The sequence below is a fragment of the Paraflavisolibacter caeni genome (genome assembly GCF_025628885.1).
GTDB lineage: Bacteria > Bacteroidota > Bacteroidia > Chitinophagales > Chitinophagaceae > Flavisolibacter > Flavisolibacter caeni.
The window spans coordinates 57,672-115,342 of record NZ_JAOTIF010000018.1 but is presented as its reverse complement, the minus strand read 5'-3'; the positions used below and the strand labels follow the sequence as shown (position 1 = coordinate 115,342).

44 protein-coding genes (2 of these 44 cut by a window edge) are annotated in these 57,671 nt (G+C 42.0%); 32 read left to right on the top strand and 12 right to left on the bottom strand.

Annotated features, from left to right (window positions below; all coding sequences use genetic code 11):
• From OCK74_RS18900 to OCK74_RS18870, 7 genes are all read left to right on the top strand, one after another.
• On the top strand, nt 1–827 hold the final stretch of the coding sequence (locus OCK74_RS18900; RefSeq protein WP_279298639.1) for a DUF4450 domain-containing protein. It extends 2,878 nt beyond the left edge of the window; 827 of the gene's 3,705 nt are visible here — the last part of the coding sequence; the start codon falls outside the window, past its left edge; it ends in the stop codon at nt 825–827.
• A gap of 88 nt (nt 828–915) precedes the next feature.
• Nucleotides 916–1,869 carry a glycoside hydrolase family 43 protein gene (locus tag OCK74_RS18895; protein WP_279298638.1) on the top strand — a complete coding sequence of 318 codons (954 nt, stop codon included), beginning with the start codon at nt 916–918 and terminating at the stop codon, nt 1,867–1,869.
• Nucleotides 1,870–2,470: 601 nt separating this feature from the next.
• Nucleotides 2,471–3,883 carry a glycoside hydrolase family 28 protein gene (locus OCK74_RS18890; RefSeq protein WP_279298637.1) on the top strand — a complete coding sequence of 471 codons (1,413 nt, stop codon included), beginning with the start codon at nt 2,471–2,473 and terminating at the stop codon, nt 3,881–3,883.
• A gap of 113 nt (nt 3,884–3,996) precedes the next feature.
• Nucleotides 3,997–5,922: a rhamnogalacturonan lyase gene (locus tag OCK74_RS18885; RefSeq protein ID WP_279298636.1), complete on the top strand. Its 1,926-nt coding sequence runs from the start codon at nt 3,997–3,999 to the stop codon at nt 5,920–5,922.
• A 46-nt stretch (nt 5,923–5,968) separates the two neighbouring features.
• Nucleotides 5,969–6,469: an endonuclease V gene (locus tag OCK74_RS18880; protein ID WP_279298635.1), complete on the top strand. Its 501-nt coding sequence runs from the start codon at nt 5,969–5,971 to the stop codon at nt 6,467–6,469.
• A gap of 14 nt (nt 6,470–6,483) precedes the next feature.
• Nucleotides 6,484–8,433 carry a rhamnogalacturonan lyase gene (locus tag OCK74_RS18875; protein ID WP_279298634.1) on the top strand — a complete coding sequence of 650 codons (1,950 nt, stop codon included), beginning with the start codon at nt 6,484–6,486 and terminating at the stop codon, nt 8,431–8,433.
• Complete coding sequence (locus OCK74_RS18870) at nt 8,430–9,212, top strand: rhamnogalacturonan acetylesterase (protein ID WP_279298633.1); 783 nt, start codon at nt 8,430–8,432, stop codon at nt 9,210–9,212. The genes OCK74_RS18875 and OCK74_RS18870 overlap by 4 nt, the downstream gene beginning before the upstream one ends.
• Nucleotides 9,213–9,276: 64 nt before the next feature.
• On the opposite strand, the gene treS is transcribed toward OCK74_RS18870, so the two are convergent.
• Nucleotides 9,277–12,600, bottom strand: coding sequence for a maltose alpha-D-glucosyltransferase (gene treS, locus OCK74_RS18865; RefSeq protein ID WP_279298632.1), 3,324 nt, complete (start codon nt 12,598–12,600; stop codon nt 9,277–9,279).
• 228 nt (nt 12,601–12,828) lie between these two features.
• Here treS and OCK74_RS18860 point away from each other — a divergent pair, with 228 nt between their 5' ends.
• The 6 genes from OCK74_RS18860 (at nt 12,829) to OCK74_RS18835 (ending at nt 20,311) form a co-directional block, all read left to right on the top strand.
• On the top strand, nt 12,829–13,368 hold the full coding sequence (locus tag OCK74_RS18860; protein ID WP_279298631.1) for a hypothetical protein: 540 nt from the start codon (nt 12,829–12,831) through the stop codon (nt 13,366–13,368).
• 86 nt (nt 13,369–13,454) lie between these two features.
• Entirely contained in the window at nt 13,455–15,632 is a 2,178-nt protein-coding gene (locus OCK74_RS18855; protein WP_279298630.1) for a hypothetical protein, read from the top strand.
• Between the two features lie 119 nt (nt 15,633–15,751).
• Nucleotides 15,752–16,339 carry a hypothetical protein gene (locus tag OCK74_RS18850; protein ID WP_279298629.1) on the top strand — a complete coding sequence of 196 codons (588 nt, stop codon included), beginning with the start codon at nt 15,752–15,754 and terminating at the stop codon, nt 16,337–16,339.
• A gap of 114 nt (nt 16,340–16,453) precedes the next feature.
• On the top strand, nt 16,454–17,059 hold the full coding sequence (locus OCK74_RS18845; RefSeq protein WP_279298628.1) for a DUF3575 domain-containing protein: 606 nt from the start codon (nt 16,454–16,456) through the stop codon (nt 17,057–17,059).
• A gap of 115 nt (nt 17,060–17,174) precedes the next feature.
• Nucleotides 17,175–20,099: an exo-beta-1,4-galactosidase gene (locus tag OCK74_RS18840; RefSeq protein WP_279298627.1), complete on the top strand. Its 2,925-nt coding sequence runs from the start codon at nt 17,175–17,177 to the stop codon at nt 20,097–20,099.
• A 38-nt stretch (nt 20,100–20,137) separates the two neighbouring features.
• The gene (locus OCK74_RS18835) at nt 20,138–20,311 is read left to right on the top strand and encodes a hypothetical protein (RefSeq protein WP_279298626.1); all 174 of its coding nucleotides are present in this window, start codon (nt 20,138–20,140) and stop codon (nt 20,309–20,311) included.
• A gap of 179 nt (nt 20,312–20,490) precedes the next feature.
• On the opposite strand, the gene OCK74_RS18830 is transcribed toward OCK74_RS18835, so the two are convergent.
• The 3 genes from OCK74_RS18830 to OCK74_RS18820 form a co-directional block, all read right to left on the bottom strand.
• Nucleotides 20,491–20,940, bottom strand: a complete 450-nt coding sequence (locus tag OCK74_RS18830) for an SRPBCC family protein (protein WP_279298625.1) — start codon at nt 20,938–20,940, stop codon at nt 20,491–20,493.
• 245 nt (nt 20,941–21,185) lie between these two features.
• Nucleotides 21,186–23,996, bottom strand: a complete 2,811-nt coding sequence (locus OCK74_RS18825) for a carboxypeptidase regulatory-like domain-containing protein (protein ID WP_279298624.1) — start codon at nt 23,994–23,996, stop codon at nt 21,186–21,188.
• A gap of 2 nt (nt 23,997–23,998) precedes the next feature.
• On the bottom strand, nt 23,999–25,240 hold the full coding sequence (locus OCK74_RS18820) for a 6-bladed beta-propeller (protein ID WP_279298623.1): 1,242 nt from the start codon (nt 25,238–25,240) through the stop codon (nt 23,999–24,001).
• A 939-nt stretch (nt 25,241–26,179) separates the two neighbouring features.
• Between OCK74_RS18820 and OCK74_RS18815 the strand changes: the two genes are divergently transcribed.
• The 3 genes from OCK74_RS18815 (at nt 26,180) to OCK74_RS18805 (ending at nt 27,646) form a co-directional block, all read left to right on the top strand.
• Entirely contained in the window at nt 26,180–26,383 is a 204-nt protein-coding gene (locus tag OCK74_RS18815; RefSeq protein ID WP_279298622.1) for a DUF2382 domain-containing protein, read from the top strand.
• Nucleotides 26,384–26,436: 53 nt separating this feature from the next.
• The gene (locus OCK74_RS18810; RefSeq protein ID WP_279298621.1) at nt 26,437–27,111 is read left to right on the top strand and encodes a hypothetical protein; all 675 of its coding nucleotides are present in this window, start codon (nt 26,437–26,439) and stop codon (nt 27,109–27,111) included.
• Nucleotides 27,112–27,226: 115 nt separating this feature from the next.
• Nucleotides 27,227–27,646 carry a hypothetical protein gene (locus tag OCK74_RS18805; protein WP_279298620.1) on the top strand — a complete coding sequence of 140 codons (420 nt, stop codon included), beginning with the start codon at nt 27,227–27,229 and terminating at the stop codon, nt 27,644–27,646.
• Between the two features lie 292 nt (nt 27,647–27,938).
• On the opposite strand, the gene OCK74_RS18800 is transcribed toward OCK74_RS18805, so the two are convergent.
• From OCK74_RS18800 to OCK74_RS18770, 7 genes are all read right to left on the bottom strand, one after another.
• Nucleotides 27,939–29,228 (bottom strand): MutS-related protein, encoded by a 1,290-nt coding sequence (locus OCK74_RS18800; RefSeq protein WP_279298619.1) that lies wholly within the window; start codon nt 29,226–29,228, stop codon nt 27,939–27,941.
• A gap of 73 nt (nt 29,229–29,301) precedes the next feature.
• The gene (locus OCK74_RS18795) at nt 29,302–29,943 is read right to left on the bottom strand and encodes a hypothetical protein (protein WP_279298618.1); all 642 of its coding nucleotides are present in this window, start codon (nt 29,941–29,943) and stop codon (nt 29,302–29,304) included.
• Nucleotides 29,944–29,995: 52 nt separating this feature from the next.
• On the bottom strand, nt 29,996–30,238 hold the full coding sequence (locus OCK74_RS18790) for a hypothetical protein (RefSeq protein WP_279298617.1): 243 nt from the start codon (nt 30,236–30,238) through the stop codon (nt 29,996–29,998).
• A gap of 460 nt (nt 30,239–30,698) precedes the next feature.
• Nucleotides 30,699–31,559, bottom strand: coding sequence for an alpha/beta fold hydrolase (locus tag OCK74_RS18785; RefSeq protein WP_279298616.1), 861 nt, complete (start codon nt 31,557–31,559; stop codon nt 30,699–30,701).
• Nucleotides 31,560–31,657: 98 nt separating this feature from the next.
• Complete coding sequence (locus OCK74_RS18780; RefSeq protein ID WP_279298615.1) at nt 31,658–32,398, bottom strand: GLPGLI family protein; 741 nt, start codon at nt 32,396–32,398, stop codon at nt 31,658–31,660.
• 54 nt (nt 32,399–32,452) lie between these two features.
• Complete coding sequence (locus tag OCK74_RS18775; RefSeq protein ID WP_279298614.1) at nt 32,453–35,206, bottom strand: outer membrane beta-barrel protein; 2,754 nt, start codon at nt 35,204–35,206, stop codon at nt 32,453–32,455.
• Between the two features lie 89 nt (nt 35,207–35,295).
• Nucleotides 35,296–35,634 carry a hypothetical protein gene (locus OCK74_RS18770; RefSeq protein ID WP_279298613.1) on the bottom strand — a complete coding sequence of 113 codons (339 nt, stop codon included), beginning with the start codon at nt 35,632–35,634 and terminating at the stop codon, nt 35,296–35,298.
• Nucleotides 35,635–36,400: 766 nt separating this feature from the next.
• Between OCK74_RS18770 and OCK74_RS18765 the strand changes: the two genes are divergently transcribed.
• From OCK74_RS18765 to OCK74_RS18745, 6 genes are all read left to right on the top strand, one after another.
• The gene (locus OCK74_RS18765) at nt 36,401–37,015 is read left to right on the top strand and encodes a hypothetical protein (RefSeq protein ID WP_279298612.1); all 615 of its coding nucleotides are present in this window, start codon (nt 36,401–36,403) and stop codon (nt 37,013–37,015) included.
• A 78-nt stretch (nt 37,016–37,093) separates the two neighbouring features.
• Nucleotides 37,094–37,651, top strand: coding sequence for a TlpA family protein disulfide reductase (locus OCK74_RS18760; RefSeq protein ID WP_279298611.1), 558 nt, complete (start codon nt 37,094–37,096; stop codon nt 37,649–37,651).
• 161 nt (nt 37,652–37,812) lie between these two features.
• The gene (locus OCK74_RS18755) at nt 37,813–38,010 is read left to right on the top strand and encodes a hypothetical protein (RefSeq protein ID WP_279298610.1); all 198 of its coding nucleotides are present in this window, start codon (nt 37,813–37,815) and stop codon (nt 38,008–38,010) included.
• Between the two features lie 273 nt (nt 38,011–38,283).
• Nucleotides 38,284–38,595: a nucleotidyltransferase family protein gene (locus tag OCK74_RS18750; protein ID WP_279298609.1), complete on the top strand. Its 312-nt coding sequence runs from the start codon at nt 38,284–38,286 to the stop codon at nt 38,593–38,595.
• The gene (locus tag OCK74_RS28005) at nt 38,576–38,725 is read left to right on the top strand and encodes a HepT-like ribonuclease domain-containing protein (RefSeq protein WP_423803168.1); all 150 of its coding nucleotides are present in this window, start codon (nt 38,576–38,578) and stop codon (nt 38,723–38,725) included. The genes OCK74_RS18750 and OCK74_RS28005 overlap by 20 nt, the downstream gene beginning before the upstream one ends.
• A 151-nt stretch (nt 38,726–38,876) precedes the next feature.
• Nucleotides 38,877–39,461, top strand: coding sequence for a hypothetical protein (locus OCK74_RS18745; protein WP_279298608.1), 585 nt, complete (start codon nt 38,877–38,879; stop codon nt 39,459–39,461).
• Between the two features lie 115 nt (nt 39,462–39,576).
• Here OCK74_RS18745 and OCK74_RS18740 read toward each other — a convergent pair whose 3' ends face one another.
• The gene (locus OCK74_RS18740; protein ID WP_279298607.1) at nt 39,577–40,587 is read right to left on the bottom strand and encodes a LacI family DNA-binding transcriptional regulator; all 1,011 of its coding nucleotides are present in this window, start codon (nt 40,585–40,587) and stop codon (nt 39,577–39,579) included.
• A 268-nt stretch (nt 40,588–40,855) separates the two neighbouring features.
• Here OCK74_RS18740 and OCK74_RS18735 point away from each other — a divergent pair, with 268 nt between their 5' ends.
• The 10 genes from OCK74_RS18735 to OCK74_RS18690 all read left to right on the top strand — a co-directional run.
• Nucleotides 40,856–41,734, top strand: a complete 879-nt coding sequence (locus tag OCK74_RS18735) for an inositol oxygenase family protein (protein WP_279298606.1) — start codon at nt 40,856–40,858, stop codon at nt 41,732–41,734.
• Between the two features lie 113 nt (nt 41,735–41,847).
• Complete coding sequence (locus tag OCK74_RS18730; RefSeq protein ID WP_279298605.1) at nt 41,848–44,892, top strand: SusC/RagA family TonB-linked outer membrane protein; 3,045 nt, start codon at nt 41,848–41,850, stop codon at nt 44,890–44,892.
• A gap of 24 nt (nt 44,893–44,916) precedes the next feature.
• The gene (locus tag OCK74_RS18725; RefSeq protein WP_279298604.1) at nt 44,917–46,533 is read left to right on the top strand and encodes a RagB/SusD family nutrient uptake outer membrane protein; all 1,617 of its coding nucleotides are present in this window, start codon (nt 44,917–44,919) and stop codon (nt 46,531–46,533) included.
• A gap of 111 nt (nt 46,534–46,644) precedes the next feature.
• Nucleotides 46,645–48,444, top strand: coding sequence for a hypothetical protein (locus tag OCK74_RS18720; RefSeq protein WP_279298603.1), 1,800 nt, complete (start codon nt 46,645–46,647; stop codon nt 48,442–48,444).
• A gap of 43 nt (nt 48,445–48,487) precedes the next feature.
• Nucleotides 48,488–49,468 carry a purple acid phosphatase family protein gene (locus OCK74_RS18715; RefSeq protein ID WP_279298602.1) on the top strand — a complete coding sequence of 327 codons (981 nt, stop codon included), beginning with the start codon at nt 48,488–48,490 and terminating at the stop codon, nt 49,466–49,468.
• A gap of 93 nt (nt 49,469–49,561) precedes the next feature.
• Entirely contained in the window at nt 49,562–51,187 is a 1,626-nt protein-coding gene (locus OCK74_RS18710) for a sodium/sugar symporter (protein WP_279298601.1), read from the top strand.
• Nucleotides 51,188–51,642: 455 nt separating this feature from the next.
• The gene (locus OCK74_RS18705) at nt 51,643–52,521 is read left to right on the top strand and encodes an inositol oxygenase family protein (protein ID WP_279298600.1); all 879 of its coding nucleotides are present in this window, start codon (nt 51,643–51,645) and stop codon (nt 52,519–52,521) included.
• A 59-nt stretch (nt 52,522–52,580) separates the two neighbouring features.
• Entirely contained in the window at nt 52,581–55,625 is a 3,045-nt protein-coding gene (locus OCK74_RS18700; RefSeq protein ID WP_279298599.1) for a SusC/RagA family TonB-linked outer membrane protein, read from the top strand.
• Between the two features lie 23 nt (nt 55,626–55,648).
• Complete coding sequence (locus tag OCK74_RS18695; protein ID WP_279298598.1) at nt 55,649–57,265, top strand: RagB/SusD family nutrient uptake outer membrane protein; 1,617 nt, start codon at nt 55,649–55,651, stop codon at nt 57,263–57,265.
• A gap of 91 nt (nt 57,266–57,356) precedes the next feature.
• Nucleotides 57,357–57,671, top strand: partial view of a purple acid phosphatase family protein gene (locus OCK74_RS18690; protein ID WP_279298597.1) — the beginning only. Its footprint extends 714 nt past the window's final position; only the first 315 of its 1,029 coding nucleotides appear in the window; it begins with the start codon at nt 57,357–57,359; its stop codon lies beyond the right edge, outside the window.

The window sequence follows — 57,671 nt, the reverse complement described above, 5'->3', positions numbered from 1 at the left end:
CTGCAACTGCTTTGAACGCCGGAAGTAACAGGATCGGATTTGAAACGGCAGGTAAACAACTGACGGCCAGCACTGTTATCAATTGGAACGTACAGAATAGCAGCACAGTACAGTATGAAAAAGTAGACTTGGCGCCTCATTTCAACAACAGCGTTACCAATATATTCAAGACAGAGTACCTTTCACCACGCCCGGCAAGTCCAACCTTGCAACTGCCTGTACAAGGTATTGGTAACTGGTGCTATCCAATGACTACAGCCAATATTGATGATGCTGGTCTGCGTCAGCGTGCAGGCAGCAAAGGCGAAATTGTACTGTCTCAGGGCGTGCCTTTGGCCACTCCGGCAAGTGGCAAAAACATACTGTTTACATCCTTATGGGATAACTATCCAGATTCTGTGAAACTGCCCCTTTCAGGCAACGCTTCCCATGCTTACTTCCTGGTGGCCGGTTCTACCAACCCAATGCAAACTCGTTTCACCAACGGTGAAATAACAGTTTTGTACAAGGATGGCTCTTCAGAAAAACTGGAATTGAAAAATCCAGAAAACTGGTGGCCTATTGAGCAGGATTACTTTGTAGATGGCTATGCCTTTACCACCGATGCTCCAAAACCCGTGCGTGTTTATTTAAAAAGCGGTCAGGATAGCAGAACCTACAACCAGTTTACAACCATCAAAGGCTTTTCCACCATGGCTGTAGACGGTGGTGCTGCCACAGTACTGGACCTGCCCCTCAACAAAGAAAAAGAACTCGCAGGCCTTGTACTGAAAACGGTAGCAAACGACATCGTGATCGGCCTGATGAGTGTGACTTTAGTTCGATAAAACATCACTCGAAAAGGTTAATTATTGTAAATCTGACATTTTAAACATTTCTGTTGCATAGATTTGAACTCCTTTATCAACTCAAAGCATGAAAAAACGCGCAACTTTATTGACCCTTTTTGTATCACTGCTGTGCATGGCTGCATGGTCGCAGAGCAATGATAATGTCTACCTCTTTTGCTATTTCAAAGGCAATGGTGATGGCCTGCACTTTACATACAGCAATGATGGCTACAAGTGGAATATACTCTTCAATGACAGCATCGTACTAAAACCCACCGCCGGCAAAGACAAATTGATGCGCGACCCATGCATCATCCGCGGTGGCGACGGCCAGTTCCACATGGTATGGACGGTAAGCTGGAACGAAAGGGGCATAGGCTACGCTTCCTCTCCAGATCTGTTACACTGGTCTGAGCAGCAATACATCCCCGTAATGGAGCACGAGCCGGAAGCCCGCAATACCTGGGCTCCAGAGATCACTTACGATCCTAAAAAGAAAGAATATATGATCTACTGGGCTACAACCATTACCGGTCGTTTCCCGCTGATAGATACCGCTTCAGAAAGCAAATACAACCACCGCATCTATTATGTCACAACCAAAGACTTTAAGACTTACAGCGAAACAAAACTGTTGTATGAACCTGGCTTTAATGTAATCGATGCTACTATCTTAAAAGATGGAAAGCGCTATGTGATGTTCCTGAAAAATGAAACCCGCTACCCAGTAGAAAAGAATATCCGTGTAGCTACCGCCAAAAAGTTGAAAGGGCCTTACAGCGCTCCTTCAAAAGCCATTACCGGCAATTACTGGGCAGAAGGCCCAACAGCCATTAAAATCGGCAACCAATGGCTCGTGTATTTCGATATATACAGGGATCATGCCTACGGTGCTGTAACTTCCACCGATCTCGTCAATTGGACAGATATCTCTGACAAAGTTGAGTTCCCTAAAGGCACACGTCATGGAACCGTATTCTCAGTAAGCAAAAAAGAATTCGAAAACCTCGTTTCCGGCTTCCAGGCAAAGAGAGACTAGCTGTTGTTTCACGTATAACCAAATTCAAAAAAGCACAGGTGTTTTGCCTGTGCTTTTTTGCTATAATTCAGTTCCAATCAGCATCCACTACATCCTTTTCCTCTCCATTCTACTCCATGTTAATCCATGTATCCTTCGTAGATTCAGTATAGATTCAGTATACCTTCAGTATACTTAAAGTAGGGATAGAGTATTCCAACAGCATCCCTCCATTCCCTCCACTTACTCCATGCTGACTGTATGCCTACTCCATAGCTAAGCCGTACCATAAGTATACTTTAAGCGTATCTAAGCCGATGTTACCTCGACCATCCTTCGATCATCCTTCGACCATCCTTCGACTATCCTTCGACTATGCTTCGATCTGAATTGAGCAAATGCTCCTAAATAAGGGGAAAACAACCTGCTGGCAGAACGCCTTCAATGCCCTGAACGGAGGCAACAGGGCTGTGCCTAAAGATACAAAACCAGCCCCCACCTTCCAAGTTTTGCCCACCCCAACTCCAAACTCCAAAATCCCTTAACATTAATTAACAGGATGCCTCAGGATAGCTATCAACCTTGCCAGCCTTACCTTTCCCCATTCAAATAACCTTGACTCATGAAAGCTATCTTGTTTGCCAGCTTCCTGTTGCTAACCATTGCTCCTTCTTTTGCTCAAAAGCCAAATCTGGACTGGACGAAAAAGGTAGGAGCAAGGAAAAAGCCTTCTTCTAAAAAAGTATACTGGGTAAATAACTATGGAGCCGTTAGTGATGGCAAAACAGTTACTACCAAAGCCATTCAGGCTGCTATTGACGCCTGTGCCAGCAATGGTGGCGGTGTTGTTTCTTTCAAGCCTGGTGAATACCTCATGGGTTCTATATTCATCAAGAGCGGTGTGCACCTGAAAATAGATAAAGGAGTACTCATTAAAGGCAGCCAGGATTTTGCAGATTATCCTGAAATGGATACACGCATTGCTGGTATCGAAATGAAGTGGCCTGCAGCCCTCATCAACATCGTTGATCAAAAGAATGTGGCAGTGAGTGGCGAAGGTAAAGTAAACGCACAAGGCAAATTCTGTTGGGATAAATACTGGGCAATGCGTAAGGAATATGAAGCTAAGGGGCTGCGCTGGATCGTAGACTATGACGCCAAGCGCGTACGTACCTTCCTGGTACAATCCTCTTCTGATGTTACTTTGAAAGGTTTGACCTTCTCCAACGCTGGCTTCTGGACCGTACAGGTTCTGTACTCTGACCACGTTACTGTAGATGGCGTTACCATCCGCAACAATGAAGATGGTCACGGTCCCAGCACTGATGGTGTGGATGTAGATTCTTCCTCCTGGGTGCTGGTTCAAAACTGCGATATTGATTGCAATGATGATGACTTTTGCCTTAAATCTGGTCGCGACTGGGATGGCCTTCGTGTGAATCGTCCAACCGAGTATGTAGTGATCCGCAAATCTGTTGCCCGCAAAGGTGGTGGTTTGCTGACACTGGGTAGTGAGACCTCAGGTGGTATCCGGCATGTATTGGCTGAAGATCTGGTTGCTAAAGGTACCGGTAACGGCTTTCATATTAAATCAGCTACAACCCGTGGCGGTGTGGTAGAGGACATCTATTTCAGGAATGTAGTAATGGACAGCGTAGGCAATGCTTTCATGTACACCATGAACTGGAATCCTACTTACAGTTATTCCAAATTGCCTGAAGGATATACTTATGAAACGCTGCCTTCACACTGGAAAACCATGTTGCAAAAAGTGGAACCGGCAGAGAAAGGCATTCCGAAGTTCAAAGACATTTATGTTTCAAATGTAAAAGTGGCACAGGCTAAGAAAGCTATCAATGCTAGTGGACTGGAACAATCTCCTTTGCAGAACTTCAACTTCTCTAAAGTAGACATCAATGCGGCTGCTGCAGGTGATATTATCTATGCTCAACAATGGACATTGAAGCAGGTTAATATCAAATCAAAAGACAACAGCACTGTAAGTGTAAAGAACTCAAACGGCGTCAGCTTATAGAAATGAATGATCAGTAATGAATGATGAGTGCTCGTATTTATTCTGTTTACTCATCATTCATCACAGATCTTTCCTCTAATCGAAATCATTTTTAAATCGATTTGTTTATCATCATGAAAAAATCAATTCTACTCAGCCTCTCTTTTTTGACCCTCACCTCATTAACCGTATTTTCCCAGCGCCAAATGGAAAACCTTGACCGCGGCGTGGTTGCTGTCCGCGATAGTGAAGGAAAAGTATTTGTCAGCTGGCGTCAACTGGGTACTGAACCAGAGGATCTTGCCTTCAATGTATATAGGGCTTCAAGCAATGGAAAGGCAGAGAAACTGAACAAACAATCCATACGCACTACTACGAGTTTTAGAGATCTTACTGCCGATACTTCGCATCAATATGCCTACTTTGTAAAGACAGTTGTAAAAGGAAAAGAAGGCACTGCCAGCAAACCTTTTGCTTTAAAGGAAGGCAACCAGCCATATTTCTCTATACCATTGCAAACACCTGCAGGCTATGCCCCCAATGATGGTTCGGTTGGCGATCTGGATGGCGATGGTGAATATGAGATCGTATTGCACCAGGCCGGTAAGGGCCGCGACAATAGCCAGGCGGGTATCACGGATGCTCCCATTTTCCAGGCCTATAAACTGGATGGTACTTTACTCTGGACCATCAACCTTGGCAAAAACATTCGCGAAGGCGCTCACTACACCCAGTTCATGGTGTATGACCTGGACGGTGACGGCAGGGCAGAAGTAGCCATGAAAACTGCAGATGGCACTATAGATGGAAAAGGTAATGTAATAGGCGATTCCACTAAAGACTGGCGCAACGAGCGTGGTTATATTTTAGCAGGTCCTGAATATCTTACTGTATTTGATGGCCTGACCGGGGCTGCTTTATCTACAACAAGCTTTATCCCTCCTCGCCACCCTTCAGAATTGAACCCATCAACAGAGCAACTCAAAGAAGTTTGGGGTGATGGCTATGGCAACCGCGTGGACCGCTTTCTGGCAGCGATCGCTTACCTCGATGGCAAAACACCTAGCCTCGTAATGACAAGAGGGTATTACACCCGTTCAGTACTGGCTGCCTGGAACTTCCGCAATGGTAAATTATCCCACCTCTGGACATTTGATAGTGATGACAGCTCGGGTAAGAATCGCGCTTACCGCGGGCAGGGCAATCATAACCTGACGGTTACAGATGTAGATGGTGATGGTAAAGACGAGATCATATTTGGCGCCATGGCCATCGACGATAATGGCAAAGGGCTGTATTCAACTGGGCTTGGCCATGGTGATGCATTGCACGTCTCCGACCTGGACCCACAACGCCCCGGCATGGAGGTCTTTGATATACAAGAACGTTTTGATGATGCAGGTGCTTCTTTTCGTGATGCCAGGACTGGTGAAATCATCTGGAAGAAAGCATCCGTAAAGGCTGGTGAAGATGGCGAAGGCCCGGGCAGGGGTTTGGCTCTGGATATCGACCCTCGTTACCCCGGCTATGAATGCTGGGTTGCTGGTGCCGGTATTACTGGTATGTTTGACGCAAAAGGGAACAAGATTGCAGATAAGACTCCTGCGTGTAATATGGGCATTTTCTGGGATGGTGATGTGCTCAGTGAAATACTGAATGGAACTACGATTGACAAATGGGATTATGTGAACAGCAAAACACAAAACCTGCTGCAGGCACGCCAGTACAATTGTTTGCACAACAACGGTACAAAATCAAATCCTGTTTTATCTGCAGATATTTTAGGCGACTGGAGGGAAGAAGTGATTTACCGCACAGCTGATGCTAAAGAGCTGCGCATTTTCACTACTTCAATTCCAACACAGCACCGCTTCTATACGCTCATGCACAACCCTCAATACCGCTTGAGTATTGCCTGGCAAAACGTTGCATACAACCAACCGCCGCATACTAGCTTCTTTATGGGAGAAGGCATGAATAAGCCACCAAAACCCAACATTGTATTGATTCAGCCAAAGCAAAACAATGGTGTGGCTATCATGAAGGGAAGTAATAAGTGATGAATTTCACCATTCACCATTCACTATTGACCATTCACTATTGACCATGAAGATCGCCGTTGATGTATACTATCTTGATCATAGAGCCAAAGCTGTAGGGATAGAGTTTGCCAGTTGGAGCGATGCTGAACCACTGCAAACTTATATAGCAATGGTGGATGGCGTTGAGGCATATACACCCGGCGCGTTTTATAAGAGAGAACTACCCTGCATAATAAAACTGTTCGAGAAGCTGAGTCTTCAAAACAAAGATGTGATTGTGATTGACGGCTATACGGTTTTAGATGATGAGGGTACCTATGGATTAGGAGGGCATTTATTTGAAGTGCTGGAGAAGAGGATCCCTGTGATCGGTGTAGCAAAAAGAAGTTTCAAAGGAGTTTCAAAATATGTAAGAGAGGTATACCGCGGGAAGAGTGAACGACCATTATATGTGACAGCAATGGGTATGGATGTGGATGAAGCGGCAAACTGTATACAATCAATGCATGGAGCAAGCAGGATACCCGATTTATTGAAATACGTTGACAGAAAAACAAGAGAGTAAATAAAGAATTTCAAATGAAATTATGTAAGCTATCATTTCCATTCCTCGCGTTTGTGCTTTTGAATACAAACAGTGTTCAAGCGCAGCGTCTCATGGAGAACTTGAGCCGTGGACTCATAGCTGTCAGGCAAGACAATGGTAAAGTTTATGTTGGCTGGCGCTTGCTGGCATCAGAACCAGGAGAAACTGCGTTTGACCTTTACCGATCGGCCAATGGTAATACAGTAAAGCTGAATAATAAGCCAATTACTAACAATACAAACTTCATCGACAGTAGTGCCAACCTCTCTCTGGAAAATAGCTACTTTGTAAAACCCATAGTAAAAAACAAGGAACAAGCTAAGAGTAATGCTTTCATCGTAAAGGCCAATGCTCCTGCGCAACAATATTTGTCTGTTCCCATTCAACCACCTCCGGCAGGTGAAGTAACGGGCAGCAAATACACCTACACTGCCAATGATGCGTCGGTTGGTGACCTGGATGGTGATGGAGAATACGAGATCATTGTAAAGTGGGATCCCTCTAATAGCAGGAATCCGCCACAGACAGGTTTTACTGGTCCGCAGATCATTGATGCTTACAAAATGAATGGCACATTGCTGTGGCGTATCAACCTTGGAAAGAACGTGCGTTCAGGGGCTGCCTACACACAGTTCTTAGTCTATGATTTTGATGGTGATGGCAAAGCGGAGATGATCTGCAAGACGGCTGATGGAACAATCGATGGTACAGGAAAGATGGTTGGTGATTCTTCTAAAGACTGGCGCACTTATGGTGATTCCAAAGGAGCCATGTATGGTAAGGTTGCCAATGGTCTCGAATACCTGACTGTATTCAATGGCATGACCGGTGAAGCCATGGCTTCTGCAGAATATGTTCCTACCCGCTATCCACTGGATGGTTGGGGAGGCATAGGTGGCAATGGCGGCAATGACAATTCAGCCAGCCGTTCAGATCGCTTTACTGCCTGTGTGGCTTACCTGGATGGCAAATTGCCCAGTGCTGTAATGGTGCGTGGTTGGTATGGACGTTCTGTGTTAGCAGCCTGGGACTGGCGGAATGGTCAACTGACCCAGCGTTGGGTGTTTGATTCGAAAGACGCTAACAATCCTTATTCTGGCATGGGCAATCACAACCTCACAGTTGCTGATATGGATGAAGACGGCAAAGACGAAATCTGTATTGGTGCGATGACTGTTGATGATGATGGCAAAGGTTTGTACACAACAGGATTGCGTCATGGAGATGCTATTCATGTGAGCGATTTGGATCCTGCTCATCCCGGTTTGGAAGTGTTTGGGATTCATGAAACGGAAGAAAAGACAGAAGCTTTACATACACCTGGCGTAGCGCAGTTTGATGCCAGGACCGGTAAAATATTGTTCTCCTTAGCCCCCGGTGTGGATGTGGGCCGCGGTGTTGCAGCTGATATAGATCCTACACATGAAGGTTTTGAAAACTGGGGTGGACCAGGAGGATTGCGTGATGCAAAGGGTAGAACTATTTCAGCGCAAACACCTTCTTCTACCAACTTCGTGATCTGGTGGGATGACGACCTGACAAGAGAGTTGCTTGATGGCAATCATATTGATAAATGGAATTGGAATTCACAAACCACCAACCGTTTGCTCACGGCTGAGGAATGTGCATCCAATAATGGTACTAAAGCCACACCCTGCCTGTCTGCTGACTTGTTCGGTGACTGGCGCGAAGAGGTGATCTGGAGGACGAAGGACAATAAAGAGCTGCGCATCTACACAACCACCATTCCTTCCACCCATAAGTTTTACACATTGATGCACGACCCTCAGTACCGCTTAAGTATTGCCTGGCAGAATGTTTCCTACAACCAGCCGCCGCATACCGGGTTTTATTTAGGGGCAGGCATGAAGAAAGCACCTAAACCCAATATCAGCTTTAATCAGTCAAATAAATCACTAACAAAAACAGCAACAACTAAATGAGCAAGTTTGTCAAACCCTTATTAGTAATAGCTTTTATAGCTCTGACCTCTTTCACGGTCTTGATGTTAAAGCCAAAGCCAACACTGTATATCATTGGCGATTCAACAGTTCGCAACGGAGCTGGCACAGGTAGCAATGGACAATGGGGTTGGGGCAGCTTTATGGCCCAATACTTCGATACTACAAGGATCAGTGTGCAAAACCTTGCTATGGGTGGCCGCAGCAGCCGCACATTCATTACGGAAGGACGTTGGGATAAGATCATGGCCAACCTTAAAAAGGGAGATTATGTAATCATGCAATTTGGACACAACGATTCTGGCCCGCTGGATGATACAGCCCGCGCCCGCGGTACTATTAAAGGTATTGACACAGAGTCGAAAGAGATTTACAATCCTATTACAAAAAAGCAGGAAGTGGTATATAGTTACGGTTGGTACATGCGTAAGTATATCAATGATGCGAAATCCAAAGGGGCCACTCCCATTGTTTGTTCTTTGATTCCAAGGAACCAATGGGAGGGAAGTAAAGTGAAAAGAGCATCTGGTGACTATGGCAAATGGGCCCAGGAAGTGGCTCAATCAGAAGGCGCTTACTTTATTGATCTGAACAACCTCATTGCTGATGAGTATGATAAAATGGGCAGCGAAAAAGTAGCTCCTTTGTTTCATGGCGACCATACGCACACTGGTGAAGCAGGTGCTAAGATGAATGTCGCAATTGTAGTTGAGCAGTTAAAAAAGATAAATGGATTAGACTTGAAGAAGTATATGAAATAATGAATAATGAGTGAGCAGTAATGAGTAACTCACTCATTACTGCTCACTCATTATTCATTCCTCGCTATCCCAATATTGATTTGATAATCCGTATGGGTGCAATGATCTTATCCGGGTTGTTATTGATATTGTAGTTTAACTCAAGTAAAGATTTTTCCAGTAAATAAGTCTGCAACAACATTTCCAGGTCTTCTTTCTCTTTTGGAATAAATGTGCTGTCCTGAACTGTTTGCAGGTAAGCCTTAACAAAGAACCCGCCCATGTAGTGTGCCCATAAACCTGCAAAGGGAAGTATCTGTTGAACATCATCCTTCTGGATATGGGTGTTTTTTAAGAAGCCTTCATAAGCCACATAATGGAACGAAAAGTACATGGAAGCAACGTCGCGGAGCGGAGAGCGCTTCAGTCTTCTTTCGCTGTAAGCACGCGTAGGATTTCCGCCAAAGTCATTGATCGATAGATCCCTTCCTGAAAGCAATATCTTTCTTAAATGGTAGTTGTCATGAATGCGAATCTTAACTACATCCAACTTCCTGGCGTAAATCCTTTTTAGTTTGTTGAGTACATCATCCCGCCTGGCGAATATTTCCTCTGCTTCTCCTTTTATATGTTCAGGGAGCCGCTTAAGGTTCCTGCTGAGGCTTTGATAGGTTTCACGCACCAGCGATTGCATGGAAGCAAAAAGAGAACGTTGGTAGTGGAGGGAGAATTCTTCAGGTGCAAATTCTTTCAAACCAGTGTGTGAGGTTAGTGCAAGGTGCAATTCTCCAGTCCTCTCGCCGATCCACCGAGCCTGATCTGCAGCTGTCCCGCCAATAAATTCTTTCCGGTCTTCCGGAATTTGATCGAAGCTAATCGGATCAGTAAGACTTCCCTTTTTTTGGAAAGCAAGGGTGGATCTATCTCTTGCTAATATCCTTTCTATATAGTTGTTGATGCGTTCCAGCATAAAACTATATCCATCGCCATGGTTTTCGATCAACTCCTGCATCATGCCCAGAACAACAAAGTCCCTGGAGGGATCTCTATAAGCCGACCATTCAATGGCACCTACAAACGGTGGAATATGTTTGAATTTGGCTACTTCGGTAAGATAACGGGTGATTTCTGCATCCGGGTTGAGGCCCCTGTCTATTTTCCTGTACATCTGTAAGATAAAACAGTTACCATAAGTTATGGCAGTATGGGTAATTTCCGAATTATGAATTTTTGATGGTACTTCTGGTGCGTCTTCTATTAATTTTTTCATAGCCTCCCTGCCGTAAAATTTTATCTCACTTCTCTCAAACTTTATATTCTGAGCTTCGGCCATCCTGGTAAAGAGTACCTGCTGAAATTCAGTGGTGTATAATGCATCGCAAAGCAAGCCTTCTTCTTCGCCTACTTTTATTTGCGACAGAATGGCCAATGGATAACTTTCCGCTATACTTTTTGAAGCTGGTTCTTTTACAAATGTTACAGGAATTTGGTAAGCTTCTGGTAAACCACTTTCAAATGATACCTCTACCAGTAAGATAAAGGCATTATGTTGGCCCAGGGGCACAGCGGCTGAATAGGCAATGCGAGTACTCCGTATATTAGCCGGGATGCCTTTGAACCATTTTACTTTTCGTAGGTAATCCGGAAGAATGTTTTCCTCCAGTTCTGCCACCATGCTATTTTTCAAAAGGTCTTCCCATTGATCAATCTTCAGGGAAACCAGTGCTTCTTCGTGTTCTGCATCGCTATAAACTTTTTCCAGTTCAAACCAAAGGAAGGAATGAGGGCCCAGTGTAAAGAAATAAGGACTTTCTTCCTTGATAATGGGAAATTTGTTTTTACTGATCACCTCAACAGGTATATAGCCTTTAAATTCTTTGATGTCTAATTCTGCTGGTTGTGAATATTTTGAAAGGTTGGAGATGATCAACAATGTTTCTTTTCCATAAGTACGGGTGAAAGCCAATACTTTTGGATTTTCAACATTGATAAATTTCATATCTCCCCTGCTAAGCGCCTTATACTTTTTACGCATATTGATGATGCGTTTCATGAACCAGAATAGGGAGGACGTATTCTGACGCTGGGTTTCCACATTTACTGATTCATAATGATAGGCCGGGTCAAGTATTACAGGGAGGTACAACTTTTGAGGGTTGGTGGCAGAAAAACCTGCATTCCGGTCAGGAGACCATTGCATGGGCGTACGAACCCCATTACGGTCGCCAAGGTAGAAATTGTCCCCCATTCCTATCTCATCGCCGTAATAGATGACCGGGGTACCGGGTAAAGAAAATAGAAGAGAGTTCATGAGTTCTATTTTCCTGCGGCTGTTTTCCATCAGTGGGGCCAGCCGGTGTCGGATACCCAGGTTGATCCTTGCCTTGGGGTCCTTTGCATATACCTTGTACATATAATCCCGCTCTTCGTCTGTTACCATTTCCAACGTCAGCTCATCATGGTTTCTTAAGAACATGGCCCATTGACAGGTTTCCGGGATGGCAGGTGTCTGGTCAAAAATATCGGTAATTGGATAGCGATCCTCTCTTTGCAAGGCCATAAACATCCGTGGCATTACGGGGAAGTGATAGTTCATGTGGCATTCATCACCATCACCAAAGTAGGAAGCTGAATCTTCTGGCCACATATTAGCCTCTGCAAGGAAGGCTGTTCCGGGAAAATGTTGATCCATGTGCGCTCTTAACTTTTTCAGGAAAGCATGGGTTTCCGGCAGGTTTTCTCCATTGGTACCTTCCCGTTCAAAAAGGTAAGGCACAGCATCAAGCCTGAAGCCGTCAACGCCCATTGCGCACCAGTAGTCAATGATTTTAAAGACCTCTTCCTGCACCATGGGATTATCATAGTTGAGGTCGGGTTGATGATGGAAGAATCTATGCCAGTAATACTGTTGTGCTACCGGGTCCCAGGTCCAGTTCGAAGTTTCAAAGTCCTGGAAGATGATGCGCACATCTTTGTATTGGTTTGGGTTGTCCGTCCACACATAGTAATCCCTTTCAGGAGAATACTTGGGCGCTGTTCTGGCTCTTTGAAACCAGGGATGCTGATCAGATGTGTGATTGATCACCAACTCGGTAATCACTTTCAGGTTGCGGTTATGCGCTTCACTCAGAAACTTCTTGAAGTCAGCAATATTCCCATAAGATGGATTGATGGAGTAATAATCGGCAATGTCATAACCATCATCTCTTAAGGGCGAAGGGTAAAAAGGTAATACCCATACTGCCGTAATACCCAGTTCCTGCAAGTAGTCCAACTTCTGAAGCAGGCCTGTAAAATCACCTATGCCGTCTCCATTGCCGTCACAAAACGCTTTGATATGCAACTCATAGATAACTGCATCCTTGTACCAGTGAAGTTTATCGTCTAATACTGTTGTGTTTTCTGCCATGAGCCCTCATTAATTTAGGAGTAAGAAAATACCTCAGCTTTTCAGTTAAGGATCAATGCCCTTTCACCCTTCTAAAATATCGTGCCTTAATCCGTGAAGAGATCAATAATTGTACTTTATCTTCCAGGCATAATGGATAATAGGATGTTGTAACCGTATTACTGACAAGTATTCACGTTTTTTAACAAAGAATCATTTAACTTTCCCCATTCAATCAAATTCCAAATTATGAATGCAACAATTGCCCTTATGAAAAAAGCTGTGCCTAAAAGAATTGTTCTTTTTCTGCTTGCCGGCTTTATTTGTCTTTCTACAACTGCTGCCGTTCTTTTTGCCAATGCCGATCTATCTGGTGAATGGAAATTAAACGAGCAGAAAAGTGAGTTGGGTCAGTTTGGTGGCCGCATGGCAGCTCGTAAGCTGAAGGTAAGTAGCCAGGCTGATGCTATTTCTATCGAGCGTACTTCTGTTACGCAAAATGGAGAGGAAAGAACCACATCAGAAAAGCTGACGTTTGATGGAAAAGAGACTGAAACCACTGTTTTTGGAAACAACAAAAAGAAGTCTACTGCTAAATGGTCTGATGACGGTCAAACATTGAACATTAACTCCGTTATGGTTTTCGACCGCAATGGTGAGCAAATGGAAATCAAAGTAGCCGAGGCCTGGAAACTTACTGAAAATGGGCAGGTTCTTTCTGTTGAATCTACTTCTACCTCTTCACGTGGCACCAATACGTTGAAACTGGTGTACGAAAAAGCGAAGTAATGCTCAACAAGGTGAATGGTCGATGATTTTCAACATTGCCCATTCACCATTCACAATAAACCCATCCCTAAACAATCAAATAGATCATGCTCTCTTCTTTTGTAAAACAATCACGCTGGCGTAGTAGTGCAGTTGTGATTGCTTTAATTGCTAGCCTTTCCGCAACGCATCAATCTTCCGCTCAAACACGTATCGATCGTAAGGCATTGGTAGAGCGGCATAAAGTTGTGAATACCTCACCTGATACATTAGGTTCTCTTACTGTAGGCAACGGCAAGTTTGCCTTTACTGTAGATGTTACAGGTTTGCAAACCTTCCCGAAGGAATATCAAAAAGGTGTTCCGCTGGGTACCCAATCTGAATGGGGTTGGAACAGTTTTAAAGATACTATTGGCTATAAACGCGAAGAAGCTTTGCGTGCTTACAATCTGAATGGCCGGGATATTAAATACCTTGTACAAAATTCATCTGCTGGTGGTCGTGGTAAGCAGGCCGCTGATTGGTTTCGTGCAAACCCTCACCGCTTGCAGTTGGGTAATCTTGGATTTGAGATCCTGAAAAAAGATGGTACACCCGTATCCATTGATGACCTTCAAAACATTCACCAGGAGTTGAATCCCTGGACCGGGGAGATCCGAAGCCAGTTCAGTGTAGAAGGCACTCCAGTGGAAGTAATCACTTATGGTCATGGTACCGAAGATGCAGTTGCTGCTAAAGTGCAATCCCCGTTGATCAAAGAAGGACGATTGAAGGTACGCCTGCGCTTTCCTTACCCAACCGGAGAGTGGGCAGATTATGGTACGAATTATACTCATACCGACAAGCATACATCTTCTATTCAGGGCAGCAATGCTACAGGAGCCTCGGTAAGGCACCAGTTGCAAACTGCAGATTACTCAGCTCAGTTGAACTGGAAGACCAAAGCTACGATTGCTCAAAAAGCTCCACATGACTTTTTAATTACGCCTGATCAAAGCAGTACTGTTTTTGAATTTACCTGCCTGTTTAAACCACATGTTTTACAAAAGGCTGCTACTGTACTCACCTTTGAAAGCACCAAAGCCTCCAGTCAAAAAGAACTGTTGGCTTTTTGGACCAAAGGCGGTGCTATTGATTTCTCCGGCAGTACTGATCCCCGTGCAGCGGAACTGGAAAGAAGAATTGTTCTGTCGCAATACCTGATGAAGGTTCAGGAGGCAGGCTCTTATCCTCCACAGGAAACTGGTTTGACGTACAATAGCTGGTATGGCAAGGCGCACCTTGAAATGCCTTACTGGCACATCACACACTATCCATTGTGGGGAAGAACAGAATACCTGGAAAAAGTAATGAGCTGGTATGCTAAAGTAGCTCCCTTTGCCAAAGGCATAGCAGAGCGCCAGGGATTTGAAGGTATTCGCTGGCAAAAGGTGGTAGAGAATACAGGGGAGGAAGTGCCTTCTTCTGTCGGTGCGTTCCTGATCTGGCAGCAGCCGCACTATATCTACTTTGCAGAGTTGATCTACCGCAACAAAAAAGACAAGGCTACCTTGGATAAATACAAAGACCTGGTATTTGCGACAGCAGACTTCATGGCTTCTTTTGCTTATTACGACAAAGAAAAAGGGCGCTATATACTGGGTAAAGGCTTGATTCCTGCACAGGAGCGCTTTAAGGCAGAAGATACCTACAATCCTACTTACGAGCTGGTATACTGGCAGTGGGGCTTAGAGGCTGCACAGCAATGGCGTCAGCGCCTGGGCTTGCCCCGCAATAAAAAGTGGGATGAAGTACTGGCCAGGTTGTCTCCTTTGCCTAAACAGGATAGTGTATACCTGGCTGCTGAAAGTGCACCGGATTCATACACCAATCCTGAATACAAAACAGACCACCCAAGTGTATTTGGTGCTTACGGTATGCTGCCCAAAAGCAATTTGCTGGATACCGCCACCATGCGCCGCACTTTCGACTTGATCTGGAATACATGGACATGGCCGGATACCTGGGGCTGGGATTTCCCGATGACAGCCATGACTGCAACGAGGCTGGGTATGCCTGATAAAGCGATGGATGCATTATTTATGCCTATTAGAACCAATACTTACCTGAAGAACGGGCATAATTACCAGGACAACCGTTTGACGTTGTATATGCCTGGTAATGGTGGTTTATTGACAGCCATCGCCATGATGGTAGAAGGATATGATGGTTCTCCTACATTACCAGGAATACCAAAAGATGGAAAGTGGAAAGTGAAGTGGGAAGGATTGAAGAGGATGCCATAAACGATCCGAGCTACATAAAAAACTCCCGGGGGACTCAAATACCTCCGGGAGTTTTTATTTTATATTTTAATCATTCTTTGAACTAACTTAAATGTGCAAATGTTGAAACCATACATTACATGATTCCCCTCTGGTTAAAGATTGCTTATACGGCTTTTGTCGCTATACTGGTACCTATTTATGCAAAGAAATGGGGCTGGGGTAATTTTCTGTGGTTCTCAGATATCGCATTGATCTTAATGGTACCAGCACTATGGCTGGAAAGTCCATTGTTGGTAAGCATGATGACTGTAGGCGTTTTGATACCTGAAACATTCTGGAACATAAGCTTCTTTCTCAGGTTGCTTACAGGTGTTCGCTTTGGTGGTTTGACCGATTATATGTTTCATCCCGGTAAACCACTTTGGTTAAGGGTTCTTTCCCTATTCCATGTGTTTTTGCCTGTAATGATGGTTTGGATGATTGCAAAAGTGGGTTACGATCCTAATGCATTGTGGGCGCAAACCTTACTTGCCTGGATCGTATTGCTGCTGTGTTATTTTTTTACTGATCCAAAGGAAAATATCAACTGGGTGTATGGGCCTGGTAATGAGCCACAGAAGCGTTTGCATCCTTTAGTTTACCTGTCAATACTAATGGCCTTATTCCTAGTAGCTATATTCTTGCCAACGCACCTTATCTTCAGGTTTGTATTTGATCATGTATAATCAATGTATCTGTTACAAAGAGAAATAATTCAAGCAACAAATTGCACTCTTTGATGAATACTTTAGATATTGCACCTGCAATTCCAAACTTCTAAAACTAAAACACTACTGCTTATGAATGCAAGATTGATCTGCTTTTGTGTCCTTTTGATTTCATCATTCCAAAGCTTTTCCCAGGAAAATCAAAGTACAGAAGTTACCAATGTAACGAAAGCTAACTTTTTAAGTCCTGGTGTGAGTGTTGAACGGAAGGTGGGAAAGTTGCAAACCATCAGTCTGCAAGCATATATGAGCACATCGGCCTATTTCTTTTATTCAAGTTCGCTGGGAACTGATGCAGGAATCAGTTTTGACCCGGCACTTTCAGCCCAATACCGGTACTATTACAATGCAGCCAAAAGACAAGAGAAGGGAAAGCGAACCGAGATGAACAGTATGAACTATGTAGGCGCAGTTTGGGAAACCCTGTTTTCTAAAGATGCGGTGACAGATTCTGGAATCGAGCAGGAGAATAGAAGACCTGTCAATTCTATCGGAATTGTTTGGGGCTTACAGAGGAATTATCAAAAACGGTTTAGCCTGGATCTTAACCTGGGGGCTGGTTACATGTTTGCAAAGGAAACAGAATTCGACGAGGGCCGTTATATTACTTCCACAAAATCCATGATTACACCTTTAGGACAATTGAGCCTTGGCTTTTGGCTGAATAAAGGGAAGTAGACAATGCTCCAATCTGGTTTTTATGTATGATTCACATGTCGCTGACGTTATTTTCTTAGCTGGATTAAAAAGCAACCCGCAGTAACTTTACAGGCTGTTACTTTTTACCTCCGTTATGAAAATTAGATCATCACTGTTGCTGATTACCATTTGCGTCTTTTGTTTGTTGAATACCTATGCCCAGGAAATTTCATTAGCCGGATCATGGCGTTTTGCTATTGATAGGAATGACAAAGGCATTGAACAAAAATGGTTTACTAAAAAACTTTCTGACAATATTCAATTGCCCGGGTCTATGGCCCAGAATGGCAAGGGTGATGAGGTAACACTCACTACTAAATGGACGGGCAGCATTTATGATAGTTCTTTTTTCTTCCGGCCCAGCCTGGCAAAATACCGCCAGCCGGGAAATGTAAAGATCCCTTTCTGGCTCACTCCGGTAAAGCACTATGTAGGACCAGCATGGTATCAAAAGGAGGTAACCATTCCTGCAACCTGGAAGGGAAGACGCATTACGCTTTTCCTGGAAAGGGTGCACTTTCAGTCAAGGGTTTGGGTGGATGGTAAAGAAATGGGCAGTTACAATTCACTGGTATCTCCACATCAATTTGATCTGTCAATTGCATTGAGGCCCGGCAAACATATCATTACGCTACGCATAGATAACAGTATCAAAGATGCCAATGTTGGTCCTGACTCGCATAGTGTTTCCGATCATACCCAAGGGAACTGGAATGGAGTGATTGGTAAAATGCTGCTCACGGCTACGCCACAAGTATTTATTGAAGATGTTCAGGTATATCCTGATATACAAAACAAGTTGGCTAGGGTAAAACTGACAGTAGTCAACAACAGGCAAAAAGCATTGGTGCCTTTATATCTTTCAGCCAATAGTTTTAATTCATCAAAGAAGCATACGGTAACACCAGTATCTAAGACAATTGAATTGAAAGGGTATGGAACAACGGAGGTAGAGATGAGCCTGCCGATGGGTGAGCAAATGCTTACCTGGGATGAGTTCAATCCTGCACTCTATCGTCTTTCTGCACGTTTGATGCTGAAAGAAGGCAGCGGGAATGAAAAAGTGTTACAGTTCGGCATGAGAGCGATTAAAACAAATGGGACAAGAATAGAAGTGAATGGAAGGCCTGTATTCTTAAGGGGCACGGTCAACAACTGCGAGTTCCCGTTAACGGGTTATCCCCCTATGGATACCGCTTCGTGGGGCCGTATATTCAGAATAGCCAAAGCACACGGTCTTAACCACATGCGTTTTCACTCCTGGTGCCCTCCTGAAGCTACATTTATTGCTGCAGATCAATGGGGCTTTTACTTACAGCCTGAAGGACCCAGTTGGCCGAACCATGGCACTTCATTAGGCGATGGTCGATTCATTGATCAATATATTTTCGATGAGACAACACGTATGGCCAAAGCCTATGGCAATTATGCATCCTATTGCATGTTGGCTGCAGGTAATGAACCTGCCGGGAGAAACCAGGCTAAGTACCTGGCGGGTTTTATCAACTATTGGAAAGAAAAGGACAGCCGTCGTATATATACAGGTGCTTCTGTAGCTATGAGCTGGCCTCTGGTCCCCGAAAATGAATACATGATCAAGTCTGGTGCCCGTGGATTGGACTGGGTGAATAAAATGCCAGAATCCGTTTCTGATTACCGCACTGCCATTGAAAAGTTTAATGTGCCTTATGTGACCCATGAAATGGGACAATGGTGTGTCTTCCCCAACTTCAAGGAGATCAAAAAGTACACAGGTGTTTTTCGCGCGCGGAACTTCGAGCTGTTCCAGGAAGATCTGAAAGATCATGGTATGGCTGACCAGGCAGAGGATTTCCTGATGGCATCAGGTAAACTGCAAGCACTTTGTTACAAATATGAAATAGAAAAAGCATTGCGTACACCCGGACTGGCGGGATTTCAATTATTAGGTCTTCAGGACTTTCCTGGCCAGGGCACTGCATTAGTGGGTACTATTGATGCATTCTGGGATGACAAAGGTTATAGCACTGCCAAAGACTTCAGCCGTTTTTGTAATGCCGTAGTGCCGCTGGCACGTATTCCAAAGTTTGTATACAGCAATAAGGATACTTTTACGGCCGATCTCGAATTGTACAACTTCGGCGCAAACGAATTGAATAATGCTGTTTTCAACTGGCAGATAAAAGATGAAAAAGGCGTTATCATTGCCAGTAATCAGTCCTCACCCAGCAAGGTCGAACGAGGCACTAACAGCCAAATAGGTAAAATAAGTCTTCCCCTCTCCAGGTTCAATAAAGCAACCCAACTAAACTTAGAAGTCGCCCTAAAAGGAACCAATTATGCCAATGACTGGGACTTCTGGGTCTACCCAAACAAAACGAGCCTGCGCGCCGGCAGCTCCCCTTTAGGGGCCGGGGGTGAGGCTAGGGCTATCTATTACTGTACAGAGCTAGATTCTTCGGCCGAATCCGTCCTCCGCTCTGGCGGCAGCGTCTTTCTAAATGCTGCAGGTAAAGTAGTAAAGGGCAAGGAAGTATCCATGTACTTCACGCCCGTATTCTGGAATACATCCTGGTTCAAAATGCGTCCTCCACATGTAACGGGAATGTTGATACAGGAAAAGCACCCTGCGTTCAATGATTTCCCTACCAATTATTACAATACGCTTCAATGGTGGGAGATTGCCAATAAAGCCCAGGTGATGAATCTTGAAGATTTCCCCAAAGGATTTAAACCCATTGTGCAACCCATAGATACCTGGTTCATGAACCGTCGTTTAGCATTGCTCCTGGAAGCTAAGGTAGGTAATGGTAAATTGATGGTCTGCAGTGCTGACCTGGTTACGGATACCACCCATCGCATCGCTGCACGACAACTGTTCTATAGCATTGAGCAATATATGCGCTCGCCTGCTTTTAATCCAAAAGATGCAGTAGAATTATCTGTTGTTAAAGACATCTTCCAAACCCCATCCAAGGAGCGTTGGGATAGTTTTACCAAAGACAGCCCCGATGAATTGAAACCTAAAGCCAATCTTTGATCGATAGTTGGCAAATTCGTACTATAAAAATTACTTCCATGAAAAATAAGGAGAAATATTATAAACTTGATGATGTGGGTATTATTGGAAGTCAAGTGAAAACATCTGCTGCCGCTCAATTATATCATAAGAAAAAGACAGGTGAAGTTTTCAGGCAAGCCAGGGCTGCCGCAAACAGTAGACGAAAAATATCCTTAAAAAAAGTTCAATAAACAGGACCCGCTTTTAGCGGGTTTTTTGTTCTTCAAACATTTCTAAATGAATGAGCATTCCTCAGAGCTTCTTGCTTAATGATTCAGTAAGTTCCATGCCTCTGTATGGGCCCCGGCTTTCTGCAATCAATACAGCAAGATACTGGAAGGCCTATGTGCCTATGACTGCTATGAATGAATTAGGCATCTGGAATTTCTGGTTCGACTAACTTCGCCAACTTTTCTAAAGACTCTTGCCAACCGAGGTAGCACATTTCTACAGGTATCACTGAAGGAATGTTTTCCTGTAAAATTTTTATTTCAGTCCCAACCGAAACTTTTTTTAGCCAAACAGAGGTCGTCATTTCACCTGGTAGGTTAGGATCATCAAATTTATCCGTGTACTTTAAAAACTCATTGGGCTTGAGTTCGATATATTTTCCTCCAAATGAGTGGCCATTGCCAGTGGAAAAATTATGAAATGACATCCTGAAGGTACCTTCTACCTGCACATTCATTTCATGTACTGTACAAAGGAATCCATAAGGAGGTAACCAGGATGCGATAGCATTTGACTCTGTAAAAGCACGATAAACTTTTTCAGGTGATGTTTTAAGAACTCTATGAAGCGAGACACTGTTGTTTGACATAAAAATTTATTGAGTTAATTCCGGATCATTTGACTTTTCGATTTCATCCATTTTTAATGGATGCTTTATTAAGCATCATAAATTTAAATAATTTTCTTGTCAGATTGTCTCTGGCATTCTGATTGAAACTTGATCAGTTGTATTGCCTTCAACAGGTTTTAAAGCTTGCAGCAAAGCTGCTTGTTATGGGCAACCTGGCGATTCCAACTATGGCAAAAATTGCCCCATCACCCAATTCTCACTCCTCAATTCCCCCTCCTCTTAATCTCCATCTTCCCAAACTGCCTCGGATAATAAGAAAAAGTCAACAGGTAAAATTGCTGCAATCCATTGGTAATTCTTGTAGTGGTACCATAAGCATTCACGCTGTTGGTAATATTTTGATACTGCTTTAATATATCCATGGCAGAAAATTTCAATTCCCCCTGGTCCTTCATAAACCGGTAAGTAGCAAATGCATTCCATAGAATCCTTGGTTTATTCAGGTTGGAGTTCGAAACATGATCCGCCGTACTACTGAAGGCAAAATGAGCCGGGTAATTAAGCACCATTCCCATCTTGGTCGTACGACTGTTGTTGGTAAATGCCCTGAGCCCCTGGGCAGTTTGCCTGCTCTTGTTACGCTGAAAGTTTTGTCCCACATTTACAACAAGGATGGAACCAAGGTTATATTGCAACGTAAACTGGTTGGTTAAATTCCCGGTTTCACTGGTGTTATAGATTCCATCGATGTAATTGGGCAATTTTCCAGTGCCCAGCTGTCCGCTGTACATAAGTTGAAGACTATTATTCTTCAACTTCCTGGAAATATTAAAACCGTAATTCAGATTTAAGTTTTCACTTTTATCCCCATTGGTGTAGTAGTACATCCTTTTACCGGACAAATCATTGATGATGCTATCTGTAACCGGGTTGACGGATCGTCTAAAACCGCCATTGACGTAGCTGTTTATCGAATATGCCGATTTGGGGTACAGCGTATTAAAATTACCATTCATGCTAATGGAATGGTTCGTCCGGTTGCTTAATAGCGGGTTACCGATCCTTGTCTCATAAACATTGATATCATCAACGATGGTGTATAAATGGTCCACTGAAGGGTATTCAAAGTTTTTAGTGTAGCCGGCATTCATGTTATACTGGTATTTTTCCCGTTTAGTACGCTGGTAGTCGATCCTCCCCTCATACCTTGGAAACTGAAAGGAGCGGTCCAGGTTTCTTTTGGCAAACGAGGACAGGTTTTTATCTGTTTTCATCTCGTCCAAAAATGTAACCTGCATGCCCAGGTACCGATCGTATGTTTCAGCGTATTTGGAAAAACTCTTTGCCATCGCTAGGGTAGGGGTATATTCAAATACTTCCCTTTCATTGCGGTTAGAAAGATTCCCATTGGCGATATATCCCTTTGTTGTACTGTCATAGTCGCCTACTAGGTTATTGTCTATATTCCGCGCATAATTGATAGATTGTGTAAAATTGAGATCAACGCCAAACAGATTATACCTTCCCAATAGCAGCCTTTTAAAGCCCGGGTAGTACAGCATTCCACCCAGGTTAAGAGACTGATTGTTCGCGGCATAGTGACGGTTGTTAGCAGTGCTTTTGCTCATATCAGTAAAGGAGTGGAATGTACTACGCACCTCTCTTTCCGATTCAGTATGACCACGCCTGGCATTGAACTGGATATTGAAACTTTTTAAAATGTCTTCAGAATTTGACCTGGAAAAATTCACATTCATCGACTCATTGTCCGATCTACGGCTGTTCTGCGTGTTTGTATTGTTTGTACTTTGTAGGCGGTTAGCTGTATCTCTTACTTCTGTAGACTGTGTGGAACTGCCTTTTTCGTTCGAGTTGCTTATAGTACCATTCACATTCAGGTTATCGTTATAACTATTGGTCTTTACGTATCTGATGCCAATGTCATGATTGTCCTGGCGGTTATTTGTTTTGCCCTCATCGCGGATAAACTGTGGGTTATCGATCGCAGATCTGTTCTGCATACCCACATCAGTTAGATAAGCATCGGTTCCTGATTTAGTGTAATTGATGCTTATCCGGTTGTTTTGCCTGCTGTTGGACGATTGATTAAAACTATGCGAATAAACGCCTCCAATGGAATGGTTCTTATTGATGCCGTTTGTTCCAAACCTGCCTACATTGTATAAATTGGGATTACTATTTCTGAAGGTGTTATTCCGGAACATTTCCTGCAGGCTGCCAAAGTTTTTATTGATATTATTGAATCCTCCGCCTATGCCGGCGAAGTTTTTCTTGTTATACATCTGGAAAGAAAGATCAGATTCAAAACGGTCTGTGGTGCCATAACCGGCCCCCGCCTTGCCGAAGTATCCTTTTCTGCTGTTTTCCTTAAGCTTAATGTTCATGGTCAACAGCGAATCCTGGGGCTTGTTTTGCTGGTTTATATTGTTTCTGTCGTATTCCTGGTAAAGTTGGATTTTATCGATCGCTGTCCTGGGAAGATTTTGTGTGGCCACACGAGGATCTGTTGATCCCATGAACGGCTTCCCATCTACCAGCAGGCTTTGTACTTTTTTGCCATTGGCAGTTATGGTGCCATCAGACCAGATGGTAATGCCGGGAACCTGGTTCAAAAGCTCCTCTGCTACCGCGTTTTCCTTCAATTTAAATGCTGCTGGGTTGATCTCCAGGGTATCACCGTTCATCTTGATGGGAATGATAGCTTTCACCACCACCGCATTGGTGTCATTATTGTTCAGCGATAAAAAAACAGCAAGTGTATCTGTCTTGCCTGCATCCAGTTGTATCGGTCTATGGTATGCGGTGTATCCTGTGTAGGTAATATGGACCACCAGTTTCTGACGCACAGGCAGTTTTTCGATGGTGAACTTTCCGTCTTTGTCAGACAATTTATAGGTAATCAGGCTGGAGTCAGGTCCCAATACACTTACTGTTGCCAGCTCCAAAGGCACCTTGGCTTCAACATCCATCACCGTACCCGTTACCTTGCCTGTCTGGCAAAAAGCCGTAGCGCACCAGCCCTGTAAGAAAATAAAAAAGAAAATATGCTTCACCGCTAGTTTTTAAGTTTGAATTCAACAATGATGGGAGTAGTTGCGGGCGGATTGCTCTTTAAAAAGTCTTCCAGCTCTTTGGGAACCGCCACATTTTTATTTTGCTCGAAAAATGCAATAAGATCGCCTGCCTTTTGCGATTTGTATAACCTGTCACCTTTTCTTAAGATGTTAAAATCTGCCAGTAGCTGCAAATTATACTGGCTGCTGTCCGGCCTGATGTTCTTTGTTTTATAGGTAACATTGGTTTGCTTTATATAGATATAAGAATCATAGTTGTTGAGATAGCCTACATTAAAATGAATGAAGCTTGGCGTTTCATAGAAGCTATAAAACTGGCGTAGCATCCATCCGTTGTTCTGCTTAAAATTTTCCCGTTCGGTTCTATTCTTAAATGGCTTGGTAAAAAATGACAGGGGCAGGCTGTTTTCCAAAGGCAGTACTACATGGTACAGGGGAAATAGGCTGTCCTTTACCATCTTGTAAATGGTATCGCAATAAGGGCGGGTTATATAATGAATATTGGGGTTATCTGTTGCCGTGACAGAAACACTTTCATTGGCATATAAAAACCTGGTTTCATCGATATGGTTGTACGGGAAAAATCCTTTTACCAATTGGTTATTTCGGTAAATCTTGAACTCGTAATCAAGACTGTCTTTATACACCGAACTGGTAAAGATTTGTCCCTGCCAGTAATGATCATCGTCAAACTGGTAAGCGCGTATAATGTCGTTTTGATTGGGAATAGCTTTTTTAAAAGCAAACGATGTATCTTTTAGATCAATCGTATATTTTTTAAAATACTTTTTATTACGCGGGTTATTCCAATCCAGCATTATTTTAACCCCGTCTTTTGTCGAAAGCGCATAATTTTTATTATATCCAAAAAACACGATCTGGTTAGTATGCTCATTGTAAGACGGGTAAAATCCGTTCCCGAGCTTTTTGTAGCTTATTTTATTGATAAAGCTTCCGTTTCTGGCATACACAAAAATGGTTTTACCCAAATGATCCGTGATCAGGAAGTATTTTTCGGTGATTTGAATATTGTTATAAGTCCCTACTTGAATGCCCTCTTTTATTTCCAGGGGGATAAATCGAATAGAATCTACAAATTGCGATTGCTTTCCGTTACCAGCCACTTTAGGATGGAGATAAATTTTTTGTAGTTGTGAATGGGCTATAGTTGAAATAAGTAAGCAGCAAAGTAAAAGTGTACGGTAAAATAGATAATTTCTCATCTTACGAAGAGTTGGTAAATTTTAAAGTGCCGTTATCAGCTGGCATTACACTACATCAGTTGATAATGGCTATGGTCAAAATAGAAATGTTAAACGGGAGAGGCGTCCTACTCTTGAATGAGGACCAGGCTTTTCAGTAACAAAAATTCAACGGCCATTTCTGTACTAAAAACCCCGACTCTGCGATTAATTACATAAGAATATAGGAATCCAAGGTCATTAAAGGAGTAGTAATAACCTTGTTTATTTGATCTGTCTAAAGTATCAAGAACTTCTTTTTCTATAAGCATAGTTTGATGGCTGCTTTACAATTTTGTCTAACGTTTTATAAACCGCTCATTTATAACCCTAATTCATCAGTCTTGATGTCAAACTAATGAATTAGCTTTTTCATTTACTGTACTTTTATTTTTCTTTTTTGATCATGGAACTTGTAACCATGATTATTGTTGTAAAGCAGCTTTTTTATTACCATGTTCTGGATAATTAAAGCTAGCTTTCTTAATGTTGTACTGATGGCAGATGTACTTCCTTTGGGCACTTTATGGCTAAGCAGGATAAGCACTAAGCAATACGTTGATCGCACTTTCAAAGTAAAACTTTCACTCACAAGTGCACGTAAATGTAACTTGCTTTTTTTGTTGAAAACCCAAGATTAGGTTGGACAATCGATTGCGCAACTTTTTCAATCCAACAACCGCAGCACAACAACCAGTTGCACCGCATCCACATTATAGTTCTCGATCTGCCGGATCCCCGTAAAAGGTTCCCGCCGCCTACTGGTCCATATCACAATTCTATAATAAGGTAAATGCTAATTTTATTAGCAAAGCTAAGGGGTCTTCTGTAAGTAGAGTATATGGTTATGAGTATATCATTTTATGATATCTTCTCATCTGTATTCATTAGAGGCACAGTATTGGTTAGATAAGGCTTACTATGGAAAGTAAGCAACAAAATCCTCAACTCATTGTTCCTGTTATAGAAGAGATTGTTGTGGTGGCAAAAAAATACAAGGTAAAGGAGGAAGTGCATTTGGTGAAACATACCACAGAAACGCCTTTCATGCAGCAGGTGACCCTGCGCAAAGAAGACGTCCAGGTGGAGCGGATCAAACCCGATGGCGAAAAAAAGAAATTATAATCAAATAGCTAACCTATAGATGTTAATCATTTAAAAACCTGAAAAAAACAATCATGGCAAAAACAGTGTTAGGCTTCTTTGATGACGCATCCGATGCTCAAAGAGCCGTTGAGAGATTACAGAGTGCAGGAATTTCCAGGCAGTATGTGGATGTTTCCAGAGGAGATGCCGGTACAACGAACGTAAGTCACGACCGGGAGGAAGAAAGTGGTATTACTCGTTTTTTCAAATCACTTTTTGGAGGTGACAGTGACGATGCAGACCGCTACAGCAAAGTAGGCAGGAACAGTACCATCGTTACGGTGCATGCCCTGACAGATGAAGAGGCGGAAAGGGCGGCTGATTTATTGGATGACTGTGGCGCTATTGATGTAGACGAGCGGTCAGCTCAATATGGTTATACTTCTGCGAGCAGCAGTCCTGACAGTTCCTTAAATAGAGATTCGGACACGGAAGAGAGAACCATACCCAACATCCGGGAAAATATTGAAGTAGGTAAAAGAGAAGTGGAAAGAGGGGGCGTACGTGTACGAAGCCGTATCGTAGAACGTCCTGTAGAAGAAAGTGTCCGCTTACGTGAGGAGCACGAGGAGACCATCAGGGATACGGTGCGTAGCACAGATATCGATATCAATAAAGTGGACCGCACTGATCATAAAGATCGAACAGACTCCAGAGAAGACCGTGAGGACCGGGATAATACCAATACCCGTTACAAAGGGCTATAACATCAATTTTCAATTAATAAAGGCAGTCATTACCGACTGCCTTTATTAGCTCAACCTCGTTGGCAAGAAAATTGAGACATTGATAAATATAACTTCAATATAAAAAGTGGAAATTATGGAAACAGTTTATAATACTGAGCACAAGGAAGGCAAGGTGGCCATAGCAATTGAAGAACAAACCGCTAAATTACCTTCAGATTACTTTTTATGGGCAGCATTAGGATGTATGGCAGCATCCCTGACCTTACAAATATTAGGGCGAAAAAAAACAAGCTTGTTCATTGGTCAATGGCCCGCGCCCTTTTTACTTCTTGGAATTTATAACAAGTTGGTAAAACAAGAAGGAAGCGGCGGCCGCAATCAAGGTGGCAACCGCGGCAGTCAGGGTGGAAGCAAAAGTAACACCTCCCAGAGAGGCCTGGCTTCTGCGGATAAAGAAACCAAAGAAAATGTATCAAGAGAAGGAGGAAAAGCCTCTCAGGGCGGTGGACGCAGTAGTGAAAGCGGAAATAGAGGAGGAGGTCGAAATTCATAGCTTCTGCAATCTGAAAAAACGCCTGGAAATCTCCAGGCGTTTCTATTGACGGGTCCAGAAGGAAACCATCCATGCACATATAATTGTGTTTTTTTGATGGTTTACAAGCTGAAACTTCAATGCCTTTGCTATTCCTATCCAAATCTATTTCACTCCTCAAAAATGACCGGAGCATTATTCATACAGTAGAAGAAACATTGAAACAAATTCTTAAGTAGCTCTCAATACAGTATCCAACATAAATATGCAAATCTTTTCTGCAAACACCGCAGGTAACCACCTTTACCAGCACTTACACCCATTGATCACGATTATCCAACATTTCATTCAGTCCTTCTTTCTCAAATAGTATTCGTCCGACCCTCAAGTCTGACCACCCCCTTTGCAACAAGTAGGTAAATTCAGGTATTTGATCCCTCAAACCACAATCAATATAATAGGTCGCCACCATTTCAGTTTTCACTTCAGCCATCTCTTTCAATTGATGTAAATGAGTAGAAATGAAAAAGAATGAGTTTTTAAAGCCCAGCAGCCCCTTTACAGTTGTGCCACTTATTTCAACAGCATCTTCAATATTTGTTCCTCTAAACAATTCGTCAAACACGGCAAAACACTTTTTACCATTGACAGCCTGCATCACCACTTTCTTCAAATTCATAACTTCCGTCATGAAATGGCTATAACCACTTACGATATCATCATTCAGATTAATGGATATTGAAATACAATCGAAAATGGGCATTTCAGCTTTTGATGCAGGCACTCCTAATCCTAAATGCCCCAGGTAGACACATAGCCCTACAGCCTTTAGGAAAGTAGATTTCCCCGACATATTAGGCCCTGTAAGCAAATTCACATTGTTACTGGTCGTAAAACTGTTTTTGACAGGCTCCTTTAGTAAGGGGTGATATAACTGTTCAAATGAAAGAGCTGTCTCAGAAAACGTAGGGAAAGAAAATTCATGCTTGGCTATGGCTTTGCTTATGGAGAGGTATGCTTCAAATAAAAAATATCGTTTCCAAAACGATGTAAGCTCCCCTCTGCTTGCTTTCTCTGAAATGATACCGATTAATTCCATTACATGCTTAATCTTAAATCTTTGCTCCCTGATCAATTCTTCATAATAAACAAGATTGAAGCTGCTTAGAAAGTCATTGATGCTTAAAATTTCTCTTTTATAGCCTTCAGGAAAATGTTTTGTGTCTATCCTTTTCAGGTAATATAACTGCAGTTTATGAAAGAGCAATACAACTTGAATATACCTGCCCATAGTTTGGTGCCGCTCTCTTTCTGAAAGTAAAAGTCTGAGTTTGAGACCTCTGATAGAAGTCTCTATTGCGGAGTAGTTGCCGAGAAAGGTATAAACTTCAAAAAGGTCTACCCTTGAATAAGAATAATCTTTTAAGAAATCCAGATTAGCTATAAAGCCTTTCAGCACTTCTTGCCGGTACAGGATTTCTTCTGTTGAAGAAAGTGGTTCTTTAAATATGCTGACTAAAGCCTCTTTTGAAAAGTCATTGTGCGTGAAGTCAAACAACGGCAATACTTCCTGAAGAATATGTAAATCATTTATATTGGTCATTCAATGTCTTCTTTATATTTTGTAGCCGGCCATGGCAAGAGCACCCGTATCAGAAGCTTTACTTTTCAAGTAATTAAACCTGTTGCAATACAATATCATCAGTTGTCTCACTATTATTTGTAAACAAGGCATTAATTCTTGGCTGAATCAGCCAGATTCCAACAGGAAAGAATAGTATAAGGAAAAACTCCATTGAGTAGTCACTAAATGTCGCTTTACGTCCTAACTCAACACTCTTTAATGCCTTCGCAGTAAAATGAACACAATAGAAGGTGCAGACTAAAGCACCAAGTTGTAAAAGGCTCAGGAGCAATGCTAATATGAATATGAAGCCAAGATTGCTCTGAATGAACTTAGTTGATATGGGAACTGTCTCAAGTAGCCTCTCTCCAGTTCCATAAAACATGACAAGGCCTAATACTGTGGTATAAATAATCAAGACATACACAATTGGTATGAACAAAAACAGCTTGAATCTTGCAAGGTTCATCTCCACATTTTCTGGAAATCTATTATAGAGGTTTGTGGCCGCCGCATAAAACCAGGAGGTTACTATGCCTAATAACAAAAAGATTAGAACACCATAAGAAACCAGGACCACGGTAGGGTTATTTGTAAATAGAAAGAAACTAATTGATATTTTTTGGTACAAAATAGGCAAACCAATCAATAGAAGGAATATTTGCCAATGCTTCAGTTGCAATAGTTTGGTCATATAGTTATGTTTGTTCAATGTTAAATATATCACGCAGCTGTTAGTGGCTGCTTCAGTTTTTCAGACAGGCCTTGTATGGATAGTGATTAAAACGGACAAGTACAAAACTGTCCAACCCTAACTTTCTTGCATAAGTTGCATAACTGCTATCAGCATTGGTAGTTTTAACATGACCATAGCCGTACCCAAGCTCTTTGGAAGCTCCATTTGCAGCGGAAAGTTTGATTACTTTGGTTGTGGAACAAGCAGCAAGAATGATAAGTACAAAAAGGCAAACAAATAGTTTTAATTGCATGGCTTTGGATTTTGCCTTTTATTAATAGAAATTAAGACTCTTAAATATGGGATAAGAAAAATAAGGTCAAACGGAAGGCCATTGGGTATTATTAATTCCTTTAATAGAAGTGGTTCTAATAAAAAAAACAAAGAAATGACTATCCCAACAAGTGCATCTATGATCCCTACTTTTAAAGACCAATATTTATCTTTCAAAAAGCCGTAAACTATAATCGACTTAACCAAATATATTATCAATATAAATACGCCTAAAAGAGAGACCGGTTCTGCTCTTAAACCATAAATGGAAATAGTCGGATGCCACCCTAGTAAATTGTAAACTGCTAATGATAAAACCACGAGCAGCATAATAAGAAAATAAATAGAAAAGACCTTTATCCATAAATGGAGTGTATTCCACAACTCTGAATCATTAAATGCGAGCTTATTCCATTTCATAATTGAAGAGATCAAAATAATTAGCTATGCCTTACCTTTTTGATAAACTCATTGCATTTCTTAAAAAACTCTTCCGTATGCGTATACCAGGGATCATGGCAGGCATCTTTAATAGGGTAAACCTCCAAATTAGAAAGCATTCCAATAAATTGTTTTGCGGCATCTTGATGCCCCGTGCAATTTCCTGTACCTTGGAAAATTAAAACTGGTTCCTGTATCTTTCTCAAGTCATTTAGTTTTGGTGCATCAATTAAACTTGCTTCTGTAAACCTCCTATTAAAGCTATGTACTTCAAGAGTTTTATTTAAATCAGTATAACTTGAAGTATCTGAATATGTACGATATCGAATAAAGGACATGAAAGTTGTAGAATCGTTATCTCTTTCAGGATTAATATTGCTAGGTTTATATACAGAACAATCTCTTGTAGTCATGTTTTGACCTCTCCATGTAACCGTTCCAGAGAGAATCATTGCTTTCACATCATCTGGGTAAGTATAGGCATAAAGAAATGCAAGCATAGAGCCCCAGGAAGAACCCGCCAGGATTACTCTTTTGCCTTTTGAAAAAGCATTAATCACTCTTTTTAAATCCTCCACGTGCTCCCGCCAACTATAGCAGGCAGCTTTTTGGCTTTTCCCACATCCCCTCTGGTCATAATAGACAACCTGTGCAGCTTTACTAAGTTGATCCCACTCCGGTCGTAAATAATTGTGTGCTGCACTTGGTCCACCATGTAAAACAATCACAACCTCTTTTTTGTTGCCAATCTTCCAGTAGGCTAATTCGGGCGAACCTTTAATAAAGCCATCCTGTCCCCATGCAAAAGCAGCATACATGATTAGGAGGCAGCAGATAAAAAGTCCTTTGGGTACTCGCATTAACAGTTATTGAATCAAAGTATTAATAATTTTATCAATCTTTTTTGAATATAGGCGTGATTGAAATTCCAATTACAAGGGTCAGGTTATTCCTATTCTCAAATCGCAAAGTTCAGCAGCATTTTCTTGCCATAATCGCCCCATCTGTTGGCAACTTTGTTGATAGCCTCCATCATCGTTTTATAAGTAGCCTTCTTTCCTTTGGCTGCTGGCACCACACTGTTCATGTTCACACCACTTACTTCTACCTTGGTCGCAAACCATGTTGTATGCAGGCGGGGGATCCCCATTCCTAGTATCATGCCAGGTAGCCCTTGAATACTTTCCGGCCCTCCTGGGATCAAAATATTATCTGTATAAAATGCAAATACACCTATACTGTCATTGAGAATGCCTACAGCCTTCCTGCATTCAAATCCTGCAATCTCCCGCGTATCGGCAGTTATTTTCCATTTGATTTTGGCAAGACTGTCTTCTACAAGAAATGTCTCCTCATATACAGGTTTCTGTGCCACCACCCGATCACCTTTATAATCTGAATAAACAACATTTTTATCGGCAATTGGACTATACCAGGAACGTGTACTCACAGGAACTTCCCTGCCAGGTTTGAAAATCGATTTGGAAGAATCTCCTATGAAGTCAAAATAACTGGTCGAAGTTGCAGGAAGATTGGCTTTATAATTGTCAAAGTATTCTGGTACTAACTCTTTATACATCTGTTGAACATAAACGGTCTTTTCAAATTCCACTTTTATGGTATTATAGAAAAGTGTTTGTGCGTGTATCAATGAATGGATAAGAAATATAGCTATTAAAAGGAAAAATGATCTTTTCATAAATGTTGTTGTTTAAGTAAGTTAGATAATGGCCTATCAATATTTCAAGTATTACTATTTTCCTGTTGGCATTTTATTGAACGACCATTCAAACTTCAATAGGAAATAACGGCTTACACGCTGGTACCGGTCTTCACGCACAGTGTTTTCGCTAAAGTAACGGTTAAAGCCTTTATTTTGGTTCAGGATATCGTTAGCCACAAAGATGAACTTTCCGCTTTTATCCTTAAATATCTTTCTGGAGAGGTTACCATTCCATGTAATAATATTGGGATTACTGTCAAAAGCATCAATCTTCTGGCGAAGGTTGGCGTAGACATTACTGGTTAGTTCGATCTTACCCGGAAGCATTACATAGCCATCGGCAGAGCCTCCATAATTAAAATAGTTGTTGTCAACCTGGCGCAAAGAAGAGCGGGAAGTGTTATAGCCTGCGTGTGGGCCCATACTGAAATTGAATTTGTCTTTTACCTCATAGCGAATGCTATAACGCAAATTATAGTAGGCCCTGTCGTTGATGCCTTTTTCCTTGTTCACGAAACTGATATTGCGGCCACCATTGGCATCAAAACCAATTTCGTGAATCAGTTTCTTTTCTCCTTGCCCATAATGCCAATAGCTATATACATTCCAGAAATTGTTGCCATTTACATTTACTGGGGTGTATGTTCTTCTACCCGATGCATCAATGATGCTGGCATTGGAAATATCGTTTTGTGTAAATCCGTATGAGCCATTAATATAAAAGCTCGTACCGGTAAGTACCTTATAGCTTGAATAAGAACTGCTAAACCTGTGGTTGAAGCCCACCTTCAGGTCAGGGTTTCCGATAAAGACATTGGTCTGGTCATTATTATCACGCAAAGGTTGCAACTGGTTCATATTGGGCTGGCGGGTGGTACCCCTGTAGTCCACTGAAAACCGTGATTGCTGTTTTAACTGGTAGTTATAGGAAGCCTGTGGCGTAAAATTCAGGAAGTGGTAAGTCGTCTTTTTGTCTTTATACTGGTCATCGAGGTTTAGCTGGAGGGCAGACAATCCAGACCCGAGTGCGAACCTTGTCTTTTTACCAACATACCTTAATACTCCCATCGTGCTTTGTGAAGAGACATCAAGGTTGAAATTATTACTGTATAAAGAGTCGAGGATCTCGTACTTGCTATTGCCGGCATCGTTGTAGGAGGCTTGGTTGGAGGCTGAATTGTTGTTGTTGTAACTATAGTCTACCACCAGGTTCAGTTTAGGAGTGAGCGGCTCACTGAAAGTGATCTTGGTGCCGATGGTGCGTGAGCTGCCTGTAAATAGCTTTTTCTGGTCGGTAATACTGTCAGCCAGGAAATTGCCAGCGGCATCGTATTTGCTGAATACTGAATTTAGTGTGCCTTTGTTGTCGTCTTCTACCAGTCCGAAGCGTAATGTCATAAAGAGTTGCCTGTTTTTCTTTTTGAACAGTTGCTTGTAAGTAAGCTGGTTGTCCAGTTGTTTGCGCTCTGTTTCATTCTCCCTTCCCTGGTTGTTCTGGTTGAGATACTGGTGATTTTCGTTCTGCGTATAGCTATTGGTGTGGTTGAATCCTTGGGATGTTTTGTAGATACCGGCAGTGGTGAATTTGAAGGATGCCAGGGAGTCAAGCTTCCATTCGTATTTGCCATTGATGGCGTGCTGCTGGTTAAGGCCATTGGATTGTACATAATCGTTCTTATATAACAATCCACTAGAAAGGATGGTCTGCGTAAGCGTGGAAGCCTGGTTCCTTGTGGAGAGGCGGTTGTACCTGTAAGAACCATTGACGCCATATTTGTCTTCGTTCCACTTGTTGCTGAATAAGGCTCCTGCTGTATAAGAATCGGGCAGGCCACGCAAACTCCAGTCGTTGAAGTCATCACCACTGCCTATGCTGTAATAATAGCCGTTGACTTCGTCATATTCAAAATCACTTTCTATGCCAAGCTTTTGATTTTCTTCCCAGTTCAAACTTCCTGTATTAAGAGTACTTTTTGTTCCATATACAGAAACCTTCTTTTTACCTACGAATCGGTTGTACAAGGCCTTGCCATCATGGTATTTTTGAAAGTCGCTTCCGACATTAATCTTACCAAAAGCGCCCTTCTTACTATTTTCTTTCAGCTTGATGTTTACCGTCTTGCTTTGGCTGTTGCCTCCCAACCCGGTAAGATTTTCCTGATCTGTCTTTGTATCAAATACCTGCACTTTGTCTACAGCCTTGGCTGAGATATTCTGAGTAGCCATCGTAGGATCATCACCAAAGAATTCCTCCCCATCTACCAATACCTTTTGCACCCGCTGTCCATGAGCCGTGATCTGGCCTTTACTGTCTACCTGGAAGCCTGGGAACTCTTTCAGAAGATCTTCCACCGTAGCACCTTCTTTTACATGAAAGCTATCAGCTGTAAATTCTGTAGTATCGCCCTTAATGCGGATGGCACGGCCACTTTGTATCACCACTTCTTTTAAAAGCGTAGCTTTTTGGGTAAGCGCAATAGCGCCCATATCCACCGCCTGTCCTTGCACATTCACCACCTCAACATAATCGGCAAACTTTGGGAAAGTGACCATAACAATGTACTGGCCTTTTGCAATATGGGGCAGGCTAAAGCTGCCATCTTTACCGCTTCGGGTATAATTCGATAAAGTAGAATCTTTTTTATGAAGCAAGGAAATAACGGCATTAGATAAAGGCGCTTTTCCCAAGGTATCCACTACCTTACCTTTCAATTGGGATTCCTGTTGTGCAGATGCATGATTGAGGCATATAATAAACAAGAAAAACAAGAGCAGCTTATTCATATTTCATTTACAGTTAGTGGTATAAAATTATAACTTAAGCATTACCGTTATATAGCAGGTAACAGCTTCTTATTACAATTAACCTGGGGTTAACTTTTGCTTGTATTGAGTTCGCTTAATACATCTCGACAAACCGCTTCAATATTTTCCTTTGATATACTAGCATTATAGAATTGTTTGATTCTACCATCTTTCCCAATGAGAATACTTGTTGGAAATCCCGAGCCTTGATTTGGTTTGTGGCATTCCAGCTCTGGTATTGAGTAGGATTTAAATTTTAATTGATATTTCTTTCTTGTTTCGCTGATTACTTCCGGCGAATCAAGCCTGGCTTTTCTGGCAGCACTGTCAACCGCTACACTTTGACTGTTCGATTGTAAAAACATGAATAGCAGGGCGAAAACAAAGTAGTATTTATAACGCATCATGGCAGTTTTTTAAGAAGTCTTCCATATAGACGTTACTTCCACGCGTATTTTGTGCTAATGTGTAAATTGTTACACCCACAATAAATAAAGCAGTTAGTATGGGTTTATTCAAGTATGTATGGAGCATCGAAAAATTAAGTTATCGTCAGAGCATCATAATATCTTCTAGAACATCATTCCAGCCTTAAAAGGCTAAAGATGAACTTTAGGCCAGCAACAAACCACATCAATTTTGACAATTGCTGATGCTATTTTTGCCTTGATTAACATGAATGCATATTCGAAGCACGACATTGCGAGGTGGAGCTGTCTAAAGATGAATAGTACTAACGGACCATGCATAAATAACTCCGATATCCCTTTATTCGACATTCGTCATTTCCATGTCATTCCCAACATACTCCCAGGATAGTACATGAAAATGACATTTCTTTAATTCACTATGCCCACCACTGCCAGCCAGACCAACTTATCATCCACATGACTGCATGGATAGCAGGTACCTATTCCTATACTCCTTACATCAGCAGCGTACAAGCAAACACAAGAAACCCCACATAGCCAGATAAACAAGTCCGTTTTATGTGTTGCCAGGTTAGCACTATAACAGAGCCCATGCAAATTGGGTAACAAAGAATGCTCATCAGAAAAAAGATAATAATAGCATCTTTTAGACCTTATTAAAATTCTCATAACTAAATGAGCTTAGTCCGTAAATTAGTGTGTTGGTGGCAAGTCGAAGAACTCTATAATTTCAAAATAAACAATGAAAAAGATTTTGGTTTTAATAGCAATACTTTTTGCAACAAATGCATTTGGACAATCCACAAATGATAAAGACACCCGAGTTGTTATCGATAGTAAAAAGGCTGGGGATAATGATACGGGTATAAAAGTGATATATGTAGATAAGATATATGCAGATAAAATAAGCAATATGTATCAGCCTGCGTACTTTATAAATGACAAATTGGTGAGCCAAACTTTAGTAGCCACTTTGAATCCCGGGCTCATCGAAAGTGTCCATGTTGTGAAGGGTAGTTTGCAAATTAACAATAGAGAATATGATGGACAAATACATATAAAGACAAAAAGCCTCTATAATCCTAAACTCATTTCTTTAAACGCTTTGAAAGAAAAGTATACAAATTTGAAAGGCAAGTCAGCCATATTTATGCTTGACGGAAACATTGTAAACGCTGATTATGATAATTATGAGGTTGACGAAAATTACCTTTTAGCAATCATTGTTGATAAGGTCGAAAATTTAAAAGAGAATATTCATTTGGGTCTTATAAAAATATTGACAAAGTCTGAGGAGAATATAAAAAAGATGAAAGAAATTAGGATTCGTGGGGCAGAAGTACCAATAAGTAAATAACCTGCCACCAACTGCAGCTTTGACTACCCTGGCTTAGCAAAGCTGCGACAAATGTTGGTGGTTACTAAAAACCTAACTATGAGAATAATCTTTTCTGGACTGTTTCTACTGATTGCATTCATTTCTTTTGGACAGGCATCTATCAATCCTAAGGGCAGTGTTAATATTGACTCTTTAATGGAAGCAAATGCAAAGGCTGCAATCGGTCGACCTTTTCCTGAGTTTGAAGCCACAAACGAACATGGCAGGATCAACAAGAAAGCCTTTAAAGGCAAAGTAATTTTGGTAAACTTCTGGTTTGAAGACTGCCACCCCTGTATGGCTGAAATGGAAGCACTTAACGAACTCTATAGAAAACTTAAAGACCGCAAGGACTTTGAGTTTGTTTCTTTTACACGGGATAATGCCGAAGCCATCAATAGAGTAAAAGAAAAGTTTGGGCTTCAGTTTAAGATTTTTTCTATTAATGATGCAGAGTGTAGGCGGTTGAACCAAAACAATGGTTATCCAACCAGTATTGTAGTGGACAAAAACGGAAAGATAGCCTACCTGGTCTGTGGTGGGCCAACCGATAAAGACAAGGCAAGAGAATTTGTGATGTCCAAGCTGCTTTCAGAAATAACTAATATACTATAGCAGCAGCCGACTGAGATGGTTCAGCAATGGCGGCTGGCTGACCACCGTCTGTTTTAAAATCGCTATCGAACACCATATCTTTAACCAGGCAACGGTAACGCAGACTGCTACCACTGGCAGATACACCTGAAATCGTTAACGAAAATCTACATTCAATCAGTATGAAAACAAAACATGCAATAACATTACTCGTATTAGGCTACTGTTTAGATCTCATTGGAGCCTTTCAGAAGCTTATGCATCATCCCCAAGCTGGTACTATTTTTATTGTGGCGGCCTGTTTAAAAGTTTTGGGAGCTTTATTGTTCTTTTATAAACTTTTAACCTATCCTAAGTTTAAGGATTTTTTTAACTGGTAATGCAACAAATTAAAGGCGACCTTCTCATTTCCACCCTTTAAACATTTACCGGTTGGATTTAATCAACTTCCGCTGATACTTGGTTTTTCTGCCATGGCGACTCTATGATCATTGTCAGCTCTGAAATCATAATTAAGCGTCACACCTTTAAGTAAACAGCGGCAGATGAGACTGCTTCCATGGGCAGAAACACCTGAAAACTGTTACCCACCATTCTTCGGCTGCCCTTCCAGTCTAGCAGATTGTTCGTAAATTTGTCCTTATTGATTGCGCATGTCACTGATTGATCAATATACAAGAGATATTCAAAAACTTTGTGAACAGCACAAGGTTAGGCGCCTATATGCCTTTGGCTCAGTATTAACAGACCGTTTTAAAAAGGATAGTGACGTTGATTTTATTGTCGATTTCGAACCCTTAGATGTTAGTCAGTATGCAGACAATTATTTTGACCTCAAATTTGCTTTGGAGGATACCCTGCACCGATCGGTTGACCTCTTGGAAGAAAAAACCATTCGCAATCCATATTTTCGAAAAGCAATTGAGCATCAGCGACAATTAATCCATCCAACTCTCAAACGCTAGGAAAATAGTCGGTACCAGGAACCGTATCATTCATGGCTACGACACCGTCTCTGACGAAGTAATTTGGGGGATTATCAAAAACCATCTGCCCATCCTTAAACAAGAAGTTGAGCAGCTTTTATATGAATAGCACGTAAGGTAACATTCAGGTTTGTAGAAGCTAGGTTTCTGAACTATATTTAAACAAAAAAATGCAATTCAGCAGCAATGCATAAGTTAAGGTGCAGTATCACATACTTCCCTGCCTTAGCAAAGCTGCGACAAATGTTAACCGTATACAGATGAAAGCTTTACTTACAACCTTATTACTGATCATAACGCTGCACTCATTTGGGCAAGCCGATTTTCGACTGGATTCCAGTCGAAAAACCATTGACTCTTTATACGAAAAATTAAACGTATTAGCTAAATTGATTCGGAAAACTGATACCGACATCCCTGCTCCCCCAGACAATTACAACTATAAAATCATAAACTTTGACAACGATTCATCAGCGATATATTTTTCAAATGTTAGTGGCGAGCTGCTGTATAGAATGTTGAATAGGTATGACAAAAAAGGATTCAAATTGTGGGAAGTCAGTGAGATCTATAAATCATCAGGCAAATTGAGTTATTCGGAAGGATGGAATTGGTCATGTTTAATGCTGCCTGCAAACAATGACCCAGACCCGGATGTGATGCATTACGTAGCATTGCTTTATGAAAAGGCAAGGTTTACCTATGACAGCTTGGGGCGAATCAAAGAAAGGGTTTGGTGGTATGCACCTTTAGGTGACATTCGGAAGTATACTTACACCTATGACAGCAACAACAACCAGACCTATCAACGAACCCAGCTCGACGAAAGTTTATTTTGGGAGTGAAGACAACGCAGCCAACACCAATTTGCTGCCACCCAGTCTGCCGCCTCACGCAGAAACATCTTCAACCATCATCCCCAAAGAACAACATTGTAAACACACGCTCCTATATAGCTTTCTAATTAGTAGACTCTCTCTTCACCAACACAGATGGAATGACAATCTTTTCATTCTTGATGTTTAGCTTTTTCTTCTGAAGGGCTTTGAACAAAATGCTGGCAGCAGTCCTGCCCATTTCAAATGCTGGTTGCGATACCGTTGTTAAGGAAGGGGATAGTATGGGCGCTGTGTCCAGGTTGGAAAACGTAATTACTTTGAGTTGTCCGGGAATGGCGATGCCCAATTCCTTGCAGACAAGGTAGATCGTTGATGTCAGCCTTTCTATAGAAGCAATGATGCCATCAGGTCTGTCTTCCTGCTGCAGCAGTTTTTGCAGTACAGTGAAGTTGTATTCTGCATGGTTGGAGCATTGTACAACCGTATGCTTGGATGCTTTGATGTGGTGCTCTTTCAGCGCTTGCAGGTATCCATCTTTACGTTCATTGCTGATCATCAGGTGTTTGGAGGTAGATAGGTATGCAATGTGTTGGCATCCCCTTTCCAATAGATGCTGCGTGGCTTTATAACTGCTTTGATAATCATCAGTAACCACCTTGGCCGTTTCTGTTTCTTCCATCACTCGGTCAAAGAATACAATGGGAATATTCCGATCCCTCAAAGCCTTGATGTGGAGGCTGTTGGACGTTTCACTCGATATAGACATCAGCACCCCATCCACGCGCCCGTTTTTGATATCATTGAGGATCAGCCGCTCTTTATAAAAGCTTTCATAAGTAAGATAGATCAATACATGGTAGCCAAGGTTTTGGGCGATGCTCTCAATGCCTTTCAGGGCTTGAGAAAAAAAAGAGTCGGCAACTTCCGGGATAACAATGGCAATGGTATTACTTCTCTTTTTGCGCAGACTGCTGGCATTGGGGTTAGGGGTGTAGTTGTACTTGCGTACACCGGCCAGCACCTTTTCTTTAGTGGCTGCGCTGATTTCATGACTGTCGTTTAATGCTTTTGATATGGTAGCAATAGAGACGTTCAGTTTTTGCGCCAGTTCTTTAATGGTGATATCGCCCATGGTCGTTTCAATTAGAAGACAATCAAAGTAGAAAGCTCAACCGGAAAGGTACGAAATCGTTTTCGTAAAATTTGATGAACAGGGAATGGAACCTAATTAAAATAACTCAATTTCACATCAGATTTAAGAAACAACGACGAAGTAAAATATTCAGCTTGCCATGTTATTCTGCTATTCCTTCTTTTTTCTCAGGTAACATAGAAGCTCTGCTTTTTCATTCAACACTCCGCTGCCCTATTAACTTTTAACCATTTAAAATGAATAACCAATGAGTGCTGAAAAATTGCCCCAACTTCACCCTCTGAACAGCCTGGACGAATGGGAAGATGATGTGTTAAGACGCTATCCCGATCCGGAATCCATTGCAATGGAAAAAGATACGGAAGCCTACCGCAACTATGACAATCCCGAACGCGATACCGTAAAGGAATTTTACAGGCTGAACCATACGTATCAAACGTATGATTTTGTGCAGCAGAAAAGAGCGGATTTCCTTTCGTTCGGTAGAAAAGAAATGACCGTGTGGGATGCATTCGAATTCCTGAACCAATTGGTTGATGACTCTGATCCTGATACCGATCTGAGCCAGTTTCAACACTTGCTCCAGACTTCCGAAGCTATCCGCAACGATGGTCACCCCGATTGGATGGTGTTAACCGGGTTAATGCACGATATGGGAAAAGTTCTTTGCTTGTTCGGTGAACCGCAATGGGCTGTGGTAGGTGATACTTTCCCTGTGGGATGTGCCTATTCAGACAAAATTGTGTATCCCGAGTTTTTTGAAAACAATCCGGACTTTAACAATAAGAAATACAATACAAGGTATGGTATTTATACACCTAATTGTGGTTTAAGGAATGTTGATATGTCGTGGGGTCATGATGAGTATATATACAGCATGTTGAAAGATTATTTGCCGGAACCAGCTTTATATATGCTGCGCTATCATTCTTTCTACGCATGGCACAGAGAAGGAGCTTATGATCATTTATTAGATGATCATGATAGGGAAATGCTGAAATGGGTAAAGCTGTTTAATCCCTATGACTTATACTCAAAAAATCCTACTCCTCCTAATTGGAACGAACTACGGCCCTATTATGAAAACTTGGTAAACAAGTATTTGCCAAAAACGCTGAGGTTCTAAATTGAATTTTTTGATATCTGCAACAGGGAAACATTTTGGTTTCCCTGAATTGCCATGCCTGTGGCAAATAATATGAATTTCCAAAGGAACTTCTAACTGTCAAAATACACTTTATGTTTGAAACGAAAACACATCCAACGCTAAGCATCCGTAGGAAAAGTCAATTCTTATTGTTGCTGCTCTTTTTCTTTGTGGGTGTTACCTCTTCCATTGCGCAAGGTACACAGGAAGTAAAAGGAACCGTGGCCGACAGTAAAGGCCAACCCGCTATTGGCGTAACGGTTACAATAAAAGGAACAAACACAAAAACGTTAACCGACCAGTCCGGTGCCTTTAGCATCAAAGCGCCACCATCAGCCACTCTTACTTTTTCCGCCATCAACTTTGAGCCCATCGACGTCGCGGCTGAAGCCGGGAAACCTCTTGCTGTGGTATTAAAGGAAAAAATAGCACAACTGAATGAAGTTGTAATGGTTGGTTATGGCCGAAGCTCTCGTAAAAACCTATCCAGTGCTGTTACCTCCGTAAAGCCTGAAGATCTGAACCGGGGTGCTATTACTGATGTAGGGCAACTGTTGCAGGGAAAAGTGCCCGGCCTGAATGTTTCTACCAGCGGTGACCCTAACCGGCCTTCTGCCGTTGTTTTACGTGGTGCTTCAACCTTAAATAGTTCCCAGTCGCCATTTTATGTCATTGATGGAGTCCCCGGCGCTGATATCTCTGTTATCGCGCCTGATGATATTGCCTCCATCGATGTTTTAAAAGATGCTGCTGCTACAGCCATTTATGGTAACCGTGCTGCCAATGGTGTCATTATGGTGACTACCAAAAGAGGAAGAAAAGGGCAGTCAATAGTGGGCTATAGCGGATATATTGGTCTGGAGAAAGTATCGAATGAATTGGAAATGATGAATGCCGATGAATTGCGTGCTTTTATAACAGCTAATGGGCAGTCCTTATCTCCAAACGATGAAAAAGGAGCCAATACGAACTGGCAGAAAGCTGTGCAAAGCAACTCTGCCATTTCTCACAACCATAACTTGAGTTTCAATGGTGGTGGAGAACACAGTACCTATAGTGCCAGCTTGAACTATGTCGATAAACAGGGCGTTCTTTTAAAAAGCTCTTTAAAAAGGTTCATTGCCAGGCTGGCCATGGAACAATTTGCTTTTAATGATAAGGTGAGGTTTGGCCTGAATCTGACCAATTCACGCAGCGATGCCCAAAACGTTCCGCAGCGGAATACGGTATTATTACAAATGGTCAGTTACTTGCCAGTCTCTCCTGAAAAAAATCCTGATGGAACTTTCTTTGAAAACTTTCAGAAAACCGGTTATTTTAATCCGTTACCTCTTATAGAGTATGGCCAGGATGATACAAAGTATAATAACCTCATCGGAAGCTTTAACACACAGGTGAAACTGCCGTTTGGTCTCACTTATGATTTAAATCTTTCTTACCAGCAAGGCAATAGCTTGCATGGCGAGTATTACGGTAGTTATTACTCGAATTACAATAGCGCCAACTTCTACAATAATCCTGACCCTCCATTGGTGCATACCCTGCTCAATTTTGGTACTAATGGTTCGGCATTGAGAAATACCTATCAGAGCACAAATAAAATTTTGGAAACTTTCCTTACCTGGGATAAAAAGTTTGGCAGTCATACACTAAATGCAGTGCTGGGTTATTCTTATCAGGACAATATTGTGGGTGAAGGTTTTCAAACTACCAGCACCAACTTCCCTGTTGATAACGTAAGCTATAACAATTTGTCATTGAGTAACCCATATGCAATTACCTCCTACCGCATCAACTTTGGATCACCTGGTATTTATCAGGAAACACGCTTGATCTCTGACTTTGTCCGTTTGAATTACAACTACAAGGATAAATACCTGGTACAAGGTTCGCTTAGAAGAGATGGTAGTTCTGTTTTTGGCTCCGATAAGCAGTGGGGTTATTTCCCTGCCGTTGGTGCGGCATGGCGCATAAACCAGGAAGGTTTCATGCAGGGCCAAAAACTGTTCAGCGATTTGAAATTAAGAGCTAGCTACGGACAAGTCGGTAATTCCACAGGCTTTAATGCATATACTGCACAAATTATTTCGGGTACTTTGGGCAGCTTCTACTACAACGGTACAACTGTAAATGCATATGGACCCACACAAGCAGCCAACCCGGATTTGCAATGGGAGAAAACAGCCACAACCAACATTGGTTTGGATTTTACGATACTGCAGGGAAGATTGAATGGGTCAATTGATGTTTATAATAAGAACACAACGGGCATGATTTATAGCTACAAGGTAGATCCCATGCTTGTACCCAATGGTAATATCATTGCCAACGGCGGCAGCATGAAAAACAAAGGTATAGAACTGATGTTAAGTGGAACTCCTGTTCGGACACAGAAATTTAACTGGACAGCATCCCTGAACCTGTCGCACAACAACAACGAAATTACCAGCTTGACCAATCCTTTATTTCCTGGTGGCGACTCTGTCCGTTTGACGCAACCAGAAGGACAAGGGCAAACAGGTAGCACCTTGCAGATCTTAAAGTCAGGACGTCCATTGGGTCAGTTCTTTACTTTGAAGTATGCCGGCAAAAACGACCAGGGCGTTTCGCAGTATTATGATAAAAGTGGTAAGCCAACAACAACACCGGCAATAGGGGCAGACTATTATTACGTAGGCAGCCCTCAGCCTAAGCTGCTACTGGGCTTTACCAATACCCTGCGCTATAATAATTTTGATTTAAATATATTCTTCAGAGGCGCATTTGGAAATAAGATCTTCAATGCTACCCGGGCTGATTTGTTCAGGCCGAGCACAGCACAATTCACGAATATCTTAAAAGATGTCGCAAGCGAATCAGTGCAGGATGTAAATGCTTACCGGTATTCGAGCCGCTTTATTGAAGATGGTAGTTATGTGCGTCTCGATAATGCCACATTGGGCTACAATTTTAAATCATTCAGTCAGTATGTAAGATCGTTACGGATTTATGCATCAGTAAACAATGCATTCGTCATTACCAATTATAAAGGCATCGATCCTGAAATCAACCAGGGCGGCATTGCTCCGGGTATAGATGCAGCTAACTTCTATCCCAGGACAAGAACCTTTTTATTTGGTGTAAACGCTTCTTTCTAAAACATTCTGATAAAAAATATTGCAATGAAAAAGATATTGAATCATCTGTTCTTTCCGGCGATGCTCATTTGTTTATTAGCATCTTGTCACAAGATTGATGTTCCGATCAAAACGGAACTGACGCCGGATGTTTTCCCTCAAAATCCATCACAGTTTATACAAGCCACGGGACCGGCTTATGCTGCCTTAAGAGGCAACTATTCATTAGACTACTGGTTCATGCAATCATTGAGCACTGATGAAGCCATTTTGCCTGCCAGGGGCGGCAACTGGTATGATAACCAGAATTATATTAATCTGCACTACCACAACTGGACCAAGGACCATGGCAACACGAACGGCACCTGGAACTGGCTTTCAGTTGTAATAGGAACAACAAACCAGGCGCTTTCTATCTTAGATGAAACCATGCCTGATGATGCAAGCAAGACAGCAACTTTAGCTGAATTAAAGATGGTTCGTGCCATTGCATACTTTATGATGATGGATTTATATGGCAATGTTCCAATAGTAACCGAGTATGGTGATTTCAATCCCAAGCCCAACACGCCACGTAAGGATGTTTTCAACTTCATAGAAACTGAGGTGAAAACCAACCTTCCTTATTTAAGCCCCGCTTCTGGTACTTCTACTTATGGCCGCGCAAATAAGTACACAGCATTTGCTCTTTTAGCGAAGATGTATCTGAATGCTGAAGTGTACACCGGTGCACAGCGCTACAATGATTGCATTGCAGCTTGTGACAGTGTGATCAACTCCGGGCTTTACGCAATTGAACCCAGAAGCAGTTACTTAAAGATGTTCTATCCCAGCAATGGACCGCAAATGAAAGAGTTCATCTTTGCTATTCCTTATGACCCTGCTTTTGTAGCTTTGCCGGGAACCAATGGTTTTATGTATCATGCTCGCTACGATTTGCCACGATCAATGCAGAAAACCTTTAGCATGCCCTATACCCCCAGTGCACCGCGCAGCACCTTACCTGAGTTCTATGCTTATTTTAACGACCCCAATGATATCAGGAATCAGCAATGGCTGACGGGTCCACAGTATAATTACAACGGCACTCCGGTTACTGTATCCACTACCAAGCAAGGGTACAACCAGTTTTATACCGGTTCAGACGGGGGGGCACCTATAACATATCAGGTAACTTTAACGCCCAAAATTGAACTGCGTCAAAGTGTAACAGCATTTGATCTGGGAAATGATGAAATAGCCTGGAACCTGGGCTATCGCAACAACAAGTTTTATCCTGACAGCACTTCTACTAACAGAAACCAGAGTAATGATGTTCCTTTCCTGCGTTATTCCGATATTATTTTAATGAAAGCGGAAGCGATTCTTCGCGGCGGAACAGCTACCCTGGGACATACTCCTGTTTCCCTGGTGAATATGGTAAGGTCAAACCGTACTACCTCTCCAGCTTTATCAGCTGTTACATTAGAAGATATCTATGCAGAAAGAAACCGTGAATTCGCCTGGGAAACGTGGCATCGTAATGACATGATCCGCTTTGGCAAGTACGAAAACTCCTGGGGCTTTAAAACTGATGCAAATGCATATAAGCGTATTTTCCCGATTCCAACAGGTGCCATGGCGCTTAATCCTGCTCTGGTACAAAATCCTGGATATCAATAAAAAAGGAATGTGCTCATAGCTTAAAATATCAGGGCTGATTGCCCTGATATTTTGTTTAAATAGTTGTAGAATTACATCCCAGACTCATTTTTCTAACTGTATTAGCTTCCAATGAAAAAAATAAATCGTGGTGCCTTTTTAATGCAATCATTAAAAGCAAGTGCTGGTGTTTTGTTGACCCCTTCTTTGCTTACGAAGGCATCAGCTATGGCCCAATCTCCTTCCTTGAAAGATGATTTATTCAACCGCATGGTATTGGCTAACGATACGCAGGTGGAAAAGCTGTTGCAAACAAACTTTGATAAAAGAGAATTTAGCCGGAAGATAGGGTATGATCTGGGAACACTGGTTGCATCTTATTGCTGCGAAACTTCTAAGTATTATCATGTTCCCTCGTTGCTTGCTCCTCTTCAAAAATTATCGCAGCACCTGCTTCATGCGCAAACAGCAGATGGTACTGTAAACGTTGGAAATTTAGAGTCACCTCCCGATACTGCTTTTATAGTAGAAATTGTTACAGCGGCAGTTTTTCCGCTCCAAAAAGAAAACAGTGAAGCCCTCAGCGATTTGAAGGGTAACCTCAAAACATTTTTGCTGAAAGCCGGCGATGGATTAATAGCTGGTGGTGTACACACACCTAATCATCGATGGGTGATTAGTGCAGCTTTGGCTCGGATAAATGCCCTGTATCCAAACAAAAAATACGTTGACAGAATTGAAGACTGGTTAGGTGAAGGTATTTACATCAACAGTGATGGCAACTATCCTGAAAGAAGCCGCATATATTCTTATGTAGAGAACACTGCGTTTTTGACCATGGCCAGGTTACTAAATAAGCCATCATTGTTTGAACCTGTTAAGAAGAACCTGGATACAACGTACTATTACATGGAGCCAAACGGTGATTTGGTAGCCAACGACTCAAGAAGGCAGGACCAATATCATTTTATCCAGCCGGACCCAAACTCCCCACTCAGTATTTTAAATTACTACATGCTCTACCGTTATATGGCTATCAGGGAAAACAACAGCACTTTTGCGGCTATTGCCATAATGATGGAGCAAATGAAAGGGTTTGAAGAACGTGTTTTAAATAGAGACATGATCTATTTTTTAGAAGAACCTTTGTTGCAGAAAGAGCTGCCCGCGGCTGTCACACCTCTGGTGAATTATGAAAAATTGTTTGCCCAATCTCATTTGTTACGGATGCGCAATGGCGCAATAACAACTACTTTCTTTGGCGGTGTAGATTGGCCTATCATGATTGCTTCCGGCCGTTCTAACAGTCCTGATTTCTATTCATACAGAAAAGGTAATGCTATCTTAAAATATATGCGCTTGTCCACCAGCTTTTTCAGTACAGGTTATTTCTATAGTGAAGGACTGAAAAAAGCTGGCAACAATTATATCCTGCATAAGAAGTTGACAGTACCTTATTATCAGCCGCTTCCCAAAAAGTTTAGAAAGACGGATGGGGATTACCAATTATCGCCAAGCATTGACGACAGGTTCTGGAACAAAATGGATTTTGAACACCGGCCAACAAGCAACGTAAAAACTTTGGAAACAACCATTTCTTTAAGTGAAACAAATGGCAGCAATGAGCTCGCCTTTGAGGTCACAGGTCAGGCTGGTGTGCAAGTAACCATTGAGCTATGTTTTAAAGAAGGCGGTAAATTGATAGGTGTATCGGAGTCAGAAAATGGCAACAGCTTCCTCGAACAAGGAATGGGACAATATGAGTTTGGTGGTGATGTCATCCAATTTGGACCCGGCACAGTCAGTCAAAAGTCAATCAGGAATTTAGAAGGAGAAAGGTATAGTTCACATTTTGGAAGTTTACGTACAGAAGGTATGCATGTTTATCTTACAGGCCTTACTCCTTTTACACATAAACTCACTTTTAGTTAATAAAAGCATTGCATAACAAATTATTTTAACCGCATTTGACAAAATGAAAATAATTCTTTTTTTGTTGTTGTTCTTGATGGGATTCAATCCTGTGCAAGCACAAGTGTTGATTAGGGAAGGAGTTCATTATAATCGGAAAGATTCGATGCTGACAAAGAAGGACAGTGTCTTGAATTTTCTTGTTTTGGGTGATTGGGGTCGCAACGGCGCCGACCATCAAAAAGAAGTGGCCGTACAAATGGGTAAAACGGCAGCAGCTTTGTATGCCAGTTTCATTATATCTACCGGCGATAATTTTTATCCCAGTGGCGTCATTAGTGAGCAGGATCCTTTATTCAAATATTCATTCGAAGATATTTATACTGCTTTCTCCCTGCAATGGGATTGGTATTCTATTTTAGGAAACCACGATTATAAATCTAATCCCGATGCCCAGGTAGCCTATTCAAAAATCAGTCGCCGCTGGAAGATGCCTGCACGCTACTATGCAAAGACATTTGCCATCAACTTCGATACAACGCGACAGGTATTGATTGCTTTTATCGATACCAACCCATTGATCCCGGAGTTCTATAAAAATCCGGAATATGGTCCGAACGTTCGTACGCAGGATTCTACGGCACAAAAGAAGTGGTTAGAGGAAGTGTTGAGTAATCCATCGAAAAACATCAAGTGGAAAATTGTAGTAGGTCATCATCCGATATACACCGGGGGTAGCAGGACAGAGGGGTACGATACCAAAGCAGTTTATCGTTCTTTAAAAGGCATTCTCGACCGATACCAGGTGGATGTTTATTTATCCGGTCATGAACATAGTTTGCAACATATATTACCCAATGGAAAAACACATCACTTTATTTCAGGATCAGCTTCGGAAAAAACACCAGTAAGATTAATTCCGGAAAGCTTGATGGTTGCGTCTGAATATGGCTTTTTGACTTTTTCAGTTACAGACAACGAAATGTTGGTGCAAGCTATTGATTACACAGGAAAGGTGATCTATAAAACAAGTATTAAGAAATAAATGCAATTGCATCCCTCGTTTGTGTCACTTGATGCTTTACTGGGGCAATTAATTTTTAAGTTGTACAATTAAATATTTTGAAATTGCTGTTATATGAAATCTTTACAACTAGCTGACTATATTGTATTCTTCATTTACTTCATTGGCATATCAGCTTATGGATATCATATTTATCACAAAAAGAGATCTGCCGCGGCCAGTTCCAAAGATTTCTTTTTGGCAGAAGGGGCACTAACGTGGTGGGCTATTGGTGCTTCCCTTATCGCCTCTAATATTTCTGCAGAACATTTCATTGGTATGTCCGGCTCCGGCTTTGCATTGGGGCTAGCTATTTCTACCTATGAGTGGATGGCTGCAGCCACCTTGATATTGGTGGCTGTTTTCTTCATTCCCCTTTATCTAAAGAACAAGATATACACCATGCCGCAATTTTTAGCTATGCGGTACAATGATAAGGTCAGTACCATTATGGCGGTATTTTGGCTGCTGGTTTATGTGTTTGTTAACCTAACATCTATCATTTACCTTGGTGCGCTGGCTATTTCTTCTATCTCCGGTTTAAGTTTTGAAACTTGCATTGTTGGATTAACCCTGTTCTCTGCAGTGGTAACACTAGGAGGTATGAAAGTAATTGGTTATACTGATGTAATACAAGTTGTTGTGTTGATTATTGGCGGTTTGATAACTACATATCTTGCTTTGACTTTGTTGTCCAGGGAGTTTGGTTATGGTGGTGATGTTTTCAGTGCTCTTTCTGTTTTGCGCAAGGAAGCACCTTCGCATTTTCATATGATCTTTGCGCCTTCACACAAGTATTACAAAGATCTTCCGGGAATTTCGGTAATTGTAGGCGGAATGCTGGTGAATAACCTGGCTTATTGGGGCTGTAATCAGTACATTGTTCAGAGAGCCCTGGGGGCCGATTTGCATACGGCCCGCAAAGGAATCCTGTTTGCTGCATTTCTAAAATTGCTCATTCCTGTCATTGCTGTGTTACCCGGCATTACCATGTATGTATTACATCAGAAAGGGTTATTCCAGGCAGAAATGATGGATGCTACAGGTGTGGTAAAACCAGACCATGCTTATCCTACCTTGATGAATTTACTGCCTGCAGGATTAAAAGGTGTGGCCTTTGCTGCATTAACTGCTGCTATTGTTGCTTCTCTGGCCGGTAAAGCAAATAGTATATCCACCATCTTTTGCCTTGATATTTATCAGAAATATTTTGACAAAGAGGCATCAGAGAGAAAGCTAATTCGTGTTGGCCGGGGGGCAGTGATTGTTTCTATGGTCATTGCTGCTATCATTACGCCCTCCCTGCGTTCTCTCGACCAGGCTTACCAGTTTATACAGGAATATGTAGGTTTCTTTTCACCCGGTGTGCTGGCTATTTTTTTGCTGGGATTGTTCTGGAAAAGAACAACTGCCAATGCCGCCTTGGCCGGTGCATTGTTAACCATTCCGGTATCTACTTTATTAAAATTCTTACCTGTTTGGACAAATGGAGCTTTCCCTGATTTCCCTTTTTTAGACAGAATGTCCATTACATTTATTGTCATCACTTTATTGATGGTAATCATGAGTCTTTCTAAGCGCAGCGCGGTGACAGAGGTTATAAAAGTCGACCGGGCACTTTACCGGGTATCACCTGGGTTTGTATTGAGCTCCGTCATTATATTGGGAATATTAACCGCTTTATATACAGTGTTCTGGTAGAAAAAAATATGGTCGTTTGGTCAATGATTTAGTAAGTTCCATGCCTCTTTATGGATCTCAGCTTTCTGCAGTCAATACAGCAAGATACTGTAAGGCTTATGTACCCAAGGTTGCTATAAATGGATTGCTTTCAGCGCTTGCAGGTATCCCTTTCAATTAGAAGGCAATCAAAGTCGATCGCTTAATCAGAAAGGTACGAAATCGTTTTCGTAAAATTTGGTTTATCGTAGATTTTACGATTATTAAATCGCTCATATTCGCATCAGAATTGACGAAAGCCTAATGATTAAAACAACACTTGCTATGATTGCTTGCCATTATTTTTCATGTATTAAGAAATCTTATTTGCGACATTGCATAATTCACATGCAGGATACTGTTTGCTGGTAATATAGCTGCACTTTCACTTCATTTATTTCATACTTCAATTAAACGGAAATCAATAATCATCACTAATGAGTGTACAAGAATTATCTCAATTCTCTCCATTACAGAGTCTTGATGAATGGGAGGATGACTTGCTGAGACGGTATCCGGAGCCTGGTACCATAGCCAAAGAAAAGAGTGTAGAGGCCTTCAGAAATTATGAAGCGCCTGCCCGTGATTCGGTTCGTGAATTTTACAAGTTGAACCACCAGTATCAGACATTTGATTTTGTGATGCAGAAGCGGGAGGAGTTCTTAAGTTTTGATAGGAAAGTAATGACCGTTTGGGAAGCATTTGATTTCCTCAATCAATTGGTTGATGACTCAGATCCTGATACTGATTTAAGCCAGTTTCAACACCTCTTGCAAACTTCAGAAGCCGTACGTGCCGATGGTCATCCCGACTGGATGGTGCTTGCTGGTTTAATGCACGACATGGGCAAGGTGCTCTGTTTGTTTGGTGAACCGCAGTGGGCAGTAGTAGGTGATACCTTCCCTGTGGGATGTGCCTATTCAGACAAAATTGTATATCATGAGTTCTTTAAAAACAATCCTGATTTCGAAAACGAGAAATACAATACAAAGTTTGGCATTTATGCACCCAATTGTGGCCTGCGTAATGTTCATATGTCGTGGGGGCATGATGAGTATATCTATGCCATGATGAAGGATTATCTTCCCGAGCCGGCTCTGTATATGCTCCGCTATCATTCTTTTTATGCCCAGCACAGAGAGGGAGCTTATGACCATTTGATGGACGAGCATGACCACAAAATGTTTGCGTGGGTAAGGCTTTTTAACTCTTATGACTTATACTCAAAAAGTCCTACACCTCCTGATTGGAATAAACTACAGCCTTATTATGAAGAACTGGTGAATAAATATTTGCCTAAAACACTGAGGTTCTAAACCAATTTTTTGATAGATCCACTTTAAAAACGAACATCTAACTGTTAAAACGCAGCCATATGTATGAAAAGAAGACTCTTTTAATGAAACGCAGCAATCGGAAAGGCCCTTCCTTGCTGTTGATGCTCATTTTCTTAGCGGGCTTCACCTCTGCCATCGCCCAGGGAACGCAGGAAGTAAAGGGAACCGTAACCGACAGCAAGGGACAACCTGCTGTTGGCATAACCGTTACTGTAAAAGGAACCAACAAAGCGGTGTTGACCGATCAGACCGGTTCTTTCACCATCAAGGCGTCACCAACTGCTACCCTCACTTTTTCGGCCATCAACTTTGAATCCAGGGAAGCTACGGCGGCAGCTGGTAAGATTCTGGCCGTAGTGTTGAATGAAAAAGTGGCTCAATTGAATGAGGTAGTAATGGTGGGTTACGGCCGTAGCTCTCGTAAAAACTTATCAAGCGCCGTTACCAGTGTAAAGCCTGAAGATTTGAACCGTGGCGCTATTACCGATGTGGGACAATTATTACAAGGTAAAGTCCCCGGCTTGAATATCTCTGCCAGCGGCGACCCTAACAGGCCTTCTGCTGTGGTGTTGCGTGGTGCTTCTACCTTAAACAGTTCACAATCTCCTTTCTATGTGATCGATGGAGTTCCCGGTGCTGATATCTCTGCTATCGCGCCTGATGATATTGCTTCTATCGATGTATTGAAAGATGCTGCTGCTACAGCTATTTACGGTAACCGTGCTGCCAACGGTGTGATCATGGTCACAACCAAAAGAGGAAAAAAAGGACAGTCGGTGGTAAGCTATAGCGGTTATGTTGGTATGGAGCAGGTATCGAATGAATTGGAGATGATGAATTCCGATGAATTACGCGCCTTTATATCTGCCAACGGTCAGTCGTTATCACCTAATGATGATAAAGGAGCGAACACCAACTGGCAGAAAGAGGTACGTAGGTCTTCAGCTACCTCTCACAACCACAACTTAAGCTTCAATGGCGGTGGTGAACACACTACCTACAGTGCAAGCTTGAACTATACACAAAAAGAAGGTATTCTTTTAAAAAGCGAATTGGAAAGGGTGATTGCCAGGTTAGCTATTGAGCAATTTGCTTTTAATGATAAGGTGCGTTTCAGTTTGAATGTGAGCAATGCGCGCAGCAATGCAGACAACATGCCTCAACGCAACTCTGTATTGCAGCAAATGGTTAGTTACCTGCCTGTTTCTCCTGTTAAAAATCCTGACGGAAAGTTTTTTGAAAACTTTACGAAAACCGGTTATTTCAATCCTGCTGCACTCATTGAATACGGACAGGATAATACAAAGTTCAATAACCTGATCGGAAGCTTTAATACGCAGGTGAAACTGCCGTTTGGCCTGACATACGATTTCAACCTGGCGTATCAGCAAGGTAATAGCCTGCATGGCGAGTATTACGGTAGTTATTACTCTAATTACAACAGCGCCAACTTTTATTATCAGCCCGATCCGCCACTGGTACATTCCCTGTTGAATTTTGGTACCAATGGTTCTGCATTGAGAAATACCTACCAGAACACCAATAAGATAATGGAAACATTCCTTACCTGGGATAAGAAGTTTGGTGGGCACACCCTAAACGCAGTGTTGGGATACTCTTATCAGGATAATGTTACCGGTGAAGGTTTTCAAACTACCGCTACCAACTTCCCTGTTGATAACGTAGGCTATAACAACCTGTCATTAAGTAACCCATATGCGATTCCTACTTACCGCATCAACTTTGGATCACCTGGTGTTTACCAGGAAACAAGATTGATCTCAGACTTTGCCCGTTTGAATTACAACTACAAGGATAAATACCTTGTACAACTTTCTGGTAGAAGAGACGGTAGCTCAGTTTTTGGTGCTAATAAGCAATGGGGTTATTTTCCTTCTGCCGGTGCAGCATGGCGTATCAGCCAGGAGGATTTTATGCAGGACCAGAAGCTGTTTAGCGATCTGAAACTGAGAGCCAGCTATGGGGTTACAGGTAATTCTTCAGGCTTTAATGCTTATACCGCTCAAATTATTTCGGGTACTTTAGGAAGCTTCTATTATCAAGGTACAACAGTGAATGCTTATGGACCTACGCAGGCTGACAACCCGAATTTGCAATGGGAGAAAACAGCTACTGCCAACATCGGTTTGGACTTTGCCATCCTGAATGGAAAATTAAATGGATCGATCGATGTATATGATAAAAACACGACCGGTATGATCTACGGTTACAAGGTGGATCCTATGTTGGTTCCCAATGGCAATATCACTGCCAACGGCGGTAGCATGAACAATAAAGGGATTGAATTGATGTTAAGTGCTACGCCTGTAAAGACAAAGGCATTTAGTTGGACATCTACGCTGAATCTGGCAAATAACAACAACGAAATTACCAGCTTAACCAATCCTTTATTCTCTGGTGGCGACTCTGTTCGTTTGACGCAACCGGAAGGTGGTGGCCAAACTGGTAGCACCTTGCAGATCTTAAAGTCAGGACGTCCATTGGGTCAGTTCTTTACTTTGAAGTATGCCGGCAAAAACGACCAGGGTGTTTCTCAATATTATGATAAGAATGGTAAACTGACAACTTCGCCAGCAATTGGAAGCGACTATTTCTATGTAGGCAGCCCGCAGCCGAAGTTGTTACTGGGCTTTACCAATACATTCCGCTATAATAATTTTGATTTAAATATATTCTTCAGAGGCGTGTTTGGCAATAAGATCTTCAATGCTACCCGTGCAGATCTGTTCAGGCCTAGCACAGCACAATTCACAAATATCTTAAAAGATGTCGCAGCCGAATCTGTTACGGATGTAAATTCTTACCGTTATTCGAGCCGCTTTATTGAAGATGGTAGTTATGTTCGTTTGGATAATGCTACATTGGGCTACAACTTTAAGAAGTTCAGTCAGTATGTAAGAACGTTACGTGTGTATGCATCTGTGAACAATGCGTTTATCATTACCAAGTACAATGGCATCGATCCTGAAGTAAATCAGGGTGGTATTGCTCCTGGTATTGATGCGGGTAACTTCTATCCCAAAACAAGAACCATTTTATTCGGTGTAAACGCTTCTTTCTAAACTCTGGAAAAAATAATATTTCAATGAAAAAGATATTGAACAACTTATGCTTACCGGCGATGCTCATTTGTTTGTTGGCATCCTGTCACAAGACTGAAGTTCCGATCAAAACGGAATTGACTCCTGAGGTATTTCCTCAAAATCCATCGCAGTTTACCCAGGCCACTGGACCGGCATATGCCGCTTTAAGAGGCAACTATTCATTAGACTACTGGTTCTTGCAATCGCTAAGCACCGATGAAGCCATTTTGCCTGCCAGGGGTGGAAACTGGTATGATAACCAGAACTACATCAACCTGCATTATCACAATTGGACCAGGGACAACGGTAATACGAACGGCACCTGGAACTGGCTTTCGGTTGTGATCGGGACTACGAACCAGGCTATGTCCATTTTAGACAAAACCATGCCTGCAGATGCCAGTAAGCAAACAACCCTGTCTGAGTTAAAAATGGTGCGTGCCATTGCTTACTTTATGATGATGGATCTGTATGGCAATGTTCCCATTGTAACTACCTATGGTGATTTCGAGCCCAAAGCCAATTCACCACGGAAAGAAGTTTTCAACTTCATAGAAAGCGAAGTAAAAGCTAGTCTTCCTCAGTTAAGTGCTGCTTCCGGCTCCGCTACTTATGGCCGCGCAAATAAATACACAGCATTTGCTCTTTTAGCTAAGATGTATCTGAATGCGGAAGTGTACACCGGTACGCAGCGCTACAATGATTGTATTGCAGCTTGTGATAGTGTAATGAAGTCTGGACTGTATGCTGTTGAGCCAAGAAGCAGTTACCTGAAGATGTTCTATCCCAACAATGGGCCTCAAATGAAGGAGTTCATTTTTGCTATTCCTTATGACCCGGCTTTTACAGCATTGCCAGGAACCAATGGGTTTATGTATCATGCACGCTACGATGTACCAAGATCTATGCGCAACCGCTTTACTTTACCGTTTACGCCTAGCGCCGCTCGTAGCACCCTGCCAGAGTTCTATGCTAATTTCAATGATCCCAATGACATCAGGAATCAGCAATGGCTGACTGGAGCTCAGGTCAATTACAATGGAACACCGGTGAACGTAACTACTACCAAGAAAGGCTACGATCAGTTTTATACTGGTTCCGACGGTAGTGCTTCTTATACTTACCAGGTAACTTTAACGCCTAATATTCAATTGCGTCAAAGCGTGTCTGCTTTTGACCTGGGGAATGATGAACTAGCCTGGAACCAGGGCTATCGCAACGTTAAGTTTTATCCTGACAGTCTCTCTACGTCCAGGAACCAGAGCAATGATGTTCCTTTCCTGCGTTATTCTGATATTATTTTAATGAAGGCGGAAGCGATTCTTCGCGGCGGAACAGCAACCAATGGACACACTCCTGTTTCACTGGTGAATATGGTAAGGTCAAACCGTACTACCTCTCCAGCTTTATCAGCTGTTACATTGGATGATCTTTATGCGGAAAGAAACCGTGAATTTGCCTGGGAAGCATGGCATCGCAACGACATGATTCGCTTTGGCAAATACGAAGGCTCTTGGGGCTATAAAACAGATGCAAGTCCCCATAGGCGCATCTTCCCGATCCCGACAGGTGCTATGGCAGTTAACCCTGCTCTGGTGCAAAATCCGGGCTATGAATAAAGAGAAGCGCTCATAAGTTTGGTAATAAATATCAGGGCTAAAGCCCTGATATTTATTTAAGAGAAAAATACTTTTAAACACAGTTATTAAAATGAAAAAGATCCTGGTTTTTTTGTTCTTAGTGAGATTCATCCCCGTGCAGGCACAAGTGCGTATTAGTGAAAGTGCTCAAAATAAGCCGGGTGATACGGTGTTGGTAAGGAAGGGTGGGGCCCTGAACTTTCTTGCCATGGGAGATTGGGGAAGAAATGGTGCCGACCATCAAAAAGAAGTGGCTGCACAAATGGGAAAAACAGCAGCCGAAGTGAATGCCAATTTCATTATTGCTGCTGGAGATAATTTTTATCCCAGTGGTGTGATCAGTGAACAGGACCCTTTGTTTAAATATTCATTTGAAGATGTTTAT

Coding starts and splice junctions, on each gene's coding strand:
- OCK74_RS18895 (WP_279298638.1), top strand. CDS start 916: ATGAAAAAACGCGCAACTTTATTGACCCTTTTTGTATCACTGCTGTGC.
- OCK74_RS18890 (WP_279298637.1), top strand. CDS start 2,471: ATGAAAGCTATCTTGTTTGCCAGCTTCCTGTTGCTAACCATTGCTCCT.
- OCK74_RS18885 (WP_279298636.1), top strand. CDS start 3,997: ATGAAAAAATCAATTCTACTCAGCCTCTCTTTTTTGACCCTCACCTCA.
- OCK74_RS18880 (WP_279298635.1), top strand. CDS start 5,969: ATGAAGATCGCCGTTGATGTATACTATCTTGATCATAGAGCCAAAGCT.
- OCK74_RS18875 (WP_279298634.1), top strand. CDS start 6,484: ATGAAATTATGTAAGCTATCATTTCCATTCCTCGCGTTTGTGCTTTTG.
- OCK74_RS18870 (WP_279298633.1), top strand. CDS start 8,430: ATGAGCAAGTTTGTCAAACCCTTATTAGTAATAGCTTTTATAGCTCTG.
- treS (WP_279298632.1), bottom strand. CDS start 12,600: ATGGCAGAAAACACAACAGTATTAGACGATAAACTTCACTGGTACAAG.
- OCK74_RS18860 (WP_279298631.1), top strand. CDS start 12,829: ATGAATGCAACAATTGCCCTTATGAAAAAAGCTGTGCCTAAAAGAATT.
- OCK74_RS18855 (WP_279298630.1), top strand. CDS start 13,455: ATGCTCTCTTCTTTTGTAAAACAATCACGCTGGCGTAGTAGTGCAGTT.
- OCK74_RS18850 (WP_279298629.1), top strand. CDS start 15,752: ATGATTCCCCTCTGGTTAAAGATTGCTTATACGGCTTTTGTCGCTATA.
- OCK74_RS18845 (WP_279298628.1), top strand. CDS start 16,454: ATGAATGCAAGATTGATCTGCTTTTGTGTCCTTTTGATTTCATCATTC.
- OCK74_RS18840 (WP_279298627.1), top strand. CDS start 17,175: ATGAAAATTAGATCATCACTGTTGCTGATTACCATTTGCGTCTTTTGT.
- OCK74_RS18835 (WP_279298626.1), top strand. CDS start 20,138: ATGAAAAATAAGGAGAAATATTATAAACTTGATGATGTGGGTATTATT.
- OCK74_RS18830 (WP_279298625.1), bottom strand. CDS start 20,940: ATGTCAAACAACAGTGTCTCGCTTCATAGAGTTCTTAAAACATCACCT.
- OCK74_RS18820 (WP_279298623.1), bottom strand. CDS start 25,240: ATGAGAAATTATCTATTTTACCGTACACTTTTACTTTGCTGCTTACTT.
- OCK74_RS18815 (WP_279298622.1), top strand. CDS start 26,180: ATGGAAAGTAAGCAACAAAATCCTCAACTCATTGTTCCTGTTATAGAA.
- OCK74_RS18810 (WP_279298621.1), top strand. CDS start 26,437: ATGGCAAAAACAGTGTTAGGCTTCTTTGATGACGCATCCGATGCTCAA.
- OCK74_RS18805 (WP_279298620.1), top strand. CDS start 27,227: ATGGAAACAGTTTATAATACTGAGCACAAGGAAGGCAAGGTGGCCATA.
- OCK74_RS18800 (WP_279298619.1), bottom strand. CDS start 29,228: ATGACCAATATAAATGATTTACATATTCTTCAGGAAGTATTGCCGTTG.
- OCK74_RS18795 (WP_279298618.1), bottom strand. CDS start 29,943: ATGACCAAACTATTGCAACTGAAGCATTGGCAAATATTCCTTCTATTG.
- OCK74_RS18790 (WP_279298617.1), bottom strand. CDS start 30,238: ATGCAATTAAAACTATTTGTTTGCCTTTTTGTACTTATCATTCTTGCT.
- OCK74_RS18785 (WP_279298616.1), bottom strand. CDS start 31,559: ATGCGAGTACCCAAAGGACTTTTTATCTGCTGCCTCCTAATCATGTAT.
- OCK74_RS18780 (WP_279298615.1), bottom strand. CDS start 32,398: ATGAAAAGATCATTTTTCCTTTTAATAGCTATATTTCTTATCCATTCA.
- OCK74_RS18775 (WP_279298614.1), bottom strand. CDS start 35,206: ATGAATAAGCTGCTCTTGTTTTTCTTGTTTATTATATGCCTCAATCAT.
- OCK74_RS18770 (WP_279298613.1), bottom strand. CDS start 35,634: ATGATGCGTTATAAATACTACTTTGTTTTCGCCCTGCTATTCATGTTT.
- OCK74_RS18765 (WP_279298612.1), top strand. CDS start 36,401: ATGAAAAAGATTTTGGTTTTAATAGCAATACTTTTTGCAACAAATGCA.
- OCK74_RS18760 (WP_279298611.1), top strand. CDS start 37,094: ATGAGAATAATCTTTTCTGGACTGTTTCTACTGATTGCATTCATTTCT.
- OCK74_RS18755 (WP_279298610.1), top strand. CDS start 37,813: ATGAAAACAAAACATGCAATAACATTACTCGTATTAGGCTACTGTTTA.
- OCK74_RS18750 (WP_279298609.1), top strand. CDS start 38,284: ATGTCACTGATTGATCAATATACAAGAGATATTCAAAAACTTTGTGAA.
- OCK74_RS18745 (WP_279298608.1), top strand. CDS start 38,877: ATGAAAGCTTTACTTACAACCTTATTACTGATCATAACGCTGCACTCA.
- OCK74_RS18740 (WP_279298607.1), bottom strand. CDS start 40,587: ATGGGCGATATCACCATTAAAGAACTGGCGCAAAAACTGAACGTCTCT.
- OCK74_RS18735 (WP_279298606.1), top strand. CDS start 40,856: ATGAGTGCTGAAAAATTGCCCCAACTTCACCCTCTGAACAGCCTGGAC.
- OCK74_RS18730 (WP_279298605.1), top strand. CDS start 41,848: ATGTTTGAAACGAAAACACATCCAACGCTAAGCATCCGTAGGAAAAGT.
- OCK74_RS18725 (WP_279298604.1), top strand. CDS start 44,917: ATGAAAAAGATATTGAATCATCTGTTCTTTCCGGCGATGCTCATTTGT.
- OCK74_RS18720 (WP_279298603.1), top strand. CDS start 46,645: ATGAAAAAAATAAATCGTGGTGCCTTTTTAATGCAATCATTAAAAGCA.
- OCK74_RS18715 (WP_279298602.1), top strand. CDS start 48,488: ATGAAAATAATTCTTTTTTTGTTGTTGTTCTTGATGGGATTCAATCCT.
- OCK74_RS18710 (WP_279298601.1), top strand. CDS start 49,562: ATGAAATCTTTACAACTAGCTGACTATATTGTATTCTTCATTTACTTC.
- OCK74_RS18705 (WP_279298600.1), top strand. CDS start 51,643: ATGAGTGTACAAGAATTATCTCAATTCTCTCCATTACAGAGTCTTGAT.
- OCK74_RS18700 (WP_279298599.1), top strand. CDS start 52,581: ATGTATGAAAAGAAGACTCTTTTAATGAAACGCAGCAATCGGAAAGGC.
- OCK74_RS18695 (WP_279298598.1), top strand. CDS start 55,649: ATGAAAAAGATATTGAACAACTTATGCTTACCGGCGATGCTCATTTGT.